This is a genomic window from Delftia sp. S65 (genome assembly GCF_016516495.1).
Classification (GTDB): Bacteria; Pseudomonadota; Gammaproteobacteria; order Burkholderiales; family Burkholderiaceae_C; genus Comamonas; species Comamonas acidovorans.
Window position 1 is genome coordinate 55,176 of record NZ_JACVUR010000013.1, and the last position, 56,299, is coordinate 111,474.

Annotated in this window: 50 protein-coding genes (2 of these 50 only partly in view); 30 read left to right on the forward strand and 20 right to left on the reverse strand. The window is 69.4% G+C overall.

Translation table 11 applies throughout. The features are described from left to right. From IAE24_RS13575 to IAE24_RS13600, 6 genes are all read left to right on the forward strand, one after another. Positions 1-305, forward strand: the final stretch of a protein-coding gene (locus tag IAE24_RS13575) for a CoA transferase subunit A (protein WP_013802011.1). Its footprint begins 403 nt before the window's first position; only the last 305 of its 708 coding nucleotides appear in the window; its start codon lies off the left edge, out of view; its stop codon occupies positions 303-305. A 2-nt stretch (positions 306-307) separates the two neighbouring features. Beyond that, complete coding sequence (locus IAE24_RS13580) at positions 308-946, forward strand: 3-oxoacid CoA-transferase subunit B (protein ID WP_012206068.1); 639 nt, start codon at positions 308-310, stop codon at positions 944-946. Positions 947-1,048: 102 nt separating this feature from the next. Then, on the forward strand, positions 1,049-2,413 hold the full coding sequence (locus IAE24_RS13585) for an HD-GYP domain-containing protein (RefSeq protein ID WP_013802012.1): 1,365 nt from the start codon (positions 1,049-1,051) through the stop codon (positions 2,411-2,413). Positions 2,414-2,504: 91 nt separating this feature from the next. Continuing rightward, complete coding sequence (imuA, locus tag IAE24_RS13590) at positions 2,505-3,389, forward strand: translesion DNA synthesis-associated protein ImuA (protein ID WP_043821540.1); 885 nt, start codon at positions 2,505-2,507, stop codon at positions 3,387-3,389. Positions 3,390-3,395: 6 nt separating this feature from the next. Then, complete coding sequence (locus tag IAE24_RS13595; protein WP_199960419.1) at positions 3,396-4,904, forward strand: Y-family DNA polymerase; 1,509 nt, start codon at positions 3,396-3,398, stop codon at positions 4,902-4,904. After that, positions 4,897-8,283, forward strand: a complete 3,387-nt coding sequence (locus IAE24_RS13600) for an error-prone DNA polymerase (protein WP_199960418.1) — start codon at positions 4,897-4,899, stop codon at positions 8,281-8,283. Before IAE24_RS13595 ends, IAE24_RS13600 begins: the two co-directional genes overlap by 8 nt. 29 nt (positions 8,284-8,312) lie before the next feature. Here IAE24_RS13600 and tsaA read toward each other — a convergent pair whose 3' ends face one another. From tsaA to IAE24_RS13640, 8 genes are all read right to left on the reverse strand, one after another. Continuing rightward, the gene (gene tsaA / locus IAE24_RS13605) at positions 8,313-8,813 is read right to left on the reverse strand and encodes a tRNA (N6-threonylcarbamoyladenosine(37)-N6)-methyltransferase TrmO (protein WP_013802016.1); all 501 of its coding nucleotides are present in this window, start codon (positions 8,811-8,813) and stop codon (positions 8,313-8,315) included. Next, positions 8,810-9,172 (reverse strand): winged helix-turn-helix domain-containing protein, encoded by a 363-nt coding sequence (locus IAE24_RS13610; protein ID WP_013802017.1) that lies wholly within the window; start codon positions 9,170-9,172, stop codon positions 8,810-8,812. The genes tsaA and IAE24_RS13610 overlap by 4 nt, the downstream gene beginning before the upstream one ends. 352 nt (positions 9,173-9,524) lie before the next feature. Further along, positions 9,525-11,798 (reverse strand): AsmA family protein, encoded by a 2,274-nt coding sequence (locus IAE24_RS13615; RefSeq protein ID WP_199960417.1) that lies wholly within the window; start codon positions 11,796-11,798, stop codon positions 9,525-9,527. A gap of 147 nt (positions 11,799-11,945) precedes the next feature. Then, positions 11,946-13,292, reverse strand: coding sequence for an MFS transporter (locus IAE24_RS13620; RefSeq protein ID WP_013802019.1), 1,347 nt, complete (start codon positions 13,290-13,292; stop codon positions 11,946-11,948). Positions 13,293-13,329: 37 nt separating this feature from the next. Next, on the reverse strand, positions 13,330-14,655 hold the full coding sequence (locus IAE24_RS13625; RefSeq protein WP_199960416.1) for an MFS transporter: 1,326 nt from the start codon (positions 14,653-14,655) through the stop codon (positions 13,330-13,332). 121 nt (positions 14,656-14,776) lie between these two features. Beyond that, complete coding sequence (locus IAE24_RS13630; protein ID WP_013802021.1) at positions 14,777-15,655, reverse strand: SMP-30/gluconolactonase/LRE family protein; 879 nt, start codon at positions 15,653-15,655, stop codon at positions 14,777-14,779. Between the two features lie 46 nt (positions 15,656-15,701). Next, positions 15,702-16,634 (reverse strand): 3-keto-5-aminohexanoate cleavage protein, encoded by a 933-nt coding sequence (locus IAE24_RS13635; protein ID WP_197943630.1) that lies wholly within the window; start codon positions 16,632-16,634, stop codon positions 15,702-15,704. 54 nt (positions 16,635-16,688) lie between these two features. Beyond that, positions 16,689-17,483 carry an SDR family oxidoreductase gene (locus tag IAE24_RS13640; protein WP_141831653.1) on the reverse strand — a complete coding sequence of 265 codons (795 nt, stop codon included), beginning with the start codon at positions 17,481-17,483 and terminating at the stop codon, positions 16,689-16,691. A gap of 138 nt (positions 17,484-17,621) precedes the next feature. On the opposite strand from IAE24_RS13640, the gene IAE24_RS13645 reads away from it, so the two are divergent. From IAE24_RS13645 to IAE24_RS13680, 8 genes are all read left to right on the forward strand, one after another. Further along, positions 17,622-18,377 (forward strand): GntR family transcriptional regulator, encoded by a 756-nt coding sequence (locus tag IAE24_RS13645; protein ID WP_047216965.1) that lies wholly within the window; start codon positions 17,622-17,624, stop codon positions 18,375-18,377. A 64-nt stretch (positions 18,378-18,441) separates the two neighbouring features. Continuing rightward, complete coding sequence (locus IAE24_RS13650) at positions 18,442-18,669, forward strand: AbrB/MazE/SpoVT family DNA-binding domain-containing protein (protein WP_013802025.1); 228 nt, start codon at positions 18,442-18,444, stop codon at positions 18,667-18,669. Continuing rightward, on the forward strand, positions 18,666-19,082 hold the full coding sequence (locus IAE24_RS13655; protein ID WP_012206055.1) for a putative toxin-antitoxin system toxin component, PIN family: 417 nt from the start codon (positions 18,666-18,668) through the stop codon (positions 19,080-19,082). The genes IAE24_RS13650 and IAE24_RS13655 overlap by 4 nt, the downstream gene beginning before the upstream one ends. A 12-nt stretch (positions 19,083-19,094) precedes the next feature. Then, a complete protein-coding gene (locus IAE24_RS13660; protein ID WP_199960415.1) occupies positions 19,095-20,012 on the forward strand; it encodes a pseudouridine synthase in 918 nt (305 codons plus the stop codon). A 105-nt stretch (positions 20,013-20,117) separates the two neighbouring features. Further along, entirely contained in the window at positions 20,118-20,666 is a 549-nt protein-coding gene (locus IAE24_RS13665; protein ID WP_013802028.1) for a TetR/AcrR family transcriptional regulator, read from the forward strand. 1 nt (position 20,667) lies between these two features. Continuing rightward, on the forward strand, positions 20,668-22,443 hold the full coding sequence (locus tag IAE24_RS13670; RefSeq protein WP_012206052.1) for an MFS transporter: 1,776 nt from the start codon (positions 20,668-20,670) through the stop codon (positions 22,441-22,443). Between the two features lie 29 nt (positions 22,444-22,472). Further along, positions 22,473-23,660: an HlyD family secretion protein gene (locus tag IAE24_RS13675; protein ID WP_199960414.1), complete on the forward strand. Its 1,188-nt coding sequence runs from the start codon at positions 22,473-22,475 to the stop codon at positions 23,658-23,660. Further along, positions 23,657-25,123 carry an efflux transporter outer membrane subunit gene (locus tag IAE24_RS13680; protein WP_199960413.1) on the forward strand — a complete coding sequence of 489 codons (1,467 nt, stop codon included), beginning with the start codon at positions 23,657-23,659 and terminating at the stop codon, positions 25,121-25,123. The genes IAE24_RS13675 and IAE24_RS13680 overlap by 4 nt, the downstream gene beginning before the upstream one ends. On the opposite strand, the gene IAE24_RS13685 is transcribed toward IAE24_RS13680, so the two are convergent. From IAE24_RS13685 to dsrO, 3 genes are all read right to left on the reverse strand, one after another. Beyond that, on the reverse strand, positions 25,124-28,324 hold the full coding sequence (locus IAE24_RS13685) for a tetrathionate reductase subunit A (protein ID WP_199960412.1): 3,201 nt from the start codon (positions 28,322-28,324) through the stop codon (positions 25,124-25,126). Between the two features lie 78 nt (positions 28,325-28,402). Continuing rightward, complete coding sequence (gene nrfD, locus IAE24_RS13690) at positions 28,403-29,446, reverse strand: NrfD/PsrC family molybdoenzyme membrane anchor subunit (RefSeq protein WP_199960411.1); 1,044 nt, start codon at positions 29,444-29,446, stop codon at positions 28,403-28,405. Positions 29,447-29,462: 16 nt separating this feature from the next. Continuing rightward, positions 29,463-30,308, reverse strand: coding sequence for a sulfate reduction electron transfer complex DsrMKJOP subunit DsrO (dsrO, locus tag IAE24_RS13695; RefSeq protein ID WP_099733427.1), 846 nt, complete (start codon positions 30,306-30,308; stop codon positions 29,463-29,465). A gap of 355 nt (positions 30,309-30,663) precedes the next feature. Here dsrO and IAE24_RS13700 point away from each other — a divergent pair, with 355 nt between their 5' ends. Next, entirely contained in the window at positions 30,664-31,128 is a 465-nt protein-coding gene (locus IAE24_RS13700) for a hypothetical protein (protein WP_012206046.1), read from the forward strand. On the opposite strand, the gene IAE24_RS13705 is transcribed toward IAE24_RS13700, so the two are convergent. The 4 genes from IAE24_RS13705 to IAE24_RS13720 all read right to left on the reverse strand — a co-directional run bounded on the left by IAE24_RS13705 (position 31,113) and on the right by IAE24_RS13720 (position 34,612). Then, complete coding sequence (locus IAE24_RS13705; protein WP_123693684.1) at positions 31,113-31,514, reverse strand: DsrE family protein; 402 nt, start codon at positions 31,512-31,514, stop codon at positions 31,113-31,115. The genes IAE24_RS13700 and IAE24_RS13705 overlap by 16 nt on opposite strands. A gap of 11 nt (positions 31,515-31,525) precedes the next feature. Beyond that, positions 31,526-32,332: a thiol:disulfide interchange protein DsbG gene (gene dsbG, locus IAE24_RS13710; protein WP_123693990.1), complete on the reverse strand. Its 807-nt coding sequence runs from the start codon at positions 32,330-32,332 to the stop codon at positions 31,526-31,528. Continuing rightward, positions 32,329-33,285: a TlpA family protein disulfide reductase gene (locus IAE24_RS13715; protein ID WP_233626172.1), complete on the reverse strand. Its 957-nt coding sequence runs from the start codon at positions 33,283-33,285 to the stop codon at positions 32,329-32,331. Before IAE24_RS13715 ends, dsbG begins: the two co-directional genes overlap by 4 nt. Positions 33,286-33,412: 127 nt before the next feature. Then, the gene (locus IAE24_RS13720) at positions 33,413-34,612 is read right to left on the reverse strand and encodes an MFS transporter (RefSeq protein WP_199960409.1); all 1,200 of its coding nucleotides are present in this window, start codon (positions 34,610-34,612) and stop codon (positions 33,413-33,415) included. 144 nt (positions 34,613-34,756) lie between these two features. Here IAE24_RS13720 and IAE24_RS13725 point away from each other — a divergent pair, with 144 nt between their 5' ends. From IAE24_RS13725 to IAE24_RS13760, 8 genes are all read left to right on the forward strand, one after another. Continuing rightward, complete coding sequence (locus IAE24_RS13725) at positions 34,757-35,344, forward strand: TetR/AcrR family transcriptional regulator (protein ID WP_088164477.1); 588 nt, start codon at positions 34,757-34,759, stop codon at positions 35,342-35,344. 150 nt (positions 35,345-35,494) lie between these two features. Beyond that, positions 35,495-36,157 (forward strand): response regulator, encoded by a 663-nt coding sequence (locus IAE24_RS13730; protein WP_012206042.1) that lies wholly within the window; start codon positions 35,495-35,497, stop codon positions 36,155-36,157. Beyond that, a complete protein-coding gene (locus tag IAE24_RS13735) occupies positions 36,154-37,695 on the forward strand; it encodes an ATP-binding protein (protein WP_199960408.1) in 1,542 nt (513 codons plus the stop codon). The genes IAE24_RS13730 and IAE24_RS13735 overlap by 4 nt, the downstream gene beginning before the upstream one ends. 157 nt (positions 37,696-37,852) lie before the next feature. Continuing rightward, positions 37,853-38,614: a c-type cytochrome gene (locus IAE24_RS13740; RefSeq protein ID WP_199960422.1), complete on the forward strand. Its 762-nt coding sequence runs from the start codon at positions 37,853-37,855 to the stop codon at positions 38,612-38,614. A gap of 17 nt (positions 38,615-38,631) precedes the next feature. After that, entirely contained in the window at positions 38,632-39,663 is a 1,032-nt protein-coding gene (locus IAE24_RS13745; protein ID WP_199960407.1) for a c-type cytochrome, read from the forward strand. Between the two features lie 303 nt (positions 39,664-39,966). Then, positions 39,967-40,572, forward strand: coding sequence for a DUF2325 domain-containing protein (locus tag IAE24_RS13750; protein ID WP_043821424.1), 606 nt, complete (start codon positions 39,967-39,969; stop codon positions 40,570-40,572). Then, positions 40,569-41,072, forward strand: a complete 504-nt coding sequence (fur, locus tag IAE24_RS13755) for a ferric iron uptake transcriptional regulator (RefSeq protein WP_199960406.1) — start codon at positions 40,569-40,571, stop codon at positions 41,070-41,072. The genes IAE24_RS13750 and fur overlap by 4 nt, the downstream gene beginning before the upstream one ends. Further along, positions 41,069-41,716, forward strand: a complete 648-nt coding sequence (locus tag IAE24_RS13760; RefSeq protein ID WP_097202143.1) for a nitroreductase family protein — start codon at positions 41,069-41,071, stop codon at positions 41,714-41,716. The genes fur and IAE24_RS13760 overlap by 4 nt, the downstream gene beginning before the upstream one ends. Before the next feature lie 67 nt (positions 41,717-41,783). On the opposite strand, the gene IAE24_RS13765 is transcribed toward IAE24_RS13760, so the two are convergent. The 3 genes from IAE24_RS13765 to IAE24_RS13775 form a co-directional block, all read right to left on the reverse strand. Beyond that, entirely contained in the window at positions 41,784-42,671 is an 888-nt protein-coding gene (locus IAE24_RS13765; RefSeq protein ID WP_199960405.1) for a class I SAM-dependent methyltransferase, read from the reverse strand. Between the two features lie 147 nt (positions 42,672-42,818). After that, the gene (locus IAE24_RS13770) at positions 42,819-43,391 is read right to left on the reverse strand and encodes a cysteine hydrolase family protein (RefSeq protein WP_199960404.1); all 573 of its coding nucleotides are present in this window, start codon (positions 43,389-43,391) and stop codon (positions 42,819-42,821) included. 227 nt (positions 43,392-43,618) lie between these two features. Then, positions 43,619-44,125: a hypothetical protein gene (locus tag IAE24_RS13775; RefSeq protein WP_012206033.1), complete on the reverse strand. Its 507-nt coding sequence runs from the start codon at positions 44,123-44,125 to the stop codon at positions 43,619-43,621. Between the two features lie 133 nt (positions 44,126-44,258). On the opposite strand from IAE24_RS13775, the gene IAE24_RS13780 reads away from it, so the two are divergent. The 3 genes from IAE24_RS13780 (at position 44,259) to IAE24_RS13790 (ending at position 46,635) form a co-directional block, all read left to right on the forward strand. Next, positions 44,259-44,621, forward strand: a complete 363-nt coding sequence (locus IAE24_RS13780; RefSeq protein WP_199960403.1) for a hypothetical protein — start codon at positions 44,259-44,261, stop codon at positions 44,619-44,621. 180 nt (positions 44,622-44,801) lie between these two features. After that, positions 44,802-46,139, forward strand: coding sequence for a hemolysin family protein (locus IAE24_RS13785; RefSeq protein ID WP_199960402.1), 1,338 nt, complete (start codon positions 44,802-44,804; stop codon positions 46,137-46,139). After that, positions 46,126-46,635, forward strand: a complete 510-nt coding sequence (locus tag IAE24_RS13790) for a hypothetical protein (RefSeq protein ID WP_199960401.1) — start codon at positions 46,126-46,128, stop codon at positions 46,633-46,635. Before IAE24_RS13785 ends, IAE24_RS13790 begins: the two co-directional genes overlap by 14 nt. A 142-nt stretch (positions 46,636-46,777) precedes the next feature. Here IAE24_RS13790 and azu read toward each other — a convergent pair whose 3' ends face one another. Next, positions 46,778-47,236: an azurin gene (gene azu, locus IAE24_RS13795; RefSeq protein WP_012206029.1), complete on the reverse strand. Its 459-nt coding sequence runs from the start codon at positions 47,234-47,236 to the stop codon at positions 46,778-46,780. 328 nt (positions 47,237-47,564) lie between these two features. Between azu and IAE24_RS13800 the strand changes: the two genes are divergently transcribed. After that, entirely contained in the window at positions 47,565-47,855 is a 291-nt protein-coding gene (locus IAE24_RS13800) for a hypothetical protein (RefSeq protein ID WP_199960400.1), read from the forward strand. A 43-nt stretch (positions 47,856-47,898) separates the two neighbouring features. On the opposite strand, the gene IAE24_RS13805 is transcribed toward IAE24_RS13800, so the two are convergent. Next, positions 47,899-48,615 (reverse strand): alanyl-tRNA editing protein, encoded by a 717-nt coding sequence (locus IAE24_RS13805; RefSeq protein ID WP_199960399.1) that lies wholly within the window; start codon positions 48,613-48,615, stop codon positions 47,899-47,901. A gap of 392 nt (positions 48,616-49,007) precedes the next feature. Between IAE24_RS13805 and IAE24_RS13810 the strand changes: the two genes are divergently transcribed. The 3 genes from IAE24_RS13810 to IAE24_RS13820 form a co-directional block, all read left to right on the forward strand. Continuing rightward, the gene (locus tag IAE24_RS13810; protein ID WP_199960398.1) at positions 49,008-51,956 is read left to right on the forward strand and encodes a DUF4132 domain-containing protein; all 2,949 of its coding nucleotides are present in this window, start codon (positions 49,008-49,010) and stop codon (positions 51,954-51,956) included. A 70-nt stretch (positions 51,957-52,026) separates the two neighbouring features. Beyond that, positions 52,027-55,023: a DUF4132 domain-containing protein gene (locus tag IAE24_RS13815; protein WP_199960397.1), complete on the forward strand. Its 2,997-nt coding sequence runs from the start codon at positions 52,027-52,029 to the stop codon at positions 55,021-55,023. A gap of 23 nt (positions 55,024-55,046) precedes the next feature. Then, positions 55,047-56,299, forward strand: the 5' portion of a protein-coding gene (locus IAE24_RS13820; protein ID WP_199960396.1) for a DUF4132 domain-containing protein. Its footprint extends 1,678 nt past the window's final position; the window shows 1,253 of its 2,931 coding nt (coding positions 1-1,253); its start codon is at positions 55,047-55,049; the stop codon falls past the right edge of the window.

Consider the following 56,299-nt stretch of genomic DNA (forward strand, 5'->3'; position numbering starts at 1 on the left):
GCGAATTCGACGGCGAGACCTATGTGATGGAGCGCTCGCTCGTGCCCGATGTCTCCCTGGTCAAGGCCCACCGTGCCGACAAGAGCGGCAACCTGCAGTTCCGCCTGACGGCGCGCAACTTCAACCCTGCCGCCGCCACGGCCGGCAAGGTCTGCATCGTGGAAGTGGAAGAGGTGGTCGAGGTCGGCGAGATCGCACCGGACGACATCCACCTGCCCGGCATCTACGTGCACCGCATCGTGCACAACCCGAATCCCGAAAAGCGCATCGAAAAGCGCACCATCACAGAAAAACAAGGAGCCTGACCATGCCGTGGACCCAAGACCAGATGGCCGCCCGCGCGGCCCAAGAACTCGAAGACGGCTTCTACGTCAACCTGGGCATCGGCATTCCCACCCTGGTGGCCAACCACACGGGTGACAAGGAAGTGTGGCTGCAGTCCGAGAACGGCATGCTGGGCATCGGCCCCTTCCCGACCGAGGATGCCGTGGACGCCGACCTGATCAACGCCGGCAAGCAGACCGTGACGACGATTGCCGGCTCGTCCATCTTCGGCAGCGACCAGTCGTTCGCCATGATCCGTGGCGGCAAGATCAACCTGTCCATCCTGGGCGCCATGCAGGTGTCCGAGAAGGGCGACCTGGCCAACTGGATGATTCCCGGCAAGATGGTCAAGGGCATGGGCGGCGCCATGGACCTGGTGGCGGGCGTCAAGCGCGTCATCGTGCTCATGGAACATGTGGCAAAGAAGAAGGACGGCACGACCGACCTCAAAATTCTTCCCGCCTGCACCCTGCCTTTGACCGGCGTGGGCGTGGTGGACCGTATCATCACCGACCTGGGAGTGATGGACGTGACGCCGCAGGGCTTGAAGCTCGTGGAACTGGCCCCCGAAGTGAGCTTCGAGGACATCCAGTCCAAGACCGGCGTGACGCTGATTCGCTGATGTTGCCGTGCACGGCCTGCCTTGGCAGGCCTGCGCAACGAGAGCCCGCCTTGCGCGGGCTCTTTTGCTTATATTTCAGATTTCGAGCCAATGGGAGCCTCTATGACGGATGTCGCGGCCGTGCGCAATCCACCGACAGCGCAGGGATGGAAGGACGAGGGCGTGCATTTCCTGCGCGCCGTCACCGACATGGCCGAGCATTGCAACGTGGTCACCGGCGAGCCCATCTTCAACGACAAGGGCGTCAAGCTCGTGGACAAGGGTGCGCGCATCGACGGCAACATGTACGAGCGCCTGGTCAAGCACAAGCTGCGCGACCCCATCGACAAGCACCTGGGCGTGGACAACCGCGTGGACGTGCTGGCCATCGAGGCCCAGGCCATGGTGCAGTGCGAGACCGTGGACCTGATGCGCCGCCTGGTGCAGTCGCTGGGCGGCACGGACCGGCTGCTGGCGCCGCTGCGCCTGATGGTGCTGCCGCCGCAGATCGCCTTCAAGCTCACGGTCATGCGCGAGCAGCGGCCCGAGCTGTTCGCCCACAGCCTGCAGATGATGCTGGTGGCCATCTACCTGGCGCTGCAAAGCGAATGGAGCGAGCGTGAATGCGGCCCGCTGGCCACGGCGGCCCTGCTGCACGACGTGGGCATGCTCTACATGGACCCGGCCTGGACCGACCCCAACTACCGGCTCACGGGCGCCGAGCGCAAGCACCTGGTGGCGCACTCGGTCACGGGCATGCTCATCATGCGGGGCGCGGGCGCGTATTCGCAGGACGTGGAAATGGCCGTGCTCGAGCACCACGAGCGCATGGACGGCACGGGCTATCCGCGCGGCGTGCATGGCGAAGCCATCTCCAAAATGGGCCGTATCCTGTTGCTGGCCGAGGTGGTCTCGGCCTTCTTCGACAAATTCCAGGACCTGCCCGGCCAGCGCCTGTCGCTGATGCTGCGCATGAACCACCGCCGCTATCCGGCCGATCTGGTCGGCATCCTGCTGCCGCTGCTATACGACGAGATCTCGCCGGGCACGCCGCTGCCGCCGCTGCAGGCCGAGGTCACGCACAGCGTGGCCGCCCTGTCGGCCGCCTTCCAGATGTGGGACACGTTCAGCCAGGCCTTTCCCGAGCGCTGGCAGGCCATGCCCGACCACCAGGCGGCCGTCTACATCGACTCCAGCATCGGCGGCCTGCAAAAGCAGCTGGCCGAGGCCGGCCTGCATCCCAGCCAGCAAACCGACCTGCTGGCCTACCTCAAGGACGATGTGCAGGGCATGAGCGAGCTGGCCCTGCTCAGCCGCGAGGCGCTGTGGCAACTGCAGGCCATCGTCAACGCCTGCCTGCGCCGCTGGCCCGCCATCAATGCCCGCACCCACGCCGTGGACACAGCGGTCGCGCAGTGGTGCGAAGCCTGCATGCAGATCGACGCCACGCCCCCAGCGGGCGGCGCAGCGAGAGCGCCAGCGCACTGAGACAGCCGGGCTTGCCCGGCTTTTTTACATCCGTGGATCTCTCGGAAATCAAGAGTGCTGTATATTCATACAGTATCTGAGATTTCCCCCCATGACCACGCCCCACGCCTCCCAAACTGCGCAGCCCGCCCCCATGGCGGGCGCGGCGCGTGTGCTGCCTCAGTTGCAGGGCGTGTGGCGTGGCGATGGCTGGCAGCAGGCGCTGCAGCAGCGGGTCCAGCCTTCGGGCCATGCGCTGCTGGATGCGCAATTGCCGGGCGGGGGGTGGCCGCTGGGCGCCATGGTCGAGCTGCTGCAACCCGCCCATGGCCATGCCGAGTGGCCGCTGCTGCTGCCGGGCCTGGCGGCCCTGATGCAGCGCAGCGCGGGCCAGGTGGTGCTGGTGGCGCCGCCTTGCAGGCCTTTTGCACCGGGACTGGAAGCGGCGGGCGTGGCGGCGCACCGGCTGTGCTGCGTGGAGGCCGACACCCACCCCGGCGCCCACCCCGGCGCTCACCCGGCAGGCGATGGGGCAGGGCTGGCCTGGGTCTGTGAGCAGGCACTGCGCTGCCGCGACGTGCTGGCCGTGCTGGCCTGGCTGCCAGCCGGTCTGCCCATGGCCACGCTGCGCCGGCTGCAATGGGCGGCCGCTGCGCAGGGGCGCATTCTGTGGCTGTGGCGCGAGGCCTCGGCCGCCCTGCAGACGGTGGCCTCGCCTGCGCCGCTGCGGCTGCGCGTGGAGACAGAGTTGGGGGAGCCGGGCGAAGGCGGCACGCCAGCCTGCCTGCGCGTGCAGTTGCTCAAGCGCCGAGGGCCTGCGCTGGAGCATCCCTTGAAGCTGCCCCTGCACCACTGGGCCTGGCAGGACGTGCTGCAGGCCCAGGCCCAACGGCGCACCCGGCAGGCGGACGAGGCGCAGCGCTGGCTTCATGGACACGGGCAACTGCTGCCCGCCGAGGCGCCCGCCCTGCAGGCGGCAGCGCACACCCTGGGGTGAGATGCCATGGCACAGCCGAATCAAGCACTGCACTGGATTGCCTGGCCGCTGCATGTCGCGCAGGGCGATGGCCAGGGCAACGGCGACAGTGATGGCGAAGGCAGTGCCTGCGCGCAGCAGGCCTGGTGGGCCCTGCGCTGGACGCCGCGCGTGGCTCTCTGGTACGGGGCAGGGCAGGCTGTGGCGTTGATGGAGGTGGGCAGCGTGGAGCGCCTGTGGGGCGGTCGCCAGGCCATGCTGCTGGGCCTGCTGCGCGCGCTGCGCGAACAGCAGCCCGAGGACGGTCAGGCGGGCGGCCCCCGGATGCCGTTCTGGGCCCGGGGCGCCACGGCGTGGCAGGCGCTGGCGCGTCTGCGCTGGCGCATGCAGGGTACGGATTCGCGCCAGCCCTGGCCGCCTGCCGACGCACTGCCCATCTGGACGCTGCCCGCACTGGAGCCGCATGCGCCGGCCCTGGAGCGCATGGGCTGCCGCCGCTGGGGCGAGCTGCGCGCCCTGCCGCGCGCGGGCCTGGCGCGGCGCATCGGGCTGCCGGCGCTGCTGGCGCTGGACCAGGCCTATGGCAGCAGCCCCCATGCGCTGGACTGGCTGGAGCTGCCCGAGCACTTTGCATTGCGCGCCGACCTGGGCTATCCGGCCAGCGACGCCCAGGCCCTGCTGCAGGCCGCCCGGCCCCTGCTGCGTGCGCTGCAGGCCTGGCTGCAGGCCCGCCACCAGGGTGTGCTGGGCCTGCAACTGCGCTGGCACCACGATCTGCGGCGAGTGGACGGCACGGAGCTGCCGGCCTGGGAAGCGCTGGACATCCGCACGGCCCGCCCCGCCCAGGCGCTGGAACACATGGAGCGCCTGCTGCGCGAACGCCTGGCCCGCACGCCCTGGCGCGCGCCTGCGGACATGCTGGAGCTGGTGGCGCTGGACACCGCGCCTTTTGCGGCCGATGCCGGCAGTTGCCTGCCACCGGCCGCGCCCGGCCCGGCGCCGCTGGGCGAGGCGGCAGGCGCGGCAGATGGGGCAGGCGCGGCCAGCGGCATGGCCTGGCATGAATGGGTGGAGCGCGTCTCGGCCCGCCGTGGTGCGCAGGGCGTGCGGGTGGCGCAGCTGCAATCGGACCACCGGCCCGAGGCCATGCAGCGCTGGACCCCGGCCTGCGAGGCCCTGCAGACCCCGCAGGCACCGCGGCGGCCCGCGCACGCGCGCAAGGCGGCCAACCCCTGGCAGGGCCTGCTGCCGCCCTGGCTGCTTGATCCGCCCCAGCCGCTGCTCCTGCAGGGCAGCCGCCCCTGCTGGCAGGGGCCGCTGCAATTGCTGGCCGGCCCCTATCGGCTGGAGGCCGGCTGGTGGGGAGAGCCGCAGGCCGATGCGGCGCTGGCTGTGCGTGACTATTTCGTGGCCAGCAACGCGGCTGTCGGCCATGTCTGGATCTACCGCGAGCGCGCGCCTGCATCGGAGCGGCTGCCAGGCATGCCGGCCCTGCTGTCGCCCGCCGCCTGGTTTGCGCAAGGCATCTATGGCTGAACAGGACATCCTGCTGGAGCCGCCGCCCCCGCAGCTGCAGCGGCTGCAGCCCCCGCCCCAGGCCACCGGGCCGGTGTCCGGCATGGCATCGGGCCCGGGCCTGCCCGGCTATGCGGAGCTGCACTGCCTGTCGAACTTCAGCTTTCTGCGCGGCGCCTCTTCGCCCGCCCAACTGGTGCAGCGCGCCAAGGCCCTGGGCTACCAGGCGCTGGCCCTGACCGACGAATGCTCGGTGGCCGGCGCCGTGCGGGCCTTCGAGGCCGCACGCGACTGCGAGATGGCCCTGATCCATGGCAGCGAATTCGCCTGGGGGCCGCTGCGCGTGGTGGCGCTGGCGCGCGATCTGAACGGCTGGGGCAACCTCTGCGAATTCATCAGCGCGGCGCGCGCCCGTGCCGAAAAGGGCCAGTACCTGGTCGATGCGGACAGCCCTTGGCATCTGCTGCGTGAAGGCTGCGAATGCATCGTTGTGCCGCAGCGTGCGCAGCTTTTGCCCGGCGATGTGCCCGCCATGGCCGAGGCCGTGCAGGCCGCCGTGGCGCAGCTGGGGCCGGGCTGCTGGCTGGGCGTGGAGCTGCTGCTGGCGCCCGACGACAGCCTGTGGCTGCAAAGCCTGCAGGACGTGGCAGGGTTGCTGGGCCTGTCCTGCGTGGCCTGCGGCGACGTGCACATGCATGCGCGCTCGCGCAAGCCGCTGCAGGACCTGGTGACGGCGCTGCGCCTGGGCTGCACGGTGGCCGAGTGCGGCTTCGAGCTGCACCCCAATGCCGAGCGGCATCTGCGCTCGCGCTTGCGGCTGGGCGGCATCTATCCGCGCGCCATGCTGGATGCAACCTTGCAGATTGCCGCGCGCTGCGATTTCAAGCTCAGTGAGATCCGCTACCACTATCCGCAGGAAACCGTGCTGCCCGGCATGGATGCACGCCAGACCCTGGCCTGGCATACCTGGCAGGGAGCGGCGGGGCGCTATCCGCAAGGCATTCCCGAATCGGTCACCAAGCAGTTGAAGGATGAGCTGGAGCTGATCGCCGAATGCCGCTACGAGATGTACTTTCTCACCGTGCACGACATCGTGCGCTATGCGCGCAGCGAAGGCATCCTGTGCCAGGGGCGCGGTTCGGCCGCGAACTCGGCCGTCTGCTATTGCCTGGGCATCACGGCCGTGGACCCGAACAAGACCACGCTGCTGATGGCGCGCTTCATCAGCCGCGAGCGCAGCGAGCCCCCAGATATCGACGTGGACTTCGAGCACGCGCGGCGCGAGACCGTCATCCAGTACATCTACGAAAAATACGGCCGTGACCGTGCGGCGCTGACGGCCGTGGTCAGCTGCTGGCGCACGCGTGGCGCACTGCGCGACGCGGGCAAGGCCCTGGGCGTGGATGCGGCGCTGATCGACGCCATGGCCCGGCAGCACCACTGGTTCAGCGATGCCGAGGACCAGGCGGCCGAGCCGGAGCCCGAACCCGATGACCCCGCCCTGGGCTGGGTGCGCTCCAAGCTGCTGCGCCTGGCCCGGCTGCGCGAGCGGCTGGGCGACGACTGCCCGCAACTGTCGCCCCAGCGTGCGCGGCTGTGGCTGGAGCTGGCCCTGCAACTGCGCGACAGCCCGCGCCACCTGAGCCAGCACGTGGGCGGCTTTGTGCTGACCGACGGGCCGCTGACGCGGCTGGTGCCCGTGGAGCCGGCCGCCATGCAGGGCCGCTCGGTCATCCAGTGGGACAAGGACGATCTGGACACCATGAATCTGCTCAAGGTCGATGTGCTGGCCCTGGGCATGCTCACCGTGCTGCGCGGCAGCCTGCACGCGCGCGCCGCGCTGCGCGGCCCGCGCTGGGAGCTGGCCGACATTCCCAAGGACGACCCGGCCACCTACGACATGATCTGCCGCGCCGACACCGTGGGCACCTTCCAGATCGAGAGCCGCGCCCAGATGAGCATGCTGCCCAGGCTGCGGCCGCGCGTTTTCTACGACCTGGTGGTCGAGGTCGCCATCGTGCGGCCCGGCCCCATACAGGGCGGCATGGTCCATCCCTATCTGCAGGCGCGCGAGCGTCGGCGGCAGGGCGGCGAGCTGGTCCTGGAAAAGCCCGCGCTCGAGAAGGCGCTCAAGCGCACGCTGGGCGTGCCCATCTTCCAGGAGCAGGTGATGCAGATCGCCATGATCGCGGCAGATTTCTCGGCGGGCGATGCCGACGAGCTGCGCCGCTCCATGGCCGCCTGGCGGCGCAAGGGCGGCGTGCACCGCTTCGAGCGCCCATTGATCGACGGCATGCTGGCCAACGGCTACAGCGCCGAATTTGCCCAGGCCATCTTCCGCCAGATGCTGGGCTTTGGCGAATACGGCTTCCCAGAAAGCCATGCCTACAGCTTTGCCATGCTGGCCTATGCCAGCGCCTGGCTCAAGCGCCATGAGCCGGCCTGTTTCCTGATGGCCTTGCTCAATGCCCAGCCCATGGGCTTCTACACCCCCTCGCAGCTGATCCAGGATGCGCGCCGGCACGGCGTGCGCGTGCTGCCCGTCGATGTGCGCCACAGCGACTGGGATTGCACGCTGGAGGCGCCGCACGAGCGCATTGCCGGCGTCGAGCTGCCGCAGCCGGCCGTGCGCCTGGGTCTGTGCATGGTGGCGCAGTTGCCAAAGACTTCGGGCGAGCGCGTGGCCCAGGTCCGCGCGCAGGCGCCGTTCAGGAGCACCGAGGACCTGGCCCTGCGCGCCCGGCTGCAGCGCGCCGAGCTGCAGGCCCTTGCGGCGGCCGATGCGCTGCAGGGCCTGTCAGGCCACCGCCGCCAGCAGATGTGGGATGCGGCGGCCCTGCAGGTGCAGCCGCCGCTGTTCGCGGGCGTGCCCGTGCACGAGGCGCCCGTGCAACTGGCTGCTGCGCCCGAGGGCGAGGAAATCCTGTTCGACTACGCGGCCACGGGCCTGAGCCTGCGCCGCCACCCGCTGGCCCTGCTGCGTGACCGCCTGCGCCGCCACGGGCTGCGCACGGCGCTGGAGCTGCGCGACACGCTGGCGGGCATGCGCGTGCGGGCCTGCGGCATAGTCACCGTGCGCCAGCGCCCGCCCACGGCCAAGGGCACTCTCTTCATCACGCTGGAGGACGAGACGGGCACGGTCAACCTGGTGGTCTGGCCCGATACCGTCACGCGCTGGGGCGAGCCCTTGCTGGGCGCGCGGCTGCTGGCGGTGGAGGGCATCTGGCAAAGCAGCTCGGATTGGGGCGGCGGCAAGGACCCCGGCGAGCCAGCGCCTGCAGAGCAGGCCAACCAGGAGGTGCCCGCCGTGCGCCATCTCATCGTGCACCGCGCCCGCGACATGAGCCGCTGGCTGGGCCGCCTGGGCGGCGCCGGCGTGGCAAGCCGCAATTTCCACTGAGGGCTGTTGCCGTTGCTGCCGCTGCAGGCTCAGGCCATGCGGTCGTCCGCGCGGATGTCGGGCATCTGGTCGATACGCTTGCCGAACCAGCCTATGCGCTCGGTCTGGCGCACATCCAGCCTGGGCACGTAGGGCTTGATGTCGAGCACGGGCGTGCCGTCCAGCATGTCGTTGCCCAGGAAATGCAGCAGCAGTCCTTCGCGCCGCACCAGGCGCACGATGGACAGGCCCAGCCGGTTGGGCCGCGCCGGGGCGCGCGTGGCGAACACGCCGTGGCTGCTGTCGTCCATGAAGGGCACGACTTCCAGCTTTTCCACGGCCTGGTGCAGGTGGGTGATGAGGATCAGGTAGTCAAAGCCTTCGATGTCGCGCAGCCCGGCCTCGAACTCGGGCAGCAGCTCCACGCGGCCGGCCTCGTCGGCCGCGCCCGCCGTCTGTATGGGCATGCCCACCGGGTCGGTGAAGCGGCTGCGCACATGGCCGATGGGGCGGCAGGCGACGGCCTGCGCCGTGGAGCCGGCCGCGCTCATGCGCTCGTTCCCTGGGGATTGAGCAGGCGTGTCAGCGCGGCGATATCGGCCGCCGCCGCCATGCGCGCCGTGGTCTCTATGGAGCGGTAATGCCTGACGATGGCTTCGCCCGTGGAGGTGAGCGAGGCGCCGCCGCCGTGGGCGCCGCCAGCGCTGGTGTTGACGGCCGGCGTCTGCAGCGCGCGGTTCATCTCGTCGACCAGCACCCAGGCGCGCCGGTAGGACATGCCCAGCGATCGCGCTGCAGCCGAGATGGAGCCCGCCTCGGCAATGGCTTCGAGCAACTGCACCTTGCCGGGACCGATGGCAATGGTGCTGTCGTTGTATACGCGCAGGCGGAACTGGACTTTGGAGGACATGGGGAAAGGACTTGGCACAGGAGAAAAGCGAACGTCAAGGTTAAGCGAAATCAACGGCTTGCGCCGTCACAGGGGCTAAGGGGAAATACGCAATGCATGGATCGCTACAGCGAAGGGGTGCTCTGGCAGGGCGTTCCTGCACACGGGCTGTCGGGGCCGGCGCGCTGGCGCTGCCGCCAGGGCGCCCGCTGCCTGCGCATCGTCTGCGAGTGCATTGGCGAGGCTCTTGACCTGCCGGCGCCGCGTCTCGATGCCTGTGTGCTGCGGCGCTATTTCGTCACATTGCCACCGGGTTTGCTAGCCTTTTTGCGCCAATGCAGCGCGGCGCTTGCCGCGCATCCTGGCCACGCGTTTACTTCTTGCTGCTTTCTGCCAGCAGGCGCTGGCATTGCGCATCTTCCTCGGCGGCCGGCACCGTCAGCGGCACCAGGGCCAGGGCGGCGGGCGCCACCACGGCGGCGGCCACGGCCGCGCCCGCGCGCAGCAGCAGCGGGCCGGGCTCCACGCCCACCTTGGGGTTGGCGAAGCTGCCGCGCACATACAGGGGCGTGCGCAGAGAGAAGAACTTCCACTTCAGCGACTCGGGCACGATGCGCAGGTCCATGGTCTCCTGCGCCAGGCTGATCTGTCCGGTGGCCTCGATGATGGCCTCGGGCGTGGCCAGCTTGACGTTGCGGGTGCGCGCAATGCCCTGCTTCACGGTCAGGTCGGCAACGGCGCAGTTGAGCTGCACTTCCTTGTCGGCGCCGAACAGCTTGGTGACGATGACGCTGCCCAGGTTCAGCGCGGCCAGGTCCAGGAGCTGCTTGCTGAAGCGGCCATCGCGCACATACAGGCGGATGTCGCCCGAGCTGGTGCCCAGCCATTCGGCAATGGACTGGCCCCGGCCCTCCAGCCCCAGCGCGCCGTCCATGCTGCCCAGGCTTTTCTTCATCAGTTCGATCTCGGGGAACAGGGCCGACAGCTGCAGCCCCTGAACCTTGCCCTGGAGGCTGGCCTTGGGCGGCTTGGCGCCGCTGTCCACCACGGCCTCGATGTCCAGCCGGCCCTTGGCCATGCCGAAGCGCAGCGGGGACAGGCGCAGCACGCCGTTGTCCATGACGGCATGCACGCTGAAGTCCTCGATGGGCAGGGCCTGGGGGCGCTCGATGCGGTCGCTCTTGAAGCGCACATCCATGTCCATGGCATTCCACTTGCTGGTGTCAAAGCGCTGTGTGGGCAGGGCCTTGCCGCTGGCCGCCTGCCGGGTCTTCTGGCCCTGCTTGGTGGACGGTGCTCCCACCACCGGCCCCAGGTCGGCCAGGCGCAGCTTGCGCGAGGCCAGATCGCCGCTGAGCTTGGGGCGCGGCTTGCCCGATGCGTAGTGCAGCGTACCGCGCAGATCGCTCTGGCCCACGCGGCCATCGAATTCCTCGTAATCCCAGACGGCGCGCCCCGGCTCCAGGCTGCCGACCAGATGGCCATTGGTGTCGAAGGGCGGTGTGCGCGGCAGCAGCAGACCCGTCAGAGGGAACAGGTCGGCCATGCTGGAGCCGCGCAGGCGCACCTGCAGGTCCATGCCCTTGAGCGCCCTGGGATTGTCGAGAATGCCCTCGGCCCGGGCGCGCAGGCTGCCCGCATGGGCCCACAGCTTCACGGGAAAGCGTGCCTGTTCGCTTTGCAGGTCCAGCACGGGGCCGATGAGGCCCTGGGCCTCGACCGTGGCCTTGGCGATGCGGCCGGTCAGGCCGACGCGCATGCCATACGGAAAGTCTGGACTGGGCGGCTGCACAAGGCTGTCCAGACGTGCGCGCACCGCCATCTGGCGCACGCCATCGCTCCAGCCCACCAGGCCGCCGCGCAGGCTCAATTGCGCTACCTGAAAACGCCAGCGCGGCCCTGTGTGCTCGGGGCGCTTGAAGGTCCAGTTGTTGCTGCCATCCTTGCGCCGGGCAAAGACCAGGTCAGGGCCTTCCAGTTGCAGATGGTCCAGCAGCACATGCCGGCCCAGCAGCGGCCACAGCCGCAGGCTGGCCGTGGCGCGCGCGGCCGTGGCCATGGTGGCGGCATCGCGTGGGGGTGGGGCCATTTTCTCGTCGGCCAGGACGATGCTGTCGCTGTCGATCTTGGGCGCGGAAGGGCTGGCCTGCGAGTCCTTGTCCTTGCCTTCGTCCTTGTCCTTCGCCTTTCCCTTGGGCTGTTCCTTGGCTTTTTCCTCGGGAAGGCGGCCCTTGTTCAACTGGTCGGGCGGCGCAGGCAGGGCGGGCAGCTCGGCACTGCCCTTGACCGGCTCCTGCTCGACCTGCCAGCCTTCGGGCTGGCCCAGGGCCAGTTGCTCGGCCTCGATGGTCACGCCCGGGACCCAATGGCGCCAGCCCTGGTCCAGGGGCTGGGGCCAGGTCCAGCGCAGGCGCAGGTCGCCTTCAATGGCGAAGTGGCGGCCGGTGCTTTCGCTGACGCGTTCGTTGACCCAGGGCTTGGCCCGGTTCCAGTCGAAGGTGGCAATCAGGACCACAACGACGGCGAGCAGCAGCACCAGGGCCGACACCGTCCACAAAAGGGCGCGCAGCCAGCGGCGGCGGGCTGGGCGGTGGGGTGCTGGTGTGGCAGGGCTGTGGTTCGCTGTGTCGGTCGCTGTGTCTGTCATGGCGCAGGGGGCCGCTAAATGGGGTTCGGTCCATCCTATCGCCATGAAACCGCTTGCCAAGGCCCGGGACGCGCTGGCGGGCAGCCGGCAGGCCCGCATACAGGAGATTGACCTACAGCGCGGCCTGCGGCTGGGAAGGGGCCGTCATCACGGCGTCTCCTGGCCCTGGCGCAGCCGGGTGGATGCCAGGGCGGCCACCACCAGCAGGCCCGCCATGATGAACAGGCCGTTGCGCGTGCTGCCCGTGGCCTGTTCGATCATCCCCATCACAGTGGGGCCGATGAAGCCGCCCACCAGGCCGCAGGTATTGACCAGGGCTATGCCGCCCGCCAGCCCCGCGCCCGCCAGCCGCGAGGCGGGAAACAGGAAGACCACGGACTGCACCACGAAGAACATCAGCGCCGTCAGGCTGAAACCCAGCAGGCCCAGGGCTGGCGAGGCCTTGCCCGCCAGCGCGGCCACCAGCAGGCCGGCGGCCATGGTGGCCAGGCCCGCCAGCAGCATGCGCCGGCAGCGCTGCGGGTGGGTGGCAAAGCGCGGCAGCCAGGCCGCACCGATGGCCGCTGCGATCCAGGGCACGGAGTTGAGCGTGCCGATCTGCAGCGGCGAGAGCTGGCCGTAGGTGCCGATGATGCCCGGCAGGAAGAAGATCACCGTGTAGATGCTGATCTGGTGGCAGAAGTAGACAAGGATGGCCAGCCAGATCTGGCGGTCGCGCAGGCAGTCCCTGAGCGAGTGGCCCACCTGGCCGGCGCTGGCCTGCTGGTCCTGCTCGGCCTGCAGGCGTTGCAGTACCTCGCGCGATTCGGCGGCCGTCAGCCAGGGCGCGCTGGCCGGGCCGTCGGGCAGCTTCTTCCAGACCACCCAGGCCAGGGCCACGGCGGGCAGGCCCTCGATCACGAACATCCATTGCCAGCCGTGCCAGCCCAGGAAGCCGTCCATCTGCAGCAGCGCGCCGCCCACGGGGCCGCTGAGGATGTTGGCAATGCACACGCCCAGCAGGAAGTAGCCGATGGCGCGGGCCCGTTCCTCGCGGCCGAACCAGTAGGTCAGGTAGAGCATCACGCCGGGGAACAGCCCCGCCTCGGCCGCGCCCAGCAGCACGCGCATCACGTAGAACGAGGTCTCTCCGGTGATGAAGGCCATGCCGGCCGACAGCAGGCCCCAGGTCACCATGATGCGGGTGATCCAGAAGCGCGCGCCCACCCTGTGCATGATGAGGTTGCTGGGCACTTCCAGCAGGGCGTAGCTCAGGAAGAACAGCCCCGCGCCCAGGCCGTAGGCGGCCGCCGAGATGCCCAGGTCCACCTCGATGTGCGACTTGGCCAGCGCGATGTTGGTGCGGTCTATGAAGCTGATCACATAGGACAGCACCAGCAGCGGCATCAGCCTGCGGAAGATGCGGGCGTTGAGCAGCGACTGCCTGTCGCCGGCGGCAGGCTGCGGCCGTGCGGGCGGCGCGTGAACAGGGGAGGGCGATGGGTGATGGACCATGGCAAATCCTTGGAAAGATGGGTGGAGGAAAGCGGAGTCAGGCGGTGGCGGTGGCGGTGGAGGCGGCGTTGCCGCGCGTGCCCAGCTGCAGGGCCACGCCGCCCAGCGCGCAGCCGGCCATGACCAGGAAGCACAGGGCATAGCCGCCGGGGCTGGTCCAGCCGCCGCCCAGGGCGATCAGGCTGCCCATCAGCACGGGCGCGATGCCGCCGCCCACGAACATGGCGGTGGTGATGATTCCGTTGGCCGTGGAGGTGGCCGCAGGCTGGGCGCAGTCCGAGGCCACCGCGTAGTAGATGGGCCAGACCGCATTGGCGACCAGGCCGAACAGCAGCTGCATCACCACGACCAGGGCCATGGTGTCGGCGAAGTAGAAGGCGCCCACGCTGGCGGCCATCCACAGGCCGCAGATCACCAGGGTGACGCGGCGCCCGATCACGTCCGACAGAGCCGGCCAGACCAACTGGCCCAGGATGCCGGTGAGCGTGAACACCACGCTCATGCCTGCCGATTCGGCCAGCGACAGGCCCATGATGTTGTAGAGGTAGGCGGGCAGCACCACGTTGATGCCCATGTAGACCACCTGCGTGAGCAGGGTGTTGCCAGCCGTCAGGGCGATGCTGCGGTTGGCCAGCGTGCTGCGCAGGGTGCGCCAGGCCTGGCCTTTTTCCACCTGCGCCGCCACGCTGGCCTGCGGCGGGGTCATGCCCCGGGCGGCGATGTCGGCATACAGCAGTTCCATCTTCTGCGGCGTGGAGTAGCGCGCCCAGAACCACATCAGCGGGATGGCGATGACCAGCGCGACAAAGAACACATAGCGCCAGTTCTCCTCGCCGAAGGCGTACAGCACAAAGCCGGCGACCAGGCCGCTGAGCATGGCGCCCACCGGATAGCCCGTGTGGTGGGCGCCCAGCGCGAAGCCGCGCCGCTCCACCGGCCACCACTCGGCGGTGTTGCTCACGCCCACGGGCTCGCCCCAGCCGGCGCCCAGGTTGACGCCGACGCGCAGCGCCACGAAGCCCGCCAGGCTGCCGCTCAGCGCCTTGAAGCCCGAGGCGAACGACAGCGCCGTATAGCCCAGCACCAGGGGCACCTGAAAGCGTGCGCGCTTCCAGCCCGCGCCGTAGCGGTCGCTCCAGATCGCGCCGGGAATGTCCAGCACGGCCAGGGCCAGCATCACGATGGTGGCCACCGTGCCCCATTCGTCGGCCGACAGGCCGAAGTGCCGGGAGATGGTCGGCCCCAGCCGCAGCACGATCTCGCGGTCGTAGGCATTCAGTACCCAGATCAGCCAGCAGACCAGCAGGGATACCCATGAATAGCGGTGGATCTGGCGCAGCGAAGCGCGCGGGGCCTGGGCCATGGCGGTCTCCCGGGCACCAGCGGGGGGTGCCGTTTCATTGTTGTGTGGATGAAGGCGCCGCTTCGCGGGGCGGGCGGCGTTGCGGTGCGAAGGCTCCGGGCCTGCATGCCCGGCTCCGCGCTCAGGCGCCGAAGCGCTGCTCGGGCAGGCCACGCACGCCCAGCCCCTTGACGGAGAACAGCGCGCCACGGGACTGGCCGTCGCCCGGGAAACGCGGCAACGGCGGCTTGCCCATGGAGGTGACGTACAGCGTGTCGAGCCCGGGCCCGCCGAACATCACGCTGGTCACCTTGCGCACCGGCATCTCTATCACCCGGTCCACCCGGCCGTCCGGCGTGTAGCGCACCAGCTGGCCCGCGTACACCAGGGCCTGCCACAGGCAGCCTTCGGCATCGACCGTGGCCCCGTCAGCCGCGCCACCACCGCTGGTGTCGACCGGGGCAAAGGTCCGGCGGCCGCTGGCATGGCCCGTGGCCGTGTCGTAGTCGTAGGCCCGGATCTCGCCGCTCCACGTGTCCGAGAAATAGAGCGTCGTGCCGTCCGGGCTCCAGCACGGGCCGTTCGAGCAGATGATGCCCTCGTCCAGCACATGCAGGCTCAGGTCCGTGTCCAGCCGGTACAGCCGCGCCGAAGGCTGCTCCTCCAGGGTGTCCATGGAGCCGAAGACGAAGCGGCCCTGCCGGTCCACCTTGCCGTCGTTGAGCCGGTTGCCGGGAAGGTGGGACTCGGGCGCGACGACCAGCTCCAGCTCGCCGCTTTCCAGGTCCAGCGTGTGCACGCCGCCGTGCAGCGCCACCAGGGCCGAGCGGCCGTCGCGGCGCAGTGCCATGGAGCCAATCTTCTGGCCGACTTCCCAGGCGCGCAGTTCCCGCCCGTCGGCCGTGCAGCGGAAGATGCGGCCGTCGAAGCTGTCTATCCAGTACAGGCGCTGCTGCCCGACGTCCCACAGCGGGCCTTCGCCCAGCGTGGTCTTGAGGTCGGCGACGATATCGATCTGCATGGGAGTCTCCTGTTTTGTGGCATGGGGGCTGGCCCGGGAAGGCGATTCAGAAGGCGACGTTGGCCGCACCCTTGAGGCCCAGCATCCGGCGCGCCTCGTCAGGCGTGGCGACGTCGACATTCAGGGCCTCGAGCACGGTGCGGATGCGGCGCACCTGCTCGGCGCTGGAGGTGGCCAGCTGGCCCGGTCCTATCCACAGAGAGTCTTCCAGCCCCACGCGCACATGCGAGCCCATGGCCGCGCCCATGGTGGCCAGCGGCAGCTGGTTGCGCCCGGCACCCAGGATGGACCACTGGTAGTTGCTGCCCAGCAGGCGGTCGGCCGTGCGCCGCATGTGCATCAGGTCCTCCGGGTGGCCGCCGATGCCGCCCAGGATGCCGAACACCGACTGCACGAACACGGGCCCCTGCACCAGCCCCCGGTCCACGAAATGCGCCAGGTTGTGCAGGTGGCTGATGTCGTAGCACTCGAACTCGAAGCGCGTGCCCTGGGCCTGGCCCAGCCGCAGGATGCCTTCGATATCGGCAAAGGTGTTCTTGAAGACCAGGTTGCGGCTGTTTTCCAGGTGCTCGCGCTCCCAGGCGTGTTCCAGGTTCGGGAAGCGCTCCAGCATGGGGAACAGGCCGAAGTTCATCGAGCCCATGTTCAGCGAGGCCAGCTCGGGCTGGAACTCGGTCACGGGCCGCATGCGCTCTGGCACCGTCATGTGCGGGCTGCCGCCCGTGGTGATGTTGACGATGGCATCGCTCTCGGCCCGGATCGCCTTGAGAAAGGGGCGGAACAGCTCAGGGTCCTGCGAGGGGCGCCCGTCGCGCGGATCGCGGGCATGCAGGTGCACGATGGCGGCGCCGGCCTCGGCGGCATCGATGGCGGCGCGGGCAATCTGCTCGGCCGTCACGGGCAGGTGGGGCGACATGCTGGGCGTGTGGATGGCGCCCGTGGGCGCGCAGGTGATGATGGCTTTGGTGCGGGTGGCCATGGAAGGTCCTTGCAAACGGTGAAAAGACGAGAGGAGGGGAGGAGGAGAGGGCGCTCAGCTCAGCGCCTGTGTCAGCCCATCGACGGCCAGCTCCTGGCCCGTGACATGGCCGGCCAGCGGGCTGGCGGCAAACACGGCCATGTTGGCAATGTCGCGCGCCGTGGCCATGCGGCCCAGCGCGGCCTGGTGCGTGTAGCTGCGCGTGACGTCTTCCAGCGGCAGGCCGCGCGCCTGCGCCTTGGCAGCAATCACATCGCGGATGCGCGGGCCGTCCACGGCGCCTGGCAGGATGGCGTTCACCCGGATGCCGTCTGCGCCCAGCTCCAGCGCCAGCGACTTGGTCAGGCCGATCACAGCCCACTTGGACGCCGAATAGGCCGAGCGGCCCGGCATGCCCAGGTGGCCTGCCGCCGAAGACAGGTTGACGATGGCCGCTTGCCGGCCCTCGCGTGCCGATTGCCGGAGCCGGGGCACGGCCAGCCGCGTGCACAGGAAGGCGCCGGTGATGTTCACATCCAGCGTGCGCTGCCAGTCGGCCAGGTCCAGCGTCTCCACCGCGCCCGTGGGGCCGGCCACCCCGGCGTTGTTGACGAGGATGTCCAGGCCGCCCAACTCGTTGTCCACGGCCTTGAACAGTGCCTGCACCTGCAAGGCATCCGACACATCGGCAAGACGGCCGCTGGCGCCGGGCAGGGCGGCAGCCAGCGCATCCAGGCTGGCCTGGGCCACGTCACAGACCATGACGCGCGCGCCGGCCTCGGCAAAGGCGCGGCTGATTTCCAGGCCGATTCCGGCGGCGCCCGCCGTCACCAGGACGCGCTGGCCGGCCAGAAGATCGTTTTTCCACATGCGGGGACTCCTTGGGATCTCAAACAAAGGTGAAAGGGATTCGGGTTGGGTTTGGATTTTGTATCTGTGATCACAGATCAAATATGGTGAATACCCTATGCGGCATGACAGCGGCGGCGCCGCGCTACCATCGCCGCCATGGCCATCAACGAACTAGTCACCCCACTCAAACGCCAGACCCTCAGCAGCGATGTCTATGCACAGCTCAGGGAATTGCTGATCACGGGCCAGATGATTCCGGGCGAGCAGATCTCGCTGCGCACCACGGCCAGCGCGCTGGGCGTCAGCGTCATGCCCGTGCGCGAAGCCGTGCACCGGCTGGTGGCCGAGCAGGCGCTGGAACTCACGCCCAACCGCGCGCTGCGCGTGCCCTTGATGACGGAAAGCGCCTTCCGCGAGATCACGCGCATCCGCGTCAACCTCGAAGGCCTGGCCACGGAGCAGGCGGCACGGCAATTGCCGGCCGCCGAGCTGGAACGCATCGCCGCCCTGCAGGACCGCTTTGCGGCCGAGATGGCCAGCGCCTCGCCGGACGGCGCGCGGCTCATCGCCTTCAACAAGGATTTCCACTTCGCCGTCTACAGCGCGGCCGGCATGCCCATGCTGCTGCAGATGATCGAGGCGCTGTGGCTGCGCATAGGCCCCATCCTCAACCACGACATGCGCTCGGGCTCGCGCCGCGTGAGCGAACAGGTGGCGGTCGGTCACCATGCACGCTTGGTCGAGGCCCTGCGTCGCGGCGATGCGCCTGCCGCGAAGGAGGCGCTGCGCGGCGACATCGAAAGCGCGGCCGATTACATCGTTTCGGCGGGCGTGCTGGTGACGGCGGACAGCGGGTTGAACGGCGTGGGTGGACTGAGCGGGCCAGCCTCGCCAGATGAAGAAGCCCGGTGACACGCAGAGGAATGAGGTAAGGAAGTAAGATTTCCGTGTTTTCTCTCATTTGCAGGAGCCGGCCATGCTTGCCAAATTGACGTCGAAGAACCAGATCACCCTGCCCAAGGCCGTGGTGTCCGAGGTGGAGGCCGCAGAGTATTTCGAGGTGGCCGTGGAAAACGGCCGCATCGTGCTCACGCCCGTGCACGTGCAGCGTGTCCAGCGCGCACAGGCCGTCCGCGACAAGCTGCAGCAGATGGGCATCACCGATGAGGATGTGCAGGAGGCGACCTCCTGGGCGCGCAAATGATGCGTGTCGTCCTGGACACCAACGTCGTGCTCTCGGCATTGCTGTTCACGTCCGGCCGTCTTGCGTGGATACGCCGGGCCTGGCAGCACCAGCAGTTGAAGCCCCTGGTCTGCAGGGAAACGGCCAGCGAATTGCTGCGTGTGCTCGCCTACCCGAAGTTCAAGCTGTCAACGGCCGAGCAACAGGCCTTGCTGGAGGATTTCCTACCCTGGGCCGATGTCGTCACACTGCCGCAGCCCTGGCCTGCATTGCCGCTGTGCCGGGACGACAAGGACCAGGTGTTCCTGGTGCTGGCGCATGTGGGCCGGGCCCAGGCGCTCATCACCGGCGACGGCGACCTTTTGGCGCTGCGAGACAGCTTTCCCGGCCTGATCGTGACGCCCGATGAGTGGGCAGCGCTGCACAAGCGCTGAGGGCAGGAATCCATGCACAACGCCCACGACCCCAAGGTTCTTCCCATACGCGACGGCGTCAGCCCCAGCTGCGTGGTGCTGCCCAGCCAGGGCGGCGGGTTGCTGATCGATTTTCTGGCCGAGCGCCTGCCGGCCGTGGCGCGCGAAGACTGGCTGCGGCGCCTGGCGCTGCGCGAGGTGGTGGACGAGCATGGTCGCGCCGCCGATGCAGGCACGGCCTTTGCGCCGGGCCTGCGCTACTACTACTACCGCGAGCTGCAGGCCGAGCCGCCCATTCCCTTCGAGGCCGAGGTCCTCCACCGCGACGCGCATCTGCTGGTGGCCGACAAGCCGCATTTCCTGCCCGTGGTGCCGGCCGGCAAGTACCTGCAGCAGACGCTGCTGGTGCGGCTCAAGCGCGAGTTCGACCTGCCCGAGCTGTCGCCCATCCACCGCATCGACCGCGACACGGCGGGGCTGGTGGTGTTTTCGGTGCAGCGCGCCACGCGCGGCATCTACCAGGCGCTGTTCCGCGACCGCGCCATCCACAAGACCTACGAGGCCGTGGCCCCCTGGCGCGAGGACGTGGTTTTCCCGCGCACGCATGAAAGCCGCATGGAGGAAAGCGGCCATTTCTTTCGCATGCACGAGGTGGCCGGCACACCCAACACCCGCACCCACATGCAGGTGCTGGAGCAGCGCGGCCCCTGGGCACGCTACCGGCTGGAGCCCGAAAGCGGCAAGCGCCACCAGCTGCGCGTGCACATGGCCGCCCTGGGCCTGCCGCTGTGGGGCGACGGCTTCTATCCCGTAGTGCATGACATGCCCGAGGGCGACTACTCGCGCCCGCTGCAGCTGCTGGCGCGCAGCCTGTCCTTCACCGATCCTCTGGACGGCCAGTCGCGGCGCTTTGACAGCCGCCGCCAGCTGCTGCCGCTGACCGAGCTGTAGAGGCTTTTCCACTGCCGGAAACCGCTGGTTTTTTGCCCATGGCCCCGCCATGGGATAGGCTGGTTGCGGACATTTAACGGACAACTTTGTCCGATAATTGTCCGCATGACTTCCAAAAGACCCAGTGCCGATATCCGCCGCGCCCAGCTGCTGGACGCGGCCGATGCCGTGTTTTCCGAGCATGGCGTGACCGCGCCGCTGGACCTGGTGGTCGAGCGCGCCGAGGTCGGCCGCGCCACGCTGTACCGGCAGTTTCCTGACCGGCGTGCGCTGATGCTGGCGCTGCTGGAGCGTTCGCTGGACAACATGCGCCTCGCGGCCGAGGCCATGGCCGAGGATGACGATGCCTTCTACAAGCTGCTGTCCCGCCTGGCCGAGCGCATTGCGGTCTCGGCCCCCATCACCGATTACTGGCGCACGGTGGAGCGCGGCGACGAGGTCATCGCCCAGGCGCGCGTTGCCATGTGGCAGATCTTTCGGCCGGCCATGGACCGGGCCGTGGCCTGCGGCCATTGCCGCCAGCCGCTGACGCAGGCCGAGCTGTCCCTGGTCTTCGGCATGCTGGGCGCCTCGCTGCGCGGCGAGACGCCGCAGCAGCGGCGCACGCTGGCGCGCAAGGCGCTGCAGATCGTCTGGCAAGGCCTGAAGGCCTGACATGGCCACCACACCCACTCCACCGGGGCCCGTGCTGCCCCCGTCGCCCCCCGTCGTCTACCTCAAGCCCCCGCCGGACTGGGAAGAGCATGAAAAGCCCAGCCTGCCGGGCTCGCCGTCCATGCCGCTGCACCAGCCGGCCGTGCGCGCCGCCTATGGCCTGATCGCCGTGCTGGTGGCGTTGACGGGCGGCCTGGGCAATGCACTGTTCACGGCCAACCTGCCCACCATCCAGGGCCAGATGGGACTGACGTCTTCCGAGGCCGCCTGGCTGACCGGCGCCTACGTCATGCTCAACATGACGGCCAACCTGCTGGTCTACAAATTCCGCCAGCAGTTCGGCATGCGGCTGTTCGCCGAGATCGGCCTGGGCCTGTATGCGCTGCTGACGCTGCTGCACCTGGTGCTGGGCAGCTACACCAGCCTGCTCATGCTGCGCGCGGCCAGCGGCCTGGCGGGCGCCACCTGCAGCACGCTGGGCACGCTCTACATGCTGCAGGCTGCGCCGCGCAAGCATGTGCTCAAGATGCTGGTGATCGGCGTGGGGCTGGGGCAGATCGCCACGCCGCTGGCCTGGATCCTGTCGCCGGGCCTGCTGTTCAACAGCGAGTGGCACAACCTCTACCTGTTCGAGGCCGGCCTGGCCCTGATCTCGTTCGCGGGCGTGGTGGTGCTCAAGCTGCCGCCGGGCGTGCACATCCGCAGCTTCGAGCGGCTGGACTTCCTGACCTTCTTCCTCATGGTGCCCGGCGTGGGTCTGCTGATCGCCGTGCTGGTGCAGGGCTACAACCACTGGTGGCTGGACACGCCCTGGCTGGCCTGGATGCTGATCGGCTCCATCGTCCTGCTGAGCGTGGCGCTGTACATCGAGCACCACCGCCGCAACCCCATGCTGCAGACGCGCTGGTTCGTGCTGGCGCCCACGGTGCGCTTCGTGATCGGTGCGCTGCTGCTGCGCTTTCTGACCACCGAGCAGACCTATGGCGTGATCGGCATGCAGCGCATGCTGGGCATGACGGTGGACCAGATGCAGCCGCTGTTCATCGTCATCCTGCTGGGCACCATCGCGGGCATTGCCGTGTCGGCGCTGACCTTCGGGCTGGAGAACATGGGCAAGCAGATCGTGGGCTCCATCGTGCTGTTCGCGCTGGCGGCCTGGCTGGACCACAGCCGCACCAGCCTGGCCCGGCCCGAGGACTTCTTCGGCAGCCAGTTCCTCATGGCCGTGGGCGCGGGCCTGTTCATGGGGCCGCTGATGCTGATCGGCGTGGTGCAGGGCCTGAAGTTCGGCGCGCACTACATGCTGACGGCCATCGTCACCATCTCCATGACGCAGGCCATGGGCGCGCTCATGGGCTCGGCCCTGCTGAGCACCTACCAGATGCACCGCGAGCAGGTGTATTCGGCCGCCATCGTGGCCGATGTCGATCCCACCGATCCCATCGTGGCCGACCGCCTGCGCCTGCAGCAGCAAAGCCTGGCCCGCGTCATTGCCGACCCGGCCCTGCGTGCGGCCCAGGGCACGGCCCAGCTGGCGCAGGCCGCACGCCGCGAGGCCAATGTGCGCGCCTACAACGACGTGTTCGCCCTCACGGCCGGCGTGGCCGTGCTCTACCTGCTGTGGATGCTGGCCCTGGCCGGCCGCGCACGCCAGCGCGCCTTCGTGGAGCGCATGCGCGCCGCCGCAGCCGATGCCTCGGCCATGCGCGGCACCGATGCCGCCGCGCCGCAGGACGCGCCGGGCCAGCCGCCCACCCAACCCGTCGCCCGCGCCTGAAACCGTTCGCCCAGAGAAAAGACAACAACATGAGTGACTCCGAAAATTCCAATGGCGGCACGGCCGCCTCTGCCTCGCCTGCGCCGGCTCCCGCTGCGGCGCCTTCACCTTCACCTTCGCCATCGCCCAAGCTCATCAAACCCTCGCTGCGCAGCGTGCTGGTGATGCTGGTGGTCGCACTGGCCGGCGTGCTGCTGGTGCTGCGTGCCTGGAACCTGTTCCCCTTCGCGGGCACCGTGGTCAGCACCGACAACGCTTATGTGCGCGGCGCCGTCACCGTGCTCGCGCCCCAGGTCAGCGGCTATGTGACCGAGGTGCTGGTGCAGGACTACGAGAACGTCAAGGCCGGCCAGCCCCTGGTGCGCATCGACGCACGCACCTACGAAGCCGCCCAGGCCCAGGCGCAGGCCCAGCTGGCCAATGCCCGCGCACAGCTGGCCAATGCCGACCAGACCCAGGCCCAGAACCGCGCCACGCTGGGCGCCAGCCGCGCCGGCCTGGCGGCGGCGCAGGCCGAATCCGACCGCGCCGCAGCCGAACTGCAGCGCGTGCAGGCGCTGTCCGAGCGCGGCTCCGTCTCGCTCAACGAGCGCGACAAGGTGCGTGCCACCGCGCGCCTTGCGGCCACCAACGTGGCCAAGGCCCAGGCCGACATCGAGATCAACGCCCAGAAGATCAAGGCGACGACGGTGAACCGCGCCTCGCTCGAAGCCCAGGTCCAGATGGCCGAGGCCCAGCTGCGCCAGGCCCAGATCAACCTGGACAACACCGTGGTGCACGCGCCCGGCGATGGCCAGGTCAGCGAGGTGGGTGTGCGCCGGGGCCAGTACGTCACGGCCGGCTCCCAGCTCATGTACGTGGTGCCGCACACGCTGTGGGTGGTGGCCAACTTCAAGGAGACCCAGACCGCCCAGGTGCGCATAGGCCAGGCAGTGCGCTTCAGCGTCGATGCGCTGGGCGGCGCCCACCTCACGGGCCGCGTGCTGGAGATCGCGCCGGCCACGGGCTCGGAATTCAGCGTGCTCAAGGCCGACAACGCCACGGGCAACTTCACCAAGGTCGTGCAGCGCCTGCCGGTCAAGATTGCAATCGATCCCGACCAGGAGCTGGCCGCGCGGCTGCGCGCGGGCATGTCGGTGGTGGTGCGGCTGGATACGGCGCAGCCTGAGCCCCAACCCGCACAGCAACCCGCACCCCAACCGGAGACCCGCCCATGACCGCCCGCGCACTGGCCATGGCCATCGCCATCGCCATCGCCTGCGCCGCCGCGCTGGCCGGCTGCAGCGTGCCGCCGCTGAGCACCGCGCCTGAAGCGGCCCGGCCCGTCATGCCCGCCCAGTGGAGCGGGGCAGGGCAGGAGCCGGCCGCCGCCGTCCAGGCATCGTGGTGGCAGGCCTTTGGCGATCCGCTGCTCACGCGCTGGGTGGAGCTGGCCCAGTCCCGCAACAACGATGTGCTGCTGGCCCTGTCGCGCGTGGATGAGGCGCGGGCCAACCTGGATGTGGCAGGCGCTGCGGGCCTGCCCCAGCTCTCGGCCACGGCCGGCGCCTCCACGGGCCGCAGCCTGGGCGCGCGGGGCCTGGCGCACACGCGCTCGGTTCAGCCCGGCCTGCAGGCCAGCTGGGAGCCTGATCTGTGGGGCCGCATCGCCCACCTGGAAAAGGCCGCCGCCCTGCGCCTGCAGGCCAGCGAGGCCGACCGCGACGCCGTGGCCCTGGCCGTGGCCGCCACCACGGCCCAGGCCTATGTGGGCCTGCGCTCGCTGCAGTCGCAGCTGCAAGTGGCCCAGGCCACGGCCCGCTCGCGCGAACAGGCCCTGCGCCTGGCTGACGATCAGGCGCGCGTCGGCTACACCTCGCAGCTGCAGCTCACCCAGGCCCAGGCCGAACTGCAATCCGTGCAGCAGGCCGTGGAGCAGCTGGAGCTGTCGCTGGCGCGCCAGCGCACGGCGCTCCTGCTGCTGGCCGGCGGCGAGGGTGACGAGCAGGCAGCCGCGCTCATGGCAACAACCGACGGCCAGTCCGCTGCGCTGGGCGCACCGCCGCCTGCGCCGGCCGCCGGCCTGCCTTCTGCCTTGCTGCAGCGCCGCCCCGACATTGCACGGGCCCAGCTGCAACTGGCGGCCGCCGACGAAAGCCTGGCCGTGCAGCGCACCGCCTTCCTGCCCCAGGTCTCGCTGACGGCCAGCGCCGGCAGCCTGCTGGTCAACGCCCTGCAATACCACCCGGCCACGGTCTGGGCCCTGGGCGGCAGCGTGCTGGCGCCGCTGTTCACGGGCGGCCGGCTGCAAGGGCAGTTCGACGCCGCCGCCGCCCAGCGCGACCAGGCCGCCTATGCCTATCGGGGCGTGGTGATCAAGGCCCTGGCCGATGTGGAAAACGCCCTGGTCGGCACCCAGCGCCTGCAGTCGCAGTGGCAGCACGCCAGCGAGCGCGAGGCGGTGCTGCAGCGCTCCCTGGGCTTTGCCAAGGACCGCTACGAGGCCGGCTACGCCAGCTACCTGGAAGAGCTGGACGCCCAGCGCAATCTCTTCCAGGCGCAGCAGGAGGTGATACGCCTGCGCCAGAGCCAGCTGGAAAACGCCATTGCGCTGTACCAGGCGCTGGGCGGCGGCTGGCAGGCCGCCACCACACCAGTGGCCGCACCCGTCGCTGCACCTGTCGCCAGCCCCGCCCGCTGATCAGACCTTCTCGATGCGCGCAGGCAGGCCCTGGCGCACCGTGGCGCCGGACACCCAGTCCACCCACACGTTTTTGCAGCCGGGCCGCGTGGGATCGGCAAAGCCCAGGTCATTGAGGTTCACGCCATTGGCATGCTCGGCGTTGACCGGCATGGGCTTGCCGTCGATGCTGTGGCGGCCTGCGCCCAGTTCGCGGTGGCCGTAGCCGTGCTCGATGGCCACGGTCCCCGGCATCACGCCGTCGCGCACCATGGCCACGGCCGTCACCGCGCCGCCCGGCGTGCGGATGCGCACCGTGTCGCCGTTGGCGATGCCCAGCCGCTCGGCGTCATCGCGGTGCAGGGACACCGGGTTGTGCGGATGCACCTGGCGCAGCCGCGAGACGGCAATCGACATGGAACTCATCAGGTTGGACTTGTAGGAGGTCAGCAGCAGCGGCCATTGCTGCTCGCCGAAATGCGTGCGCATGGCGCTGCCGTCGGCCAGCCGTGCCGGATACCAGGTGGGGCAGCCGCTGTAGCGCTCGCCCGTCATGGCGTGGCGCATGCGGGCCAGCTCCTCGCTCCAGACCTGCAGGGCAGGCGCGTGGGCCTTGCGGGTGTGGCCGTCCTTCCAGGCGTCCTCGATGCGGTCGAAGCGCCCGCCGCGCGTCAGCAGCATGGCCACCTGGCGCCATTCATCGTCCTTCAGGCGCTGGCGCAGCGCGGGCACCAGCCTGTCCACGCCGGTGATGGCGATGTCGTCATCGCTGGCCGCCGGCACGGGCTTGCCGCCTGCCCAGGCCACGTTGGCCAGTGCATGGATGAAGAAGTCCTCGGCCGAGCGCAGCGCATGGGGCTGGCCCTGGGCGTCCTTGATGGCGGCCTCGCCAAAGCCGGGCAGGCCCAGCCGTTCTGCCACGGCGAAGAGGAAGCTCTCCACATTCACGGGCTGGCCGCCGGCCGTGCGCGCCACGGCGGGCTGCACCACGGGCCAGCGCACGGTGGAGCTTTTGGCCACCACGTCGGCCCAGGGCGCCGAGATGCCCCAGCTCTCGTAGGTCACGGTATCGGGCACGATGAAATCGGCCAGCGCGCTGGTCTCGTTGATGAAGGGATCGATGGAGACGATCAGCGGCAGCTTCTTCGGGTCCTTGAGATCGTCCACCAGCGCATTGCGAAAGCCCGCAATGCCGTAGACGGGGTTGCTCATGTGGTTGATCCAGGCCTTGGCGCGATAGGGGTAGCCGGCCAGCGCGCTGGCCAGCATCTCGCTGGACAGGCCGCCCACGGCCGGGTACCACGGGGCCTGGGCGGCGGGGTAGTCCTTCGCGCCATCTGGCTGGCCCTCGCGCTTGCGCTGGAATTCCGCGCTTTTCTCGTAGGGCTGGCGGTGGCGTGACAGCGCCAGGCCGCGCGGCTTGACCTTGCCGTCGAAGTTGGCGAAGTCGTAGCGCGGGCCCGGGCCGAAGGGGCCGAACGGGCCGGCATCCAGCACCAGGCCGCCCTGCACGTTGAGGTTGCCCACCAGGGTGTTGAGCATGCTGATGGCGTAGGCGGTGTAGAAGCCCGCGCCGCTCATGGTGCCGCCATGCGCATCGGCCACGGCGCGCTTGCCATGGCTGGTGAACTCGCGCGCCAGCGCCTCGATCTCGCCGCGCGCCACGCCGCACAGCGCCGCGTACTCGTCCAGTGTCTTGAGGCTGGCCTGCTCATGCAGCTTGGCCAGCGAGGAGCAGACCGACAGCTCGGGGGCCTGGTCTGCGCCTTCGGCCTTCAGGCCGGGCACGGCCACGCGGGTGCGCACCATCAGCTGTGCAGGCTCGGCCTGGGTGTGCGGCGCCAGGCTGCCATCGGCACGCTGCACCACGAACACATCCTGGGCCGGCTTGCCGTCTTCGGCCGGCGCGGGCAGGGCCCAGCCCACGTCGGCGCCGCGCAGAAAGCTGCCATGGCGCGGGTGGCCGGGCTCGTTGACCAGCAGGTGCGTGGCATTGCTCCAGGACGCCTCGCCCGCCGCCTGCATGGCGGCCGGGCCGGGCTGGGCGAGAAAGCCCGTGTCATAGCGCGCCTCGTCCAGGATGACGCGGATCAGCGCCATGGCCAGGGCCAGGTCGCTGGCCGGCTTGACGGCCAGCCAGCGGTTGCCGCTGCCTGCAGCCAAGCTGGACGAGGTCGGCAGCACGGGCGAGACCACCACGTAGCGGAAACGGTTGTCCTCGCGCGAGCGGGCCTCGGCCAGTTCGCGGCCCTGGCGCTGGAAGGGGTTGCCGGACTGCGCGGGTGCCGCGCCGATGAACAGGCCGAAGCTGGCATGGCTCCAGTCGGGCTTGCCGTGCGGCATGCCGGGCAGGTCGCCCAGGGCCGCTGCCGCACCCACGCGAAAACTCTGGCCGCAGTAGGCGCCGTGGTTGCTGACGTTCACGGTGCCGAAGGACGGCCCCGCAAAGCGGCGCAGCAGCTGGGCGCGGCCTTCGTTGGAGGCGTCGGTCACCAGCAACTGGTTGGAGCGCGGACCGAACTCGGGGTTGTCGGCGTCCAGCGGCGTCCTGATGTCCCAGATGGCGCGCAGGCCATCGACCTGGCCTTCGCCGAACAGGTCGCCGCCCTCGCAGACTTCCTGCACCAGCTGCTCGAAGGAAATGCTCTGCCAGCGGCCGCTGCCGCGCGGGCCCACGCGCTTGAGCGGGGTGAGCACGCGGTGCGGCGCACTCTGGTGCTCCAGCATGGACGAGCCGCGCGCGCAGGCCGTGGCCCGGCCCTCCAGGCCCAGCTCCTTGCCCAGTTTGGCGTAGACCTCGCGCACGGGTTCTTCCATGGCGGCAGGGCGCGTGGTGGCCAGCGGGTGGTAGGGGTTGCCTGCCACGCGCAGGATGCGGTTGCTGGCGGTATCGACACGCACGCGCACGCCGCACTGCGTCCAGCAGCCCAGGCAGCTGGAGGGGCTGACCACCTGGCCGGGCTGGGTGGCGAGCGCGCCCGTGGCCGGGTCGATGCGGAACTCCGGCGTCAGCGAATTGCCGCGCGTGGCGCTGGCCGTGGGCGTGCCCGAGGTGCCTGTCACCAGGCCTTTGGCGCCACGTGCCAGCGTCTCGCCGTAGCCGGCCGCAAAGGCGGCCAGCCCACCGGCGGTGAGTCCGCCGCGCAGCAGCAGGCGGCGGCGTGTGGCCTCGGCATCCAGGGAATCTTCGGGAGCTTGGGGGAGTTTCTTCTTGTCGGTCATGAAAGGCTTTCTGTGGCGCGGCCGGCCGGTGGCGGGCCGCGCTCCGTGAATGGGTGAGGGGTCGTCAGGGCGGCGGTGTCAGAGGGCGCGGGCCGCGGCCGAGCGCGCGGGAAACAGCTCCAGCGCCCAGGTGGCCAGCGTCACCAGTGCAATGCACAGGCCGGCCACGCCCAGCATGCCCAGCAGGCCGTCGCCGCCCAGCGGCATGTGGTAGATGTACAGGCCCGCGCCGTACTTGGGCACGCCTTGCACGCCCATGAACAGCGCCCAGCGGAAGGCCCAGGCCGCGGCGGCCAGGCCCAGCCCCAGGGCCAGCGTGTAGCGCGGGCAGGCCATGCGATGCCCACCCCGCACCAGGGCCCACAGCAAGGCGGCACCGGCCACGGCCGAGCCCAGCATGCTCAGGCGCCAGACCGGAAACTGCTGCCACAGCTGCAGCGCCGCCTGGAAGGAGCGGCCCTGGCCCAGCCAGCCGGCAACGGCCCAGACCGCCACCATGGCCAGCAGGCACAGCGCCAGCGCCAGGCCCAGCACGCGCAGGGCCTGCAGGGCGCCGGCATCGGGGCGGTGGCGGGCGGGCAGAAAGCGCGCCGTCACCAGCATGCAGCCCACCGTGGCCAGCCAGCCCGTGAGTGCCAGGTTCAGCGGCACCCACAGCGTGTTCCACAGCGGGCGCGAGCGCACGGCCATCAGCTCGGCGCCGGTATAGGCGGTGATGGTCAGCGCCGACACGGCCAGCAGCGGTGCCAGCCAGCGCAGCCACTGCGGCCGGCCCAGCCACCAGGCCAGCACGAAGGCCAGCGCCAGTCCCACGAAGACCGGCAGCAGCAGGGCGCCCACCGACATCCACGACCACGGCGTGAAGTGCGCATAGAAATGCCAGAAGCGCGCAGGCTGGTGCAGGTCGGCCAGCAGCGACACGGGCGCGGCGATGGCGCTGACGGCCAGCACCAGCACGGCGGCCGGCAGCAGGCGCGCCATGGCGCTGCCGCGAGGCGCCCAGGCGCAGGCGGCGGCCAGCAGGGCGGCGCCCGTGGCAATGCCGGCCAGGAAGAAGTACTGCACGGCCCAGGGCAGCCAGGCCGATTCGTAGGCGGGGGTCAGGAGTTCGACGATGTGCATGGGGTGCTCCTTGCGTTCAGTGGGAAGTGACCAGCCGCACGCTGGCCTGCCCGTCCACGCCGTCGACGAAGGCGTCGGGCAATCCCAGGTAGTACACATGCGGGTCCGTGCCCATGGCGGGCTTGAGCACCTTGAGGTCCTTGGCGTGCTCGCGCATGCGCTGGCGGATCTCGCTGCCCTCGTCGTTGAGGTCGCCGATCACGCGGGCGCCGCCCACGCAGCTTTCCACGCAGGCCGGCAGCAGTCCGGCCTCCAGGCGGTGCTCGCAGAAGGTGCACTTGTCGGCGGTCTGCGTCTCGTGGTTGATGAAGCGTGCGTCATAGGGGCAGGCCTGCACGCAGTAGCCGCAGCCCACGCAGCGCTCGTTGTCCACCAGCACGATGCCGTCGCTGCGCTGGAAGGTGGCCTGCACCGGGCAGACCGGCACGCAGGGCGGGTTGTCGCAGTGGTTGCACAGGCGCGGCAGGTTGAGCATGGCCGGCGGCAGGTCCTCGTTGCCCGCGTGCTGCACCTCGTACTGCAGCACCGTGGTGCGGAACTGGCCCAGCGGCGGCAGGTTCTCCATGGAGCAGCTCACCGTGCAGGCCTGGCAGCCTATGCAGCGGCGCAGATCCACCAGCATGCCGTAGCGCCTGCCGGCCTCGCCGGGGCGGCGCGGTGGCTGGAAACCCGTGGTGCCGGGCGCGGCCGCCGCCACGGGCAGGGCCACGGCCGCCATGGCGGCGGCCAGCAGGTCCTGCAGGAAGCCGCGCTTGCCGGCGGCGGGCTGCGCATGGGCGGCGGTGCGGGCGGGGATGTCCTGGGAGGAGGGCTTGCAGCTGCAGTCGTTGCAGCCGCTGCCGGCGCGGGATGTTTTTGGCATGGCCTGTCTTTCATCGTCCTGCGGCCACGGAGGGTGGTCGCTCAAACTCAATAAAGCATTAAAAATATGCTTTTTATATTGAATTTAATATATGAAATTCAGGGCTTTGGCGGCTTGATGTGAGTCAAGCAATGGGCTTTCCAAGTGCCTGCAGAGTGCTTGCAAAGTGCCACCGACTGCCTGCCATGGACAGGCGCCCAAGGCAGTCCATAGCGTGTGGCGCAGGGATTAAGACGGGGTTAACAGGGTGACTGCATTCCTCGGGAATGCAGGGCGCGTATCGGAAATCACCCTCTTGTTTCCGTGCGCGGCCCCGGTCTACGCTGCTTGTGTCGCCACTGCCAAGGAGTTCTCCATGAACCATGCCCTGAACAGCCTTGCTTCGGAACTGGACCTTGCCGCCGAAGCCGGCGAGCACCTGAGGCTGCAATTCACACAGGCCTGCGTGGACCGCATCGCGCACCTGCTGGAAGACCCGGACGTCATCCGCTGCGCACAAGGCCTTCGCCGCTACCTGGACGGCCAGATCGACAGGCAGGAGCTGGACCGCCTGGCCCGCGAGGCGGCCAGCCTGGCCAACCACCACCAGGGATCGCGCTCCCTCGACGGCTGCGGCCATGCCGCCGTGTCCGCCACCTATGCCACGGCCCATGGGCTGGCGGGCCGGGCGCTGCAGGCGGCCGACTATGCGGCCTACGCCATGGTCTATGGCGAGGGCGGCCACGGCGCCGTCACGGACCGGGAATCGTTCGAGCCTGAATACCAATGGCAGGCGCGCTGCCTGGCCTCGCTGGCGCAGGCCGCTCAGCAGCGCACGTAGCACCAGGCCGACTGCTGCAGCAGGGCCAGTGACTCGATGCCGCCCTGCGGCAGCACGCGCATGCCGGCAGGCGCCTCGCGGCCCAGCTTCCTGAGCGTGTTCGGGCAGACCAGCGCATGGGCCAGGGCGTCCGCATCCAGATGCTGCGGCGTGCCCGGCGCGGCGTCCAGCAGCGCCTCGACGGCCGGGCCGTTGATGACGATGCGGACCTCGGCACCGGGCCGGTCCTGGCGCAGGTTGGCCAGATTGCTGCGTGCACGGGCCAGGGCGCCGGGTGTGGGCGCATGCAGCACGATGCGCAGCGGCGGCGCATCCGGCCGGGCGGGGAACAGGTCGCTCCAGTCGTTGGAGGCGGTGGAAGCGGCGGGAGAACGGCTTGTGCTCATGGTCGTCCTCGTCATTTCCTGCCACGCGGCCCCATGACCTCTTCCAGCAGGCCCGGCGGCAGGCCGGTGCGCACCTGCACCAGCCCCTTGTCATCCTTCCAGACCAGGGCCGGCGTGGCACGCAGGCCCCAGGTGGACATCAGCGAGGCATGGTTGGCCAGCACCTGCCGCGTGGCCTGCGGCACCGGGGCCAGCGGCGTGGCGCCCGCGCCCTCTGCGCTGGCGCGGCCGGCCTTGGCATAGGCGCGTGCGTGCTCGGCCAGGGCCTGCTCGGGCTGGCGCGCGGTCAGCAAGGCGGCGGCCTTGCCCTCGCTGCTGGGCTTGAGGATGCCCACCAGAATGTGGCGCAACTGCACCTGGCCGCTCTCCACCCAGGGCCGGGCATCGTTCCACAGCTGGTTGCAATAGGGGCAGTTGGGGTCGGTGAACACATAGACCGTGCGCGGCGCGTCGGCGCGGCCATCCGGTATGGACTGGGCGCGCTGCACATCGCTCCACAGCTGCTCGCCCATGGGCTTTTGCACGGCGGCCTGCAGGGCCTGGGCGTTCACGTCGCGGCCCTGGGCGTCGATCACCGTGCCCAGCACCCAGTGCTTGCCGTCAGGCATGCGGTAGATGGGCACGGGCTGGCGGTCGCGGTAGGCGGCCCAGGCCTTGAGTCCGCCCACGGCCGGCAGCGGTCCCACCAGGGTCAGTCCCTGCTGGGCCAGGAAATCCTCCGATGGCAGCTCGGACGCCGCAGCCGGCAGGGCCAAGGCTGCCGACAGGGCCAGGGCTCCTGCCAGTGCAGGCAGGGGAAACAGGGGGGAAGCGCTCATGAACATTCCTTCAGATGCTGGGCCAGGCTGGCGCGCGACAGCTCGCCCATGCGCATGCCGCACAGCCGGCCGTCGGCGCCATAGAAATAGGTGGAAGGCAGGCCCCGCTGGCGCCAGTGCCGGCCGGCCTGCTGCTGCGGGTCGAACAGCACCTGGGCCAGCGGCAGCGGGGCCGTCGCCTGCTCGCGCCGCAGGTAGCCCATCACGGCCTCGGCAGACTCGCCCTGGTTGATCCAGATGAAGCGCACATCGGGCCGCTGCTGCTGGGCCTGGGCCAGCACCGGCATCTCGCGCCGGCAGGGCGGGCACCAGGTGGCCCAGAGGTTGATCACCATGGGCTTGCCATCGGCCTGCTGCAGCTGCTGCAGCGAGACCGGCTGCGCCTGCCCGTTGACCAGGGTGAAGGCCGGCAGGGCCGGTGCATCTGCGGAGGGCAGCGCCTGCAGCAGGCTGCCCAGCACCAGCAGGGCCGCCCCCGCGCCCAGCGCCAGCCCTGTGGCGCGGCGCAGCACCGGGGAGCGGCGGCTGCGCCACAGCATGTACAGCAGCGCGGCCAGCAGACCGGCCCAGAGGTTCCATCCCCCGTCGCGGATATCGACGACACGGCCTGCGAAGGCCGGCATCCCGCTCCAATCCCCGGGGGCCGGCGCGTACTCTGTCCACCACTGCGCGACATAGGCTAGGCGCGCCGCCAGCAGGCCGGCCAGGGTGCTTTGCCACAGCAGCGCATCCACGGCCTGGCCCGTGCGCCTTTCATTCCTGCGCGCCAGCCACTGCGCCAGCAGCCAGGCCAGCATGGCCACCACCACGCCCATCGGCAGGACCAGCGGCCCCAGCGCCAGGCTGGCAGGCAGGTGCAGCCAGGCGCCCAGCGCCGATAGCGCTGACGGCCCGCCAGGCTCTGCCGCTCCGGCAAGAACAGGCGAAGGCGCCAGCAGCAGGCCAGCAAGCAAGGGCAGGAAGGACGAAAGAAGAGGGGATGACCGGAGATGCATGGGCAAGGAGTTTCAGCCATGCAGGCTGACAGGTCGTGGATGCTGGCAGCGGGGAATTAACGGGGGGTTAACGGCCTCATGGCCATCAGGCTGCGACCGGTCCATTTCGCCCAACCAATCCCATGGCCGCAGACAGCAGCAAGGCCGCAGCGGCCAAGCCGCCAGACAGCCAGAGCGTGGCGTGCAGCCCCCAGCCATCGACCAACTGGCCGCCTGCCCATGAGCCCAGCGCAATACCGATGTTGAAGACGCCCACGTACAGCGCCGTGGCAATTTCCACGGCGCGTGGCGCAGCCTGCATCATCCAGGTCATCAGTCCCACCGATACGCCGCCGTAGGCCAGGCCCCAGACCAGCAGCACGGCGCCACCACCCGTTGGCGAGTCGCCCACGGACAGGAACAGCACAGGCGCCAGCAGAAGGCCCATGGCGATCGCCGCCAGACTCGGCACCGTGCGGCGCGCCGCGATGATGCCCGCCAGGAAGTTGCCCGCAATGCCCGCGATGCCGTAAGCCAGCAGCAGCGCGCTCATCCATTGCGCATCGAACCCCGACACCGTCAGCAGCAGCGGGCGCACGAAGGTGAAGGACATGAAATGCCCGGCCACCAGCAGCAGCGTCAGTGCCAGCCCGGCCTGCAGCCTGCGGTTGGCCAGCTGACGGCTGAACTGGCGCAGGCTGGCCGAGTCTGTGGCAGGCAGGGCGGGGAGAACGGCCACGTGCAGCGCCAGCACCAGTGCGCTGAAGCCTGCCATGCCACCAAAGGCCCAGCGCCATCCCGCGAAATCGCCGATCAGCGCGCCCAGCGGCACGCCCAGCACCGAGGCCGCCGCCACGCCGCCAAAGATGATGGAAGTTGCCAGGCCCATCGACGCCTGGGGTACCAGCCGTGCCGCCAGCCCGCCCGCGATTGCCCAGATGCCGCCCATGCAAAAGCCCACCAGGACGCGCGCGGCCAGCAGCCAGATCAGCGACGGCGCCAGCGCCGAGGCCAGGTTGGCCAGCACGAGCAGGGCCAGCAGTCCGCACAGGATGCGGCGCCGGTCCATGCCACCCGCCGCCATCACCACCAGCGGCGCGAACAGCGCGGCCAGCAGCGCCGGCAGCGAGATCATCAGGCCGGCCCTGCCCATGGAGGTGCCCAGGCTGCCAGCAATGGATGTGAGCAGGCCGACCGGCAGCATTTCCGTGGTCACCACGGAAAAGGTGGCCAGGCCCACGGCGGACACGGCCAGCCACGGGCGGCGCGCGGCGGGTTCGGGCCGCGTGGAGGAAGACGAATTCATGGTCCAGATCCCTTCAAACAGATGGGGGGTGTTGCACCGCCGTCGCGGGAGAGAGAAAATACATACGCTGCGTATGAATAGAATCCTATATACATACGCAGCGTATGTAAATAATCATGCACGCCGTATGTAAGGAGATTGGCCATGGTTCGCCGCACCCGCGCCGAGATGGAAGAAACCCGCGCCACGCTGCTGGCCACGGCCCGCAAGGCCTTTGGAGAGCAGGGCTACGCCGATGCCTCCATGGACGATCTCACCGCGCAGGTGGGCCTGACGCGGGGCGCGCTGTACCACCATTTCGGCGACAAGCAGGGCCTGCTGGCGGCCGTGGTCGAGCAGATCGATGCCGAGGTGGATGAACGCCTGAAGGCCATCACCGCCCATGCCCAGGATCCCTGGCAGGGCTTTCGCAGCCGCTGCCGGGCCTACCTGGAAATGGCGCTGGAGCCTGAAATCCAGCGCATCGTGCTGCGCGATGCGCGCGCGGCTTTGGGCGGTGCGCTGCCGCAATCGCAGCGCCACTGCATTGCGTCCATGCAGGCACTGATTGCGGACCTCATGGCGCAGGGCATCGTGGCCCGGGCCGATCCGCAGGCGCTGGCATCGCTGATCTACGGCAGCCTGGCCGAAGCGGCTTTCTGGATTGCCGAGGGCGAGGACGCCGACCTGCGGCTGGAGCGCGGCGCGGCGGCGCTGGACCTGCTGCTGGGCGGGCTGCTGGCCCGGCCCTGAGCGGGCCGGCTGGCCGCATTCTTGTGCACCCGCCTGCGAAATTCCGCACGCCGCCGCGCCAGCGCTACAAATCTGCGATGCTCAGTCGCTTTTCGTTCCCGACTTGGATACAGACGGCGGGGCCTGGCGCCAGGCCCTGCGGACAACAACATGCATGTTCTCTTGGTGGAAGACAACGCGCTGGTGGCCAGCGGCGTGCGAGCCGGCCTGCAGCTGCAGGGCTTTGGCGTGGATACCGTGGCCTCGGCCGGGCAGGCGGATGCGGCCATCCGTTCCTCGCATTTCGATGCCTGCGTGCTGGACCTGGGCCTGCCCGACGAGGATGGCCTCTCGCTGCTGGCGCGCTGGCGCGGCCAGGGCCTGCAGGTGCCCGTGCTGGTGCTGACGGCGCGCGATGCCGTGTCACAGCGCATCGAAGGCCTGCAGACCGGCGCCGACGATTACCTGGTCAAGCCCTTTGACCTGCACGAACTGGCGGCGCGCCTGCATGCGCTGCTGCGCCGCGCGGCCGGCCGCAGCGTGGACTGGATCGAGCTGGGCGAGGTGCGCATCAACCCCGCTGCCGGCCATATCCAGCGCCAGGGCCGCACGGTGGAGCTGTCGCGCCGCGAGTGGTCGCTGCTGCGCGCGCTGCTGCAGTCCCCGGGCCGCATTCTCAGCACCGAGCAACTGCGCGACAGCCTCTACGGCTACAGCCAGGACGTGGAGAGCAATGCCGTCAACGTGCATGTGCACCACCTGCGCCGCAAGCTGGGCCATGAACTGGTGGAGACGGTGCGCGGCGAGGGTTATCGCCTGGGCCTGCACCCATGATGCGCAGCCTGCGCGTGCGCCTGCTGGCATGTCTGTGCCTGGCGCTGTGCACGCTGTGGGGCGGGGTGGCGGCCTGGATGTTCTCGGACATGCGCAACGAACTGCGCACCGTGCTGGATGACCGGCTGATCGCCTCGGCGCGCATGGTGGCCGGCATCGTCCACCAGTTCCGGCCTGCCCGGGAGCTGCCCCAGGACTGGAGCCCCATGCTCAACGTGATCGCGCGCGACGGCGTGGCCTGCGAGGTCAGCCTGGTGCGCGGCGAGGTCCAGCCCGTGCGGCCCGAATCGGCCCTGCCGCAGGTGCTGGCCAAGACCGAGGGCAGCCCCGTGTTCCCGCAGAGCATGCCGCTGGGCTTCTCGACCATCATCAAGGGCGGCAAGCCCTGGCGCACCTATGTGCTGGAGGACCACGGCGTGCGCATCGCCACGGCCGACCGCATCGATGTGCGCGAGGGCCTGATCCACGGCTTTGCCTACACCATCGTCCTGCCCTTCGTGCTGGCGCTGCTGGCCAGCATGGGGCTGATGTGGTGGGCCGTGACCCAGGGCCTCAGGCCGCTGGAGGCCCTGCGGCGCGAACTGGCGCGCCGCCCGCCCGGCGACGATTCGCCCGTGGCCCAGGGCCTGCAGACGCGCGAGCTGGCGCCGCTGGTGGGCACGCTCAACCAGCTGCTGCACCGCGTGCGCGCGGCCATAGACCGCGAGCGCCGCTGGAGCGACGACGCCGCCCATGAGCTGCGCACGCCGCTCACCGCCATCAAGACCCATGTGCAGGTGGCGCAGATGGCGCTGGCGGCGCCCGGCATGCCTGCCGGCCTTCTGGCGGCGCCGCCCGGCTCCATGGCCCGCGATTCGCTGGCCCAGGCGGGCGAGGGCGTGGAGCACCTGCAGCACACGCTGGAGCAGTTGCTGCTGCTGGCGCGGCTGGAGCAGCATGAACCTGGCGCTGCCTCCGTGCTGGCCTGCGGCGATGCGCCTGCCGATGCGCTGCAGGCGCTGGACAAGGCCTGGCAACTGGCTGTGAATGCCGTGAGCGCCCAGACCCCAGCGCCCGCGCTGCGCACATGGCTGGACAACGGCCAGCCCGTGCAGGACTGGCCGCTGGCCATCTCCGAGCCCCTGCTGGTCTCGGCCCTGCGCAATCTGCTGGAAAACGCCCTGCGCCATGCGCCGCAGCATCCCGTGGAGCTGGCCGTGCGCCCCATTGGCGCCATGCCGGGCACGACGCAGCAGCCGGGCACAAGCTATGTGGAGTTCACCGTGGCCGACCACGGCCCGGGGCTCAGCGCCGAGGAATGCGAAGAGGCCACGCGCCGCTTCTGGCGCAAGCGTCCCCAGGAGCATGGCAGCGGCCTGGGCCTGCCCATCGTGCAGCGCATCGCCGAATGCGCAGGCGGCTGCCTGCTGCTGCAGCCGCGCAGCCTGTGGCGGCCCGAGGAAGGCCAGGCCAGCGGCCTGGTCGCGCGCCTGTACCTGCCGCTGGCGGACGGCCCGGGCCCGCAGGCCCCGGCCCCCGGCCCATTAACGCCGGCTTAATCTCGGTTCCGTATCGTGCGGGCCTGGCTGGCCAGCCCTGCGGGCATTGCGCCTTGCGGGGCGGCGGCCGGTATCCCTATTCGACCCTGTCCGCCGCAGCCGTGCGCTCCTGGGTGCGTGGCGCGGACGCATGGCAGGGCAAATGCCTCTTCCCACGATGATCCGCATGAACAAACAGACCCTGTCCCGGTCGTGCATCGCCATCGGCATCTGCATGCTGATGGGCAGCGCCTGGGCGCAAGACGCCGCGCCCAAGGCACTAGCGCCCGCAGCGGCGCCCACAGCTGCGGTGCAAGGCAGTGCAGCAGCCGGCCAGAAAATCGCCCAGTCGGGCACGCCCCAGGGTGCGGCGGCATGCGCCACCTGCCACGGCGCCAAGGGCGAGGGCATGGCGGGCTTTCCGGCCCTGGCCGGCCAGCACGCCGGCTATCTGGCGCGCCAGCTCCAGCACCTGGCCGACGGCAGCCGTCAGGCCCCCGTGATGGCGCCCATGGCCAAGGCCCTGTCGGCCCAGGACCGTGCCGACGTCTCGGCCTATTACGCCAGCCTGCCGCTGCCCATCCAGCCCGTGCGCGGCCCGCTGCCCAAGGGCAAGGACGATGACGGCGCCTGGCTGGTCGAGCGCGGACGCTGGGCGGACGGCATTCCCGCCTGTGCCCAATGCCACGGCCCGGGCGGCGTGGGCGTGGGCGCCGATTTCCCGGCCATCGGCCACCTGACGGCCGACTACATGCAAAGCCAGGTCGCCGCCTGGAACAAGGGCCAGCGCGAGGCCGGCCCGCTGGGCCTCATGGGCAAGGTCGCGCAAAAGCTCACGCCCGCGGACATCCAGGCCGTGGCGGCCTACTACGCCCGCCTGCATGGCGCCAGCACCAGCACCAGCACCGCAGCCACGGCCTCCGCGCCAGCCAAACCCTGATGGACCGGGAGCCGAACATGTCCGACACACAACCCACCCGCGCCTCTCAAAACTCCAATACCGCCGAGTACGCCGTCGTCGCCTGCCTTTTCGCCGGCCTGGCGGGCGCGCTCGCCTATGGCATGTACATCAGCCAGCCAGACATGCCACCTGCGCCGGCCCGCGTGGGCGCGGTCCCCGCTGCGGCTGCCACCGCAGCCAGGGCCGATGCAAATGCGAATGCCCAGGTCACCTCCCAGGCCGTGAAAGTGGCTGCCGACGGCGGCGTCTTCACCCCCCCCGGCGCCCGCGACATCCCCGACACGCCCATGGGCGAGTGGATTCGCCGTGGCGAGGCCATCTTCCTGCGCACGCCGGCCAACGCCGTGGGCTTTTCGGGCAACACCCTCAACTGCGTGAACTGCCACCTGGACGCAGGCCGGCTCAAGGGCGCCGCACCCATGTGGGGTGCCTACCCGCTGTACCCGGCCTACCGCAAGAAGACCAACCACGTGGACACCTTCGCCGAGCGCGTGCGCGGCTGCTTCATGTACAGCATGAACGGCAAGGCCCCCGACGACGGCCACGACATCCTCGTGGCGCTGGAGGCCTACGCCTACTGGATGGCCCAGAAGGCGCCCACGGGCGAGAAGCTGCCGGGTGCGGGCTTCACCAAGGTGGGCAAGGCCGCGCAGGAGCCCAGCTTCGAGCGCGGCGCCAAGGTCTACGAGGCCAAGTGCGCGCTGTGCCACGGCGCGCAGGGCCAGGGCCAGGAAACCGGCGGCGTGACCGTGTTCCCGCCGCTGTGGGGCAAGCAGTCCTACAACTGGGGTGCGGGCACGCATGAGGTGGACAAGGCCGCCAGCTTCATCAAGGGCAACATGCCCTACGGCAACCCCACGCTGGACGACCAGGAAGCCTGGGACGTGGCCACCTACATCAACAGCATGGAGCGCCCCCAGGACCCGCGCTTCACCGGCAACGTGGCCGACACGCGCAAGCAGTTCCACGACACCCCGTTCTCGCTGTACGGCACCGAGGTCAACGGCCGGCTGCTCAAGGGTCTTTGAGCAGGTCGGACAGGCAACGGCAGGCCGGGCGCAGGCCTGCGTTGCCGTGCATGGCAGGGCGCTGAGGGCCGCCCTGCAAGCGCATCTGCGCCGGTGCGGCCTTTGCACCAGAGGGCGTACGGTCATCGGTTTGACGGCCGGCATTTCATGATTTAATAAGAATCATTCTCACTGATTTGCCAGCGCATCCGGCTTGCATCGCAGCACACCGCCTTGCCGGCAAGCCAGGCCCGTGCCGCACAGGGCCATGCGCAAAGGCCTTCGCGCGACCACCGCGCAATGCTCAGGTTTGCCGAGGAAACCATGACCCAGACCTTGGACGACATTCAGCAACTGGCGCATGAGCACCAGGTGCTGCTGCGTGGCTACGGCCACGCCCAGTTGCGCAGCAGCGAGCTGCTGTGCCTTCAAGCCCAGGAAATAGAGAGGCTGCAAAGGCTGGTGATCCGCCAGCGCGCGGCCTTGATGGCCAAGGAAACCCAGCTGCTGTGGGCGCGCGAGGAGCGCGAGGCGCTGGAGAAGGCCATTCCCGGCCTCTCGCGCCGCGTCACATTGGCACGGCGCGTGGAGTCGCTGCTGGTGCGCGTGCAGGACCTGTTGCGCGAGCGCGCACGCTGGCAGCGCCAGTCGGCCGCTCCCGTGGCGCAGCCCGCCATGCCTGCGCGGGAGCCCGAACAGGACGCCGAGGCCTTCGAGGCCAGCCTGCGCGAGGCCGATCTGGTGATCTGCCAGACCGGCTGCCTGAGCCACGGCGAGTACTGGCGCGTACAGGACCATTGCCAGCGCACGGGCAAGACCTGCGTGCTGGTCGAGCAGCCCGATGCGCTGCGCATCGTCCGCATACACCGGGGTGCCGAAGGCGGCGACAACCCCGCCATGACACTGACACACGGAGACACCACCGCATGACACGCAGCAAGATGCCCCTGAGCCCGGGCGGCGAACCCGAACTGCGCAGCGTCGGCCTGAAGGCCACGCTGCCGCGCATGCAGGTGCTGGAAATCTTCAGGCAGAGCGCATCGCGCCACCTTCATGCCGAGGACGTGTTCCGCCTGCTGGCCGAACGGCGCGCCGAGGTGGGTCTGGCCACCGTCTACCGCGTGCTGTCGCAGCTGGAGGCCGCAGGCCTGCTGCTGCGCCAGACCTTTGAAAGCGGCAAGGCGGTGTTCGAGCTCAATGAGGGGCCGCACCATGACCACCTGATCTGCCTGCAGTGCGGACGCGTGGATGAATTCAGCAACGACCACATCGAGGCGCTGCAGCACCAGGTGGCCCAGGCCCACGGCTACCGCCTGGCCGACCACCGCCTGGCCCTGTACGGCCATTGCGGCGCGTGCTCGCAGCTGCCACCCGAATCACCGGCAGAGCCCGTGCAGGCAAGACAGCCTGCGCTGCAGGACAACGAATGAGCACCAACGACAGATCCCTGACCCCCGAGCAGCGCGCCGCGCTGGACCTGCTGATGTCGCGCCAGTCACGCTGGCCGCTGCAGGAGCCGGCGCCCGGCCCCGGCGTGATCGACACCGTCATCGACGCGGCCTTGCGCGCCCCCGACCACGGCCAGCTGCGCCCCTGGCGCTTCGTGCTGGTGCAGGGCGATGCGCGCCATGCGCTGGGCGAGGTGTTCGTGCAGGCCGCCAAGGCGCGCGACCCGCAGGCCGACGCTGAGCGATTCCGCGCCAAGGCCCTGTCGGCCCCGCTGATCATCGCGCTGGGCGTGCACCTGCAGCCTGAACACAAGGTGCCTGAAAGCGAGCAGCTGCTGGCCGGAGGCGCTGCCGCCATGAACATGCTCAACGCACTGCACATCCTGGGCTTTGGCGGCTTCTGGGCCAGCGGCGCCAACAGCCACGATGCCCGTGTGCGCGAGGCCCTGGGATTCGAGCCCCATGACCGGCTCGTCGGCCTGCTGTATGTGGGCACGCCCGTCTCGGCCGGCCGTGAAGCCCTGCGGCCACCGCGCAACCGCTTTGTGCGCGAATGGCAGCCCGGGCAAGACCTGGTGCAAGGCCGGGCCCTGGCCCTGTCCTCCAGCGCGGCCGACGAAGGCTGATCCTGGTTCCCTGAAACAAGGATGCCCGGCTTGACCGGGCATCTTTCGTTGCGGCTGCGCAATCGGCCTAAGCCGCCGTCTCGACCGACTTCAACTGGTAGATGGCATAGAAGTGCACGCCAAAGGTCCAGCGGAATGCCGGCCCCACCAGCGAGTAGGGCGGGCCGTAGCCTTCCATCACCTGGTGCGCGGCCACCAGCTGCAGGCGCGGATGGGCTTGCGCCAGATCGGCCTCGCGGCGCAGGCCCCAATGGAACTGGGCCTGGGTGAGCCGGACCGAGGGGTGCTGGCTTGCGCGCCCGGCGGCCAGCCAGCACATGGCGTCGAACACCAGTTCCGAACCCGGCGGGCTGCATTGCGCAAACGTGGTCCACAGCGCCTGCATCTGCTCTTTTTGCAGGTACATGGAAACGCCTTCGGCCATCATGAACACCGCAGGCCCTGACCTGTCGGCCGGCAGTCCCAGCCGCTGCCACCAGTCGGCGTCGACCAGGTCGAATTCGCGGATCTGCTGGCGCTCCGATTGCCAGGGCAGCAACTGCCTGCGCAATGCAACGACCGGCCCCAGGTCCGCATCCGTCATGCGCATCTGTCCGTTGTCCAGCCATTGGAAATAGTCGCTGAGGCCGCAGCCCAGGTTCACCACATGGCCCTGCGGCTGGCGCCGGAGAAAGTCCTGCGCCAGCGCGCGAAAGCAGTGCGTGCGCGCCAGCACGCCGTAGATGCTCTGCCTGTCCTGAAGCCAGCGGCTGCCGTCGTCGCCCAGCTGGGTCAGGGTGTCCAAGGCATGGGCGTCACTGACGGCCATGCCGGGAAACAGCCGGTCGCCCAGGGCGCGGGCGGTCAGCGGAATGCGCAGCGTCTCGCTGACGTCGGACAGTTTTTCCTGCCGGGGCGTGGAGGGCGGCGCATCGGTGAAAGCCGGGCCGGCCGACGGTGCAAGAGGTTCGGGCATTGCTCGCTCCTGTGGTGCGCTGCAGGCCAGCATGCCAGGCCTGCGCACGTCATGAACCAGTTAACGGAAATCATTCATATTGGCTTGATGCAAGGCTGCCACGGCACGACCCGCGACGCTTCCAGGGCCATCATGCGCGAAGTCCGTTCAGAACCGGCAGTCCGCAGTCTGCACCAGTTGCGCAAAGGCGCCGCCCAGCGTGCGGTTGTGGTGGCCGATGATGAGCTCGGCCTGCAGCAGCGGCGAATCGGTGGTGGTATGGGCATCCGCCACCAGCACCGGGCGAAAGCCCAGGCCGGCTGCGGCACGGCAGGTGGTGTCCACGCAGAACTCGGTCTTCATGCCGGCGATGACCAGTTCGGCAATGCAGGCTTCGGCAAGCCAGGTGGCCAGGCCGGTGCCCTCGAAGCAGCTGGGCCGTGTCTTGTCGAAGACGCGGTCCCGCTGCGCATCAATGCCCAGCTGCGGCAGCAGTTGCGTGAGCGGGCTGCCGGGGGCGATCGGCGAGCCTGCAGGGCCGGTGTGGCGCGCAGCGAAGATGGGCGCGCCGGCTTCACGGGCGCGGGCGATCAGTTGTCGGGTGTTCGCCAGCACGCGGTCCTTGTCGAACGGCGCATCGCTGCCGTTGAAAAGACCTTGCTGCATGTCGATGACGAGCAGGGCACGCCGTGGGCCGTCCGGTGCGGCCGTCGAGGAAGCGGCGGAAGGGGGAATCTGCATGAAGTCTCTCCGGTGATGCCCTGGATGCACGGAGAAACGCAAAGGCCCCGTCCATCGTGGGCGGGGCCTTGGGGGATGGTGGCTGCCTTGCGGCGCTCAGGTATCCGTCCACGGTCCGCCGTTGGCGGTCGTGGTGGTGGTCGTGAGGCGGTGCGTGGCAAAAACCATCCGCGCATCCTGAGGCCGGCGATGCGGCCTGTCAACCACGGCTTGCGCGGGCCTGGCCCTCACGACTTGTTGACCTTGTGGTCCTCGCCCTTGGCTTCTTCCATGGCCTCGGGCTCCAGCTCCTCGGCGGAGCGGTTGAGGTGGATGAAGGCGCCCCAGCCCAGCAGCAGGACACCCACGGCGCTGACCAGGGCGGCGGGGTAGAGCAGGTGGGCGGGTTCTTCCTGCGTCTTGAAGGCGGCGACCAGTGCTTCGACGGCCAGCGCGACGACCAGCACCACCAGAAAGCGCGAGAGAAAGCGGCGCACGCGCGTGGGGCCGCTGATGTGGGCCTCGCGTATGACTTCCTCTTCGGTGATGGTCTGGGCGATCTGCAGCGCAACCACGCCGGAGGCCAGGATGCCCAGCGCCTCGACGATGCGCAGGCCCGATTCGCCATCCACGCCATGCGCCATGGCGTTCCAGCCCTTCAGGCCCGCGATCCAGAGCAGGGCCACGGCGGCCAGCGAAAACAGCAGCGCGATGAGGGCGTGCAACACGGTGAAAAGGGTATGGATGGCTTTCATGGCAGAGGGCGGAGAGTGGGCCGTGGCGCATGTTTCCACGGCTCCGGCGCGCCGCTTGTAGGAAGCGGCGAACAGCGGTGGACAGGCGGCCTGCCTGTCTGCGGTTCACGGGCATGGATAGAATCCGAGGACCATGTCCAGATGGTTCATCGCGATTTTCTCCCTGCACTTCGTCGTCAGCGTGGCCTTGTCCACGCTGGGGCTTGCGCCATGGCGCGCCCTGCCGCACGAGCCATGCGAGCCGCCCGGTGTCCACTCGCGCGCGGCCTGCGCCGGCCAGGAACGCGCGGCGGCGCCGCGGGTGGACACGGTCTCCCTGCTCGATGACTTCGACCACGCGCTGATGGACGATCAGCAGGACCTCCCCGATGTCGTGCACGCCGTGGACGGCATGCCGGCACCCCGCCTGCAGGCCGGGCGCCACATCACCGCCAGCCTGCGCGAAGGCCCTTGGCGCAGCCTGGCCCCGCCCGACCGGCCTCCCCGGGCAGCCTGATCCCCCATTGCCGTTTTTCTGACCTGCAGTGCCCTGCGCCTGCGGTGCCTCTGCCGCTTCGGGACCCTGTCCTGAATGCCCGGCTGCCGGGCTGGCCCCTGGCTTTCCTTCTTCCCGGACCCATCGCCGCATGGGCCCTTTCTGCCGCAGCTGCGGCTCCCGGTTCCCACAACACGCATCATGGAAATTGCCATACTTTTTGCGCTGATCCTGCTCAATGGCGTCTTCGCCATGTCCGAGATCGCGCTGGTGACGGCGCGCAAGGCGCGCCTGCAAAAACTCATTGACGAGGGCGATGCCGGCGCCGCCGCCGCCGCGCAGCTGGGGGCAGACCCCACGCGCTTTCTGTCCACCATCCAGATCGGCATCACCTCCATCGGCGTGCTCAACGGCATCGTCGGCGAGGCCGCGCTGGCCGCCCCGCTGGCCGAGTGGCTGCAGCGCATGGGCGTGCCCGCGCCCTATGGCGGCTACACGGCCACGGCACTGGTCGTGGTGCTGATCACCTATTTCTCCATCGTCGTCGGCGAGCTGGTGCCCAAGCGCATCGGCCAGACCTACCCAGAGACCTTTGCGCGCCTGATCGCACGCCCAGTCAACTGGCTGGCCCATCTGACCAAGCCCTTCGTGGTGCTGCTGTCCGTGTCCACCCATGCGCTGCTGCGCCTGCTGGGCGTCAAGGAAAACAGCGGCAGCGTCGTCACCGAGGAAGAGATCCACGCCATGCTGGCCGAAGGCACGACGGCCGGCGTCATCGAATCGCACGAGCACACCATGGTGCGCAACGTGTTCCGCCTTGATGACCGCCAGATCGGCTCGCTGATGGTGCCGCGCAGCGACGTGGTCTGCCTGGATGCCGATGCGCCGTTCGAGGACAACCTGCGCGTGATCGAGCAGTCCGACCACGCGCGCTTTCCCGTGGTGCGCGGCGGCATGGACGCCATCATCGGCGTGCTCAACGCGCGCCAGTGGCTGTCGCGCGCGCTGCAGGGCAAGGAGCAGGGCCTGACCGACCAGCCCATGCAGACCGCGCTCTATGTGCCCGAGACCATCACCGGCATGGAGCTGCTGGAGAGCTTTCGCCTGTCCGACGTGCACATGGCCTTCGTGATCGACGAGTACGGCGAGGTCCAGGGCATCGTCACCCTGCAGGACCTGGTGGAGGCCATCACGGGCGAATTCCAGCCCCGCGATCCGCGCAACTCCTGGGCGCTGCAGCGCGAGGACGGCAGCTGGCTGCTGGACGGCCACATCCCCGTGCCCGAACTCAAGGACCGGCTGGAGCTGGCCACCGTGCCCGAGGAAGAGCGCGGCCGCTACCACACGCTGGCCGGCATGGTCATGCTGCTCACGGGCCGGCTGCCGCGTGTCACCGACACCGTGCAATGGGAAGGCTGGCGCTTCGAGGTGGTGGACATGGACGGCAAGGCCATCGACAAGGTGCTGGCCATGCGCGTGGACGTGTCGCTGCAGGTACCGGGTGATGAAGACGGCGGTGCGGCCCATGCCTCGCGCTGAACGCCGGGGCCCGCGCGGCGCATGGAAACTGCTGGCATGCGCAGGCGCCGTGGTCTTCATGGCCGCCTGCCTGGACGGTGTGCAGGGCTATCCGCAGCAGCAGGCGCCCATCATCAGCCCCTACGACATGACCCAGGAGCAGCGGCTTGCCGAAATGAACGTCATGGGCGCGGCCGGCCATGCCGACCATCGCTGGACCTACGAACTGCGCCCCGGCTGCGTGCTGCGCGTGGACCTGGACGGCCCGCAGGGCCCCAGGCCTTCGCATGACATCGCGCTGCTGGGCAGCGTGGTGGCCGTCACGGCCCAGCGCGAACGCGGCAGTTTCCGCGTGGAGCTGCAGCCCGGCGACGGCCTGCAGGCCGCGCGCTCCCTGGTGCTGGAAAGCGCCAAATGGGCCGACGCCAGCTGGACCCAGCTGCTGCTGCGCCTGATGCAAAAGGGTTGCGTGGAAATGCAGGGCCTCTCGCATGGCCGGGCCGCAAGCCGGCACTGACACTGACGTTGAAGGCGGCATCGCCATGGCACGGAGCGCGGCAGGCAAGCCGCTTTGCGCGCCCTTGAAAACAAAAAGCGGCACCGAAGTGCCGCCGGTTTGAACGCGGGACGAGAGCCCCGCGCCAAGGCAGATCGCCGGCTTACTTGGCCAGCGTCAGCGTGCCCTTCATCAGCGCGGAGTGGCCGGGGAAGGAGCAAAAGTAGCTGTAGGCCTCGCCGGCCTTCAGGGCGGCGGTGGAGAAGGTGACGGAATCGCTCTCGCCGCCGCCGATCACCTTGGTGTGGGCGATCACGCGGGCATCCTTTTCCTTCACGAAGTCCTTGGCCGCACCAGCGGCGATGCCGTCATTGGCCACGGGCTGCAGGTCGGCCGTCTTGCTCAGCACCCAGTTGTGGCCCATGGCCGTCTTGGGCAGCTTGCCCACATGCTTGAGCTTGACCGTGAACTGCTTGCAGCTGGCGGGCACGCTGATGGTGGGCTTGTTGAACTGCATGGCGTCGTTGCCTTCGATCTCGACGGCGCAGTCGGCGGCCAGCACAGGCGCGGCGACGGCAGTCATTGCGAGGGCCAAGAGGACGGGCTTCCATTGCTTTGCCATTGTTTTCTCCTTGAAAAGCGGGTGAGGTGGCTGGCATCCGAGGGCCATGGACCGGCAGGCGGTCTGTCGCCATGGATGCTTTGTATGGCTGCCCCAAGCATAGACAGGATCGGGGGCGGCAGGTTGATTTGAATCAAGTCAAAAGAGTTCGAAGACTTGCGCTTGGAGCATGCGGTATGGCGTCGCGCATGCAGGGCATGCATTCGGGCTGCCGCAGGAAAACGGTTTTGCCGCCCGTGGTCTTTTGGCGACGGGCAACCCCACAGCTCGCATGCCTCTACTCACGTCAGTCACATTTGGGTACGATTGCGGAAAATAGAGGGAATGTATGAGATTGCTTGTTTTCATAGGCTCGATCATCGGCGCCATCTTTCTGCTGACAGCGTTCTTCGTCGACAGCTCCCATCAACAGGCGGCGCTGGCGGCCATGGCCTGCGCCAGCGTCCTCATTCCCTATGTGCTGTTCAGATTGCACTCGATCGCCGTCGAGCATGACCAGCTCGACCAGATCCTGCAACTGGTGCGAAAGTCCGGCAGCCAGGGCGAGGGGCTGACGCAGGGAGGCGATGGGCCCCCTGAGGCGAGCGGGCCTGTGGCGCCCAGGTCCTGGATGTCCTGAGGCCTGGCATCGACAGGTATGGCATCAACAGGTCTGGGGGGTGTCAGGCGAACTGCACGACCACGCGCCGGTTGGTGCGGCTTTTCTTCTCGATCTTGGTGACGGTTACCGTGCCTATCTCGGCCGTGCTGCGCACATGCGTGCCGCCGCAGGGCTGGCGGTCCAGGCCAGGGATGTCGATGATGCGGATCGTGGAGGTGCCGCCTGGGGGCGCGGCGCCTGCGGTGCGCACCAGGTCGGGCTGTGCAGCCAGTTGCTCGGGCGTGATGCGGTCCACGTTCACCGCATGGCTGGCGGTGATCAGGGCGTTCAGGCGCTCCGTCAGATCGGCCTTGTCCAGCGTGGACTCGGGCAGGTCGAAATCCAGGCGTGCCGAGTCCGGCGAGATGCTGCAGCCCGTCACGGGCACAGGCACCAGCACGCCCAGCAGGTGCAGGCAGGTGTGCAGGCGCATCAGCCGGTGGCGCCTGTCCCAGTCGATCACCACCTTGACACGTTCACCCACCTGGGGCGGGGCATCGGTCTGCAGCACATGCAGGATGCGCTGCCGGTCATCGGCATAGACGGTGTCGATCAGCGCCAGGCTGCGTCCGTCGGCCAGGGTCAGCGTGCCGGTGTCGCCGGCCTGGCCGCCGCTGCGGGCATAGCAGACCGTGGCATCGAGCTCGATGCCTTCGGGGCTGACGGCCGTCACGGTGGCTTCGCAGCGGTCCAGGTAGGCGTCGTCATCAAAGAGCTTGTGCGTCTGGGACAGGGGCATGGGGTGTCTCTGGGGTCATGTCGCGGTCCATGGTATCGGCGGCATGGCAGGGCCGGGCAGTACGCCTGGGCGAAAAGTCCCCAGTACAGTCCATGGCCCGCAGCGGTGGCAGTCGGCTGCTTGACAGCCTGTCAAGTGCCCGGGTCCGCGACCTGACAAGATCGGCGCCCGCGCCGCATGCGTGCCGGGGAACAATGGCGTGGCCGTTGCAGATGGCGCTACAGATTTTTCCAAAGCTGACGACATACGCAGGGCATGAATCTGTGAGTTTTCCGAGGGACTGTCCGGATGGATCAAGAACTTTTGCTTCCGTCCGGTGCAGGCTCCACCCCCGTCTCCATCCTGGCAGGCCCCGGTTTGCGGCTGCCCACATTGTTCATCTCCTCATCTTTATGAGCACTACCGATCTTCACGCAGCTTCCCTGAGCGATCTCTATGACCGGCTGCATGAAAGCCTCAGCGACGAGGCCTTTGCCGCCGAACTCGACGCCCGCCTGCATGACGGGCGGGCCGACGAGGCACGCACCTTCCTGCGCGGCTGCGAGGAGCGTTGTCTCAACATCCTGGGGCATCTGAGCGGCAGCGACGCACCCTGGTCGCGTGACGGCGATCGCTGGCTGGCCTTTGCGCGGCTCACCGTGCCGCGCGGCCATGTGCTGTCGGGCCGCAGCGAGGAGCTGACCAATGCCCATGTGGCTGCCGAAGTGCGCGTGCTGGCCGAGCAATGGCTGGCCCACGCCCGCAGCGCCGACCTGCCTGTGTACAAGGGCATAGGCTTGGTGCTCGGCAGCCTGCTGCCCTGGCTCAGTTATCCCGGCATGCCCTATGACGAGGTGACGTCCACGCTGGACTGGGCGCTGGCGCTGCGCGAGGAGGCCGGGTTCCGCCGCAACCATGAGTACCACGCGGCCTGGAAGCCCCTGGTCGCCCAGCTGAACGATGCCGACCTGCTGCGCTACGCCGCCGTGGGCGGCAAGCTGTTCGACGATGTGCTGGACCACTACCGCAACGATCGCCAGCCCGGGCAACCCAAGGGCCAGGGCTGGAAGGACTGGCTGCCTTTCTTTGCCGAGCATCCCCAGCTCTTCGACAAATCCTACATAGATGATCCCGACCTGATCGGGCAACGCTGGGCCAGTGCCGGCGCGCCCCGGCGAGAGGAACTGGCCGCGCTGCTGCTCAGCCAATTGACCTACTCCCAGCGCGCCGAGCGTACGAGCGCATTGCAATTGCTGGACCGCCTCGTGGCCGAGGATCCCGCGCCCTTTGCCAAGCAGCTGCGTGAGAACGGCCGCTACCAGATCAGCCTGGCGCTGGCCATGCATGTCATGAAGCAGGACGATGCCGCCTTGCTGCCCCTGCTGCTGCCGGCCATTGCCCAGCGCTGCGACCGCGAGGACGAGCTGCGCCGCTACCGCAGCGTGATCCGCGAACTGGTGACCCGCCGCCCGGCCGATCTGGTCGAGGTGCCTGTCAAGGATCTGGTCAATGTGCTGCCCGCGTTCGACACCGCCAGCCTGAAGGCCACGCTGCCCACCTTGACCCCGCTCATCGCAGGCAGCAGCGCCAAGGGCCTGCGCGCCGCCATGGCCGGCCTGGCCGCCCATACTCCGCTGGCCAGTTTGGTGGATGCCGGCTGGCTGAACAAGCCGCCCAAGAACCTGCTGCTGACCTGCCGCGACGTGCTGCTGGCCCATCCCGACCCCGCTGTCGGTCCCTTGCTGGCGCAGTTGCTGGCCGGCGGCAAGCTGGATGCGGCCTCGGCCAGCAGCGTGCAGCAGCGGCTGCAGCAGTTGGGCCTGACAGGGCAGGGCGCCTCGACATCGGAAGAAAGCCAGGCAGATGCCGCATCGCCAGCGTCTGCCGCTGGCGGCGTGGATCTGGAAGCCCAGCTCGCCTCCATCAAGCGCCTGAGCGCGGCCATCAAGCCTTTTGACACGCCCGAGCTGCTGGCGCTGTGCGCGCCGCTGTCCGAACACGCGGCCCGCGTGCTGCTGCACGTATCCGCCATTGCCGAAGGCGGCCTGCCGCCGCTGGCCGGCGAGCTGCTGGCGCGCATTCCGGCCGACAACCGTGCCCGCCTGGCGCTGGCCCTGGTGCAGCAATGGATTGCTTCCGAGGGCGAGCCTAAGCAGCGCTGGGCGCTCAGGCTGCTGCCCGGCCATGCCGATGACCGCGTGGTCGATGCGCTGGTGTCCGCCGTCCAGGCCTGGAACCGCCCGCGCCTGCAGCGCGCGGCCGCCGCCGTGGAGCATCTGGGCGAGGTGGACAGCCTCTACGCTCTGCTGCGCGTGCAGGAGATCTCCGAATCGCGCTCGCTCAAGGACCAGGTGCAGCGCACGGCGCGCATCGCCCTGCGCGCTGCCGCTGCCCGCCGCAAGATGAGCGTGCCCGAACTCTTCGACGAGCTGACGCCGGACTTCGGCCTGGGCCAGGGCCAGGGCCTGACGGTCACGGTCGGGCCGCAGAGCTACCGCGTGGAGCTGCAGGGCGATCTGAGCCTGCGCGTCATCAACGATAAAAACAAGGCCAGCAAGACCATTCCTGCGGTCAAGGACGAGGCGCTCAAGCCCGAATGGGAGGCCGCCACCGCGCAGCTCAAGACCCTGACCACCAGCCTCAAGACCGTGGTCAAGCAGCAGGCGCCGCGCATGCTGGCCGCCCTGGTCAGCGGCAAGCGTTGGCCGCTGGATCGCTGGCAGCGGCTGTTCGTGGCCCACCCGCTGCTGCGCATCGTGGGGCGTAGCCTGATCTGGCGCGCAGAGGATGCGCCGGGCCTGGCGCGCACCAGCTTCCGCCTGGCCGAGGATTTCTCGCTGGTCGATGTGGAGGATGAAACCGTGGCCCTGCCCGCTGGCTGCAGCATCAGCCTCTGGCACCCGGCCACGGCCCAGCCCGGCGAGCGCGAGGCCTGGCAGACCTACATGGCCGACTATGAGCTGGAGCCCCTGGTCGACCAGCTGGGCGCCTGCGCCGAGCAGCCTGCGCCAGGCCAGTTCAAGAACGGCATGCTGCTGCCGCCCGCGCCGATCACGCTGGCGCAGGAGCAGCTTGGTGGCCTGCTCAAGAAGTTCGGCTACCGGCCCGGCCCCGTGGGCGATGGTCCCAGCATCAACGAGCATGTGTGGCGCCTGCCCGCGCTGGAGCTGAGCCTGGAGCTGTCGCACGGCTATTTCCCGCCCTACCTGGACCTGGGCCTGCCCGTGGCCGTGGAAGGCCTGCGCGTGCACGACCTGAGCAAGGAGTACGGGGCCAGCGCCGACCCGGCGCGGCTGCCCAAGCCGCTGCTGGCCACGCTGCAAGGCCAGTGGCTGGCCCTGGCGGCCAAGGCGGCTGCCTGAGCCTTTGTGAACCTTTGCTCCCTTGAAACGTTGGCCGCCCGACCGCCCATCACCGAAGACTCCACAGACCATGAGCAACAACGAGACAGCAGCGCTTCCCCTGCAGGCTTTGTACGAACTGCACACGGCCGCGCCCGCCGGGCGCGAGGGCATGCCGGCCTTTGCCGCCGAACTGGCAAAGCGCCTGGCCCAGGGGCGCGATGCCGAGGTGGCGGACTTCCTGCGCGACAGCAGCAGCCTGTGCCAGGAGCGGCTGCACCAGTTGCCCGGCGAGCATGCGCCCTGGCAGCGCGACCACGCGCTGTGGCTGGCGCTGGCACGCATCAGCCTTCCGCTGGGACAGTTCTATGGGGGCAACTCGGGCGTGCCCCGGCGCAGTGCCGAGCTGACCGCGGAGCTGACGGCACTGGCCCGCGCCTGGCTGGATGACTGGGGCAGCCGCACCCACCAGCCCTGGAGACTGCGCGATGGCTACGACCTCGTGCTCAGGCAGGTGTTTGGCGTGCTGGGCCATGAAGGCATGTCCAGTGCCGAGATCATCGGCCTGCTGCGCTGGGCGCGGGAACTGAGCGCAAAGGCCGGCATTGCGCCCGGCGCGCAGTACTACTGCCACTGGCAGCACCTGCTGCACCAGCTGCCCGAGCCCGAACTGCTGGCCATGGCCATCGAGGACGGCGGAGGCCAGCTCAGCCGCGACATCGTCCAACGCCAGCTGCCGCTGCAGCGCACGCGGCCTGCAGCGCAGCGCTGGGCGCTGTGGCGGGATTTTTTTGCGCAATTCCCCGCCGTGCTTGACCAGTTGCGCCTGCCCGAGCCCGTGCTGATTGCATCGCGCTGGGAGACGGCCGATGCCGCGCGCCGCGACCTGCTGGCCCAGGACCTGTTCAAGGCCTTGTGCTTTGCCTCGGACGATGACTGGCCGCATGACCGTGTCCTGGTGGAGCGCATGCTGCAGACCGATGCCGCGCCCCTGGTCGCCTGGTTCAAGCAACTGGGCCACCTGGCGATCAATCCCGTCGTGGCGCAGCGGCTGTGGGACGCCCGGTGGCCGGCCCTGCTGCCGCTGCTATTGCCGGCCTGCGCAGACGGCTGCAAGCACGAATCCGACCGCGCCGGCTACGCCCCGGTGGCCGAGACCCTGCTGGCCGATCGCCCTGGCGACTTGGCCCGCCTGGCCGCCGGCCCGCTCACGCACCTGCTGCCCGCGCTGCGCGTGGACACGCGGCAGCGGCTGCTGCCGCAACTGGGCAAGGCCGCCTCCAGCAGTGCCTCCAAGGGCTTGCGTGCGGCGCTGGCCCAGGCCCTGTCTGCCTTGCCCGTGGATGCGCCCCAGGCCGCCGGCTGGCTGGCCAAGCCCAACAAGAACCTGGTGCTGGCCTACCGCGATGTGCTGGTGGCCCATCCTGATCCGGCGTCTGGCAGCCTGCTGTCGGCACTGCTGTCCGCTGGATTGCTGGACGTGGCCGAGCAAGGCCCGGTGCAGGCGCGCCTGAAGGATCTGGGTGCCGCAGCCCCGGTTGCGGACGCAGCCAGGCCACCTGCCGGCGAGGCCGCGCCGGCAGGCAGCGATGGTGCCGGCTCCCTGGCAGAGCTTGAAGCCCAGGCCGCCAGCCTGCAGCGCCTGTCGCCCGCCATTGCCGCGCTGGACCAGCCGGCGCTGCTGGACCTGCTCGCGCCCCTGTCGGCCCAGGCCGCGCGTGCGCTGCTGCACCTGTCGGCCACCAGCCCGCAGGAGCTGCCGGCGCTGGCCCACCAACTGCTGGCCCAGGCCAGCGCCGAGAATCGCGCGCGGCTGGCTCTGGCCCTGGTCCAGCACTGGGTGGCTGCCGATGGCTCGCCCGAATCGCGCTGGGTGCTCAAGCTGCTGCCCGGCGCGGCGGATGACCGCATCGTCGATGTGCTGTCCTCGGCCGCCCTGGCCTGGCACAAGACGCGCAAGGAGCGTGCCGTGGTCGCGCTGCAGCAGCTGGGCCGGCTCGACACCGTCTATGCCCTGTCCTGCGTGCAGGCCCTGGCCACCGGCAAGACGCTCAAGCCCAGCGTGCTGGCCGCTGCACAGGCCGTGCTGGCCGAGGCCGCCACGCGGCGCGGCATGGCGCTGGCCGACCTCAGTGATGAGCTGACCCCGGACTTCGACCTGGGCCGGGGCGTGCAATTGCAGGTGGGCGCGCAGACCTATGACGTGCTGCTGCAGGGCGACCTGTCGCTGCGCCTGCGCACGCCGGCCGGCAAGCTGGTGCGCAGCCTGCCGGCCCTGGCCGACGAGGGCCTGCGCACGGAGTGGGAGGCGGCCGCCGCGCGGCTCAAGACGCTGTCCAAGGGCATCAAGGCCGTGCTGCAGCAGCAGGCGCCGCGCCTGCAGTCCTGCCTGATGCTGGGCCGGCACTGGCCGCTGGACACCTGGCGCCGCCTCTTCCTGGAACACCCGCTGCTGCGCGTGGTGGCACAGGGCCTGGTCTGGCGGGTGGAGCCCGCGACCGGCCAGCCGTTCAGCCTGCGCATTGCCGAAGACCTGTCCCTGGTCGATGCCGAAAGCGACGCGGTGCAACTGCCGGCCGAGGGCCGCATCGCCCTGTGGCACCCCGCGCAGGCCACCGACCAGGAGCGTGCGCAGTGGCGCGAATGCCTGGCCGACTACGGCCTCAAGGCCTTGATAGAGCAGGTCGATGCGCCCGCCGACCTGCCGCTGGCCAGCCAGTGGCAGCAGGAGCTGCTGCAGCCCCTGGCACCGATACGGCTCACGCAGCAGGCGCTGGACGGCCTGGCAGGCCCATGGCGCTTTCATGCCGGCCCCGTGTGCGATGGCCCCGGCATCTACCTGCACCTGCGGGACTTTGCCGTGCAGCGCTGGCGCGTGGAACTGCTGCACAGCGCGGCCATGCCGTACTACGAGCCCGGCCATGACATCGACATCGAAGGCTTTGCCCTGCGCGACATGGCCGCCGACCGCCTGCTGCCCCCGGCCGAATGGCCGCTGCCGCTGCAGGCATCGCTGTGCGCCATGCTCCAGGCCCTGGCCTCGCGCGCCGCGGGCGCGGCAGCCGCAGCGGCTGCAGCCCAGGTTTGACTCCCTCCAGAACCCCTGAATCCATGACCTCTTCGACCCTAGAACACACCGACCAGGCCACGCTGGAGGAACTGAGCGCCTCGCTGCCGCCCGCCGAGCTGGTCCAGGTGCTGGCCAGCCGCATGCGCGCGGGCCGGCATGACGAAGTGGGCGCCTTCACGCGCAAGGCCTTCGACGACTATTCCAACCCCATCCGCGCCCTGGGTAACTTCGATCTGCCCTGGACCCATGACCATGACCTGTGGCTGGCCTTCGCGCGGCAGACCATCCCCTTCGGGCGCAGGATCGACGGCAGCCTGGACGGCGACATTCCACGCCACAGCCCCGAGCTTGCGGCCGAGTTCGAGCAGATGGCGCGCGCCAGCCTGGCCCGTCCACCTGCGCCGGACGGCGACAACGACTACCGTGAAATCCGCATCCTGGACATGTTCGGCTGGCTCTGGTACCCGGGTATCAGCCGCGAACGGGTGATGCAGCTGCTGGACTGGGCCGCGGAGCTGAACGTCCAGTCCGGCGCCAGGTATGACAGAGTCGACTGGAAGCTGCTGCTGGGCAGCCTGGACGACCAGGACCTGATGGAGCTGGCCGAGCGCGGCGGCGCGCTCTATGCCGACATCCGCGATGTCTACATGAAGCGGCACCGCGACGTTCCGCACCCGCAGCGCTGCGCGCCCTGGTACGACTTCTACCGCCGCCATCCCGACTGGTTCGACGACAAGCCCATCAACGAAGACCCGGGCCTGATCGCGCTGCGCTGGGACCTGGGTGCCGATGCCCAGCGGCGCCTGGAACTGGTCAACCTGCTGCTGGGCAGGGCGGACCGCGAGCCGGCTGATTACTTCATTCCCATTTTCGACCGCCTGGTGCGGGAGGATGCCGCGCCCTTCGTCGCCTGGATCGAAGGATGGCAGCCCAAATACCACTTCGATGCGGTGGTCGCCCGGCAGATCTGGACGGCACGCTACCCGGAGCTTTTGCCCCATCTGCTGCGCTGCATATTGCAGGTGTCGCGCATTGAGCCCTTCATCGGCCTGCTCAACCAGATGCTGGCCGAGCAGCCCGACTATCTGCGCGAGATTCCCACCGTGCGCCTGGCCCCGCTGCTGGCCCAGCTGGACCCGGCCATGCTGCATGCCCGGCTGCCTCTGCTGGGCGAACTGCTGGCGGCCAGCAGCTCGCGGGCGCTGCGCGAAGCGGTGGCGCGCTTCATGCAAGGGCTGGATGCGCAGGCCGTAGGCGCTGTCTTCGAGTCCAACGCCTGGCTGCAGCGGCGCGA

Excerpts from the sequence above, each read along its gene's own strand:
- IAE24_RS13585 (WP_013802012.1), top strand. The coding sequence starts at position 1,049 with ATGACGGATGTCGCGGCCGTGCGCAATCCACCGACAGCGCAGGGATGG.
- IAE24_RS13735 (WP_199960408.1), top strand. The coding sequence starts at position 36,154 with ATGATGCGCAGCCTGCGCGTGCGCCTGCTGGCATGTCTGTGCCTGGCG.
- IAE24_RS13615 (WP_199960417.1), bottom strand. The coding sequence starts at position 11,798 with ATGACAGACACAGCGACCGACACAGCGAACCACAGCCCTGCCACACCA.
- IAE24_RS13765 (WP_199960405.1), bottom strand. The coding sequence starts at position 42,671 with ATGCCCGAACCTCTTGCACCGTCGGCCGGCCCGGCTTTCACCGATGCG.
- IAE24_RS13750 (WP_043821424.1), top strand. The coding sequence starts at position 39,967 with ATGACCCAGACCTTGGACGACATTCAGCAACTGGCGCATGAGCACCAG.
- IAE24_RS13630 (WP_013802021.1), bottom strand. The coding sequence starts at position 15,655 with ATGCAGATCGATATCGTCGCCGACCTCAAGACCACGCTGGGCGAAGGC.
- IAE24_RS13775 (WP_012206033.1), bottom strand. The coding sequence starts at position 44,125 with ATGAAAGCCATCCATACCCTTTTCACCGTGTTGCACGCCCTCATCGCG.
- IAE24_RS13745 (WP_199960407.1), top strand. The coding sequence starts at position 38,632 with ATGTCCGACACACAACCCACCCGCGCCTCTCAAAACTCCAATACCGCC.
- imuA (WP_043821540.1), top strand. The coding sequence starts at position 2,505 with ATGACCACGCCCCACGCCTCCCAAACTGCGCAGCCCGCCCCCATGGCG.
- IAE24_RS13785 (WP_199960402.1), top strand. The coding sequence starts at position 44,802 with ATGGAAATTGCCATACTTTTTGCGCTGATCCTGCTCAATGGCGTCTTC.
- dsbG (WP_123693990.1), bottom strand. The coding sequence starts at position 32,332 with ATGAGCGCTTCCCCCCTGTTTCCCCTGCCTGCACTGGCAGGAGCCCTG.
- tsaA (WP_013802016.1), bottom strand. The coding sequence starts at position 8,813 with ATGAGCGCGGCCGGCTCCACGGCGCAGGCCGTCGCCTGCCGCCCCATC.
- IAE24_RS13725 (WP_088164477.1), top strand. The coding sequence starts at position 34,757 with ATGGTTCGCCGCACCCGCGCCGAGATGGAAGAAACCCGCGCCACGCTG.
- IAE24_RS13675 (WP_199960414.1), top strand. The coding sequence starts at position 22,473 with ATGAGTGACTCCGAAAATTCCAATGGCGGCACGGCCGCCTCTGCCTCG.
- IAE24_RS13730 (WP_012206042.1), top strand. The coding sequence starts at position 35,495 with ATGCATGTTCTCTTGGTGGAAGACAACGCGCTGGTGGCCAGCGGCGTG.
- azu (WP_012206029.1), bottom strand. The coding sequence starts at position 47,236 with ATGGCAAAGCAATGGAAGCCCGTCCTCTTGGCCCTCGCAATGACTGCC.
- fur (WP_199960406.1), top strand. The coding sequence starts at position 40,569 with ATGACACGCAGCAAGATGCCCCTGAGCCCGGGCGGCGAACCCGAACTG.
- IAE24_RS13720 (WP_199960409.1), bottom strand. The coding sequence starts at position 34,612 with ATGAATTCGTCTTCCTCCACGCGGCCCGAACCCGCCGCGCGCCGCCCG.
- IAE24_RS13650 (WP_013802025.1), top strand. The coding sequence starts at position 18,442 with ATGCTTGCCAAATTGACGTCGAAGAACCAGATCACCCTGCCCAAGGCC.
- IAE24_RS13740 (WP_199960422.1), top strand. The coding sequence starts at position 37,853 with ATGATCCGCATGAACAAACAGACCCTGTCCCGGTCGTGCATCGCCATC.
- IAE24_RS13700 (WP_012206046.1), top strand. The coding sequence starts at position 30,664 with ATGAACCATGCCCTGAACAGCCTTGCTTCGGAACTGGACCTTGCCGCC.
- IAE24_RS13805 (WP_199960399.1), bottom strand. The coding sequence starts at position 48,615 with ATGCCCCTGTCCCAGACGCACAAGCTCTTTGATGACGACGCCTACCTG.
- IAE24_RS13780 (WP_199960403.1), top strand. The coding sequence starts at position 44,259 with ATGTCCAGATGGTTCATCGCGATTTTCTCCCTGCACTTCGTCGTCAGC.
- IAE24_RS13790 (WP_199960401.1), top strand. The coding sequence starts at position 46,126 with ATGCCTCGCGCTGAACGCCGGGGCCCGCGCGGCGCATGGAAACTGCTG.
- nrfD (WP_199960411.1), bottom strand. The coding sequence starts at position 29,446 with ATGCACATCGTCGAACTCCTGACCCCCGCCTACGAATCGGCCTGGCTG.
- IAE24_RS13665 (WP_013802028.1), top strand. The coding sequence starts at position 20,118 with ATGACTTCCAAAAGACCCAGTGCCGATATCCGCCGCGCCCAGCTGCTG.
- IAE24_RS13655 (WP_012206055.1), top strand. The coding sequence starts at position 18,666 with ATGATGCGTGTCGTCCTGGACACCAACGTCGTGCTCTCGGCATTGCTG.
- IAE24_RS13580 (WP_012206068.1), top strand. The coding sequence starts at position 308 with ATGCCGTGGACCCAAGACCAGATGGCCGCCCGCGCGGCCCAAGAACTC.
- IAE24_RS13685 (WP_199960412.1), bottom strand. The coding sequence starts at position 28,324 with ATGACCGACAAGAAGAAACTCCCCCAAGCTCCCGAAGATTCCCTGGAT.
- IAE24_RS13660 (WP_199960415.1), top strand. The coding sequence starts at position 19,095 with ATGCACAACGCCCACGACCCCAAGGTTCTTCCCATACGCGACGGCGTC.
- IAE24_RS13705 (WP_123693684.1), bottom strand. The coding sequence starts at position 31,514 with ATGAGCACAAGCCGTTCTCCCGCCGCTTCCACCGCCTCCAACGACTGG.
- IAE24_RS13640 (WP_141831653.1), bottom strand. The coding sequence starts at position 17,483 with ATGTGGAAAAACGATCTTCTGGCCGGCCAGCGCGTCCTGGTGACGGCG.
- IAE24_RS13670 (WP_012206052.1), top strand. The coding sequence starts at position 20,668 with ATGGCCACCACACCCACTCCACCGGGGCCCGTGCTGCCCCCGTCGCCC.
- IAE24_RS13760 (WP_097202143.1), top strand. The coding sequence starts at position 41,069 with ATGAGCACCAACGACAGATCCCTGACCCCCGAGCAGCGCGCCGCGCTG.
- IAE24_RS13815 (WP_199960397.1), top strand. The coding sequence starts at position 52,027 with ATGAGCAACAACGAGACAGCAGCGCTTCCCCTGCAGGCTTTGTACGAA.
- IAE24_RS13625 (WP_199960416.1), bottom strand. The coding sequence starts at position 14,655 with ATGGCCCAGGCCCCGCGCGCTTCGCTGCGCCAGATCCACCGCTATTCA.
- IAE24_RS13645 (WP_047216965.1), top strand. The coding sequence starts at position 17,622 with ATGGCCATCAACGAACTAGTCACCCCACTCAAACGCCAGACCCTCAGC.
- IAE24_RS13635 (WP_197943630.1), bottom strand. The coding sequence starts at position 16,634 with ATGGCCACCCGCACCAAAGCCATCATCACCTGCGCGCCCACGGGCGCC.
- IAE24_RS13770 (WP_199960404.1), bottom strand. The coding sequence starts at position 43,391 with ATGCAGATTCCCCCTTCCGCCGCTTCCTCGACGGCCGCACCGGACGGC.
- IAE24_RS13595 (WP_199960419.1), top strand. The coding sequence starts at position 3,396 with ATGGCACAGCCGAATCAAGCACTGCACTGGATTGCCTGGCCGCTGCAT.
- IAE24_RS13610 (WP_013802017.1), bottom strand. The coding sequence starts at position 9,172 with ATGTCCTCCAAAGTCCAGTTCCGCCTGCGCGTATACAACGACAGCACC.
- IAE24_RS13620 (WP_013802019.1), bottom strand. The coding sequence starts at position 13,292 with ATGGTCCATCACCCATCGCCCTCCCCTGTTCACGCGCCGCCCGCACGG.
- dsrO (WP_099733427.1), bottom strand. The coding sequence starts at position 30,308 with ATGCCAAAAACATCCCGCGCCGGCAGCGGCTGCAACGACTGCAGCTGC.
- IAE24_RS13800 (WP_199960400.1), top strand. The coding sequence starts at position 47,565 with ATGAGATTGCTTGTTTTCATAGGCTCGATCATCGGCGCCATCTTTCTG.
- IAE24_RS13810 (WP_199960398.1), top strand. The coding sequence starts at position 49,008 with ATGAGCACTACCGATCTTCACGCAGCTTCCCTGAGCGATCTCTATGAC.
- IAE24_RS13600 (WP_199960418.1), top strand. The coding sequence starts at position 4,897 with ATGGCTGAACAGGACATCCTGCTGGAGCCGCCGCCCCCGCAGCTGCAG.
- IAE24_RS13680 (WP_199960413.1), top strand. The coding sequence starts at position 23,657 with ATGACCGCCCGCGCACTGGCCATGGCCATCGCCATCGCCATCGCCTGC.